Genomic DNA, 55908 nt, shown 5'->3' with positions numbered 1-55908 from the left:
GTGGCGTTCAGCCCGGACGGCCGGCGCCTGGCCACCGGGGGCGGCGACGGTACGGTGCGGCTCTGGGATCCGGAGGGCAAGGAACGGCCCACCGTGCTTCGCGGGCACGAGGACTCGGTGGAGAACGTGGCGTTCAGCCCGGACGGTCGGCGCCTGGTGAGCGCGAGCACCGACGGCACCGCGCGGCTGTGGGACATACCGGGCGACGGCTCCTCCATGGTGCTGCGCGGGCACGACGGCACCGTGGAGGGGGTGGCGTTCAGCCACGACGGGCGCAGGATCGCCAGCGTGGGCAACGACGGCACGGTCAACGTCTGGAGCGCGGGCGACACCATCGCCCCGCTGCTGCTGAGCGGTCACCGAGGGACCGTGTGGAGCGCCGACTTCAGCCCCGACGGCCGGATGCTGGCCAGCGCGAGCGATGACGGCACCGTACGGCTCTGGGACGTGACGGCGGTGGGCGACGCCGCCATCATGCGCGGTCACACCGGAGAGGTATGGGACGCGGCGTTCAGCCCGGACGGGCGGCGGGTGGCCGACGCCGGCAGTGACGGGACGGTCCGCATCGGGGATGTCACCGGCAGGGGCGGCACGGTGGTACTGAGTCCCGGTGGCGGGGAGATGCTCGGCGTGTCCTTCAGCCCGGACGGGCGGCGGGTGGCGAGCGCCACGCGGGACGGTGTGGTCCGGGTCTGGGACGCCTCCGGGCGCGGTGAGCCGGTCGCGCTCCGCGGCCACCTCGAGACGGTGTGGAACGCCGCGTTCAGCCCGGATGGGCGGCGGCTGGTCAGCGGGGGCAGTGACGGCACGGTCCGGGTCTGGGACGTCTCAGGACATGGTGAGCCGCTCGTGCTCCGCGGCCACCAGGGGATGGTCAGGCATGTCGCCTTCAGCCCGGACGGGCGGCGGGTCGCGAGCGCGGGTGAGGACGGCACGGTCCGGCTCTGGGACGTCTCGGGGCATGGTGAGCCGGTGGTGCTCCGCGGCCACCAGGGGATGGTGTGGAATGTGTCCTTCGGCCCCGACGGGCGGCGGCTGGCCAGTGGCGGCAGCGACGGTACCGTCCGGGTCTGGGACGTCTCGGGACGCGGTGAGCCGGTGGTGCTCCGCGGCCACCGGGGGTTGGTGTGGAGCGTGTCCTTCAGTCCGGACGGGCAGTGGGTGGCCAGCAGCGGCAACGACAACACGGTCAGGATCCAGGCGGCCGCGGGCGAGGGCGAGCCGGTGGTCTTCCACGGTTACGGCGCCTCCGTCGAGAGCGTGGAGTTCGCCCGCGACAGCCGTAACCTCGTCACCGCGCACGGCGACTCCACGGTGCGGGTCTGGCGGTGCGACGTGTGCGGCCCGATGGAGGAGGTGCTCCGGCTCGCCGGTGACCGCACCATCCGCGAGCTGACCCCGGACGAACGCAAGGCGTACCTGCAGACCTCGCGCTGACCGGGGCTCGCGGCCGGTGCGTCAGGTGGACTCCCGGATGACCAACTCGGTGGGCAGGATCGTCGACGAGGCGGGGCCGCCGTCGATCTGGCGCAGGAGCAGGCGCACCGCCGCCCGTGCCTGGTCCGTTCTGGGCGTGCGTACCGTGGTGAGCGCGGGCACGGTGTAGGAGGCGGCCTCGATGTCGTCGAACCCCACGATCGCGACGTCGTCGGGCACCCGTCGCCCCGACTCGCTCAGCACCCGCAGGGCGCCGATCGCCATCAGGTCGCCGGCCACGAAGACCGCGTCGAGCGCCGGGTCGTCCCGCAGCAGCTGGCGCATCGCGTCCGCGCCCGAGGCGAGGGTGAGGTCGCCGACGGCGATGATCGACCGGTGCCCGGTGTCGCGCAGTGCCTCGCGGTACCCCCTGAGCCGGTCCTGCGCGGCGATCGTGTCCGGGGGACCGGCGATCGCGGCGATCCGCCGCCGTCCCCGGGCGAGCAGGTGCCTGACCGCCGAGGCGGCGCCGCCGGTGTTGTCGATGTCGGCGTACGAGGTGGGCGCCGACACCGCGGGCCTGCCGAGCGACACGACGGGGACGCCGGTACGGGCCAGCGCGGTGGGCAGCGGGTCGGAGCTCAGCGTCGAGTCGAGCACCACCCCGTCCAGGTGTCCCGAGGCGGCGTACCGCTCGACCCGGAGCCGGCCTTCGGCCGAGTCGGCGAGCATGAGGGTGACCCGCTTGCCCGCGTCCTCCAGCTCCCGGGTGGCCGAGCGGACGGTCGCGGAGAACAGCGGGTCGTCGGCGTACGCCCCGGCCGGGGAGCCGGAGACGACCAGCGCGATCGAGTCGGTGCGCCTGGTCACCAGGGAGCGGGCCGCCGAGTTGGGGACGTAGCCCAGCTCGTTGACCGCGTCCAGGACGATGGCGCGGAACTCGTCGCTGACCGTGCCCTCACCGTTGATCACCCGGGAGACAGTCGACCTCGACACGCCGGCGCGGGCGGCGACCGCCTCCAGCGTGGGACGCCTGACACGCTCGCGGTGCAGCCCGTTGTGCCGGATCACCTCGCGATACCAGAGCGCGCTGTCCTTGGGCAGCCGCCGCTGCGTCTCGAAGTCGACGTGCACGATCCCGAAGCGCTTGTCGTACCCCTCGGCCCACTCGAAGTTGTCCAGCAGCGACCAGACCAGGAAGCCGCGCAGATCCGAACCGGCCTCGATGGCGGCGTGCGCGGCCCGCAGGTGGCCCTCGAAGAAGGCGGTCCTGTCCGTGTCGTGCACGCGGTCGCCCGTCACCACGTCGTCGAACGCGGCGCCGTTCTCGGTGACCAGCAGGCCGACCTCGGGGTAGTCGCGGGAGAGCCGGGTGAGCAGCTGGCAGAGCCCGGTTGGCACGATCGCCCAGCCCATCGCGGTCGTCGGGGCGTGGGCGCCGCTGAACAGGATGTCCTCGGTCCCGGGGTAGGCGGCGTTGGAGGGTTCGCCGGGCTCCGACCGCACCACGCAGGGCGTGTAGTAGTTGATCCCGAGCAGGTCGACGGGCTGGTTGATCGCTTCGAGGTCGCCGTCGTGGATGTGGCCGAGCCCGCCCATCCGGTCCATGATCGCGAGCACCGGCTCCGGGTAGCTCCCGCGCAGGGCGGGGTCGAGGAACTGCCGGTTGATGAGGCAGTCGACCCGGTTCACCGCCTCGGCGTCCTCGGCGGACGGCACGAGGTCGGGATCGCTCACCTGGCCGGGGGTGATCACCGGTGCGAGGTTCAGGGTGAGGGCGATCTCGCGGGCGCCCGCCTCGCGCAGCACCCGGGCCCCCAGCCCGTGGGCGAGCAGCAGGTGGTGGGAGGCGCGGAAGGCCTCCGCCGCCGACGCGCGGCCCGGCGCGTGCGCGCCGATGCCGTACCCCAGCACCGCGGCCACCCATGGCTCGTTGACCGTCATCCACGTCCCGACGCGGTCGCCGAGCCGGTCGTGCACGATCCGCGTGTAGTCGGCGAAGCGGTAGGCCGTGTCACGGTCGGTCCACCCGCCGAGGTCCTCCAGCGCCTGGGGGAGATCCCAGTGGTAGAGCGTCACGTACGGCGTGATGTCGGCCGCCAGCAACTCGTCCACCAGCCGGTCGTAGAAGTCGAGCCCGGCGGCGTTGACGGGTCCGGAGCCCGACGGCTGGATCCGGGGCCAGGCCACCGAGAACCGGTACGCCCCGAGCCCCAGCTCCGCCATCATCCGGACGTCGCCGGCATGGCGGTGGTAGTGGTCGCAGGCCACGTCGCCGGTGTGGCCGGCGGCGGTCCTGCCGGGCGTGTGGGAGAAGGTGTCCCAGATCGACGGACCGCGCCCGTCGTCTCGCGCGGCGCCCTCGATCTGGTACGCGGCGGTGGCCGCTCCCCAGACGAAGCCGTCGGGAAAGGCCAGGGTCTCGCCCCGAGCCGAGATGGTCGTTGCGGTCATCCTTCGACAACTCCCCGTTGGTTCTCGCGATTGTCAGGACGCACGGAACGTCCTGGCCGGTGGAAACACCTCACCGACATTCTGGGCACGGCCGAGGTCCGGCGTCGAGAGGACCGCCATTCCGAACTGGTGTGCCTCCCCCGACCCCGTGTTCGTGATCGGTGACACGGTAACCGATACCGCCGGCAACGAGGCCGCTCCGGGACCGCGGGAGCCCTCCCGGCGCACGCCCTCAGGCGCCGCGCGGGGTCAGCATGCGGTCGACCAACTGCTGGATATGGGCGAGGAAGGCCTGCCGCGCCTGTGGGTCGGTGGAGGCGGAGCCGTGCCCATCGGTGTTGATCTCACCGTGCATGAACCCGTACACGCTCCAGATCAGCGTCTGCACCGTCTGTTCCAGGTTCACCCGGTCGTCGATCAGACCGGCCTCCACGGCGGGGCGCAACGCGTCGCAGACGAGGTGGATGACGGGGTCCTTGTAGGTCGCCTCAAGTTCGGGGATGTCGGCGGCGTCGCCGAGCCAGCGGTGTGCCCACAGCGAGGGGACCTGCGGGTTGGCGAGGAAGAACTCCAGAAAGCGCGTCGCGAGCCGGTACACGACGGCGCGGGCCTCCTCGGGGTCGGCGGCCGGGAGGGCGCTGAGCACATCTGTCACGATGCCGCGCTCCATCCGGCTGCCGTGGTCGACGACGGTCAGGTAGAGCTCACGTTTGTCGCCGAACCGCTGCTGCAGCCACGTCATGTCCTCCCCCGAGGCCTCCGCGATATCGTGCAGCGACGTGCCGTCGTGGCCGAACGCGGCGAAGAGCCGCGCCGCGATGTCGATGACCGCCTGGCCCCGCGGGTCGTCGGAGGGAAGCATGATTCCCATTCAAGTCCCGCACGAGGGCGGGGAGGGCCACGTACTGGTCTTGACCCGGTCAAACCTGTGTGCGCAATACCCCGCCGGTGAGGGGCGCGGGTCACGAGGGGAGGATACGCATCTCGCCCGCCGCGGTCAGGGTGGTGATCCGCCGCGGGGCGGCGGAGTCGCGCCGTACCTGGACGGTCGCGTTCCCGTCGCCGGCCCGCACGTCGTAACCGTCCTCGTCCGGCACCCTGACCTCCACGTTCCCGGCCGTCCGCACCACGGCCCTGACATCGCCGGGTGGGCTCGCGAATCCCAGTTCGACGTCTCCGACGCCGGTCTCGACGTCGGCTCCGGCGGACCTCAGACCGGTGCCGTGCACGTTCCCCACCTCCGTCCGTGCCCGCAGCGCGCCCCGCGTGCCGTCCACGACCACGTCGCCCGCGGCGGTCGAGAGGCGCAGGTCGCCCCAGACGCCGTTGACCGACACGGTCCCGAAGCGGCTCTGCACCTCGACGTCGGTGGTCCCGGGCAGGCTCAGGGTGTAGTCGGCCCGGCAGTTCGGGCCGTCTGGACGGTCGCCGCCGGGGCAGCGGACGCCGATCGTGAGCGTCCGCCCGTCCCAGTCCTCGGTGACCACGGGCCGGTCCAGGGTCCACTGGAGCGTCCGCTCCAGGTCCAGCCGCCGCTCCGCGCCGCCGACGACCGAGACGTTGACGTAACCGGTGGTCTCCACGACGATCCCCGGCGAGGTGAGCGCGTGGGACCGCAGCGTGGTCTCGGAGACCCGGCGGGCCTGGGTGACCTCGCTCCACGCCGCGATGGAGGTGAAGGCCACGGTGAGCGCGGTGAGCGTACCGCCCACGACGATCCAGGCTTTTCTGGCGTTGCTCCGTATCGGCATGTTCTCAAACCTTCAGGAATCGCAGGACGGCGAGTACCCGGCGGTGGTCCTTGTCGGCGCCGGAGAGGTCGAGCTTGGTGAAGATGTTGTTGATGTGCTTTCCGACCGCGCTCTCCGAGACCACCAGGGCCTCGGCGATCCCGGTGTTGGACCGGCCCTCCGCGATCAGCGAGAGCACCTCGTACTCCCTGCGGGTCAGCCGGTCCAACGGGTCGCTGTGCCTGCGCAGCAGGAGCTGGGCGACCACCTCGGGGTCCAGCGCGGTGCCTCCGGCGGCGACCCGGCGCAGCGCGTCGAGGAACTCCTCGACGTCGGCCACCCGATCCTTGAGCAGGTAACCGATCCCGCTGGTCGCGGTGGACAGCAACTGGGTGGCGTAGCGCTCCTCGACGTACTGGGAGAGCACGAGGATCGCGAGCGTCGGCCGCTGGCGGCGGAGCACGAGCGCCGCGCGCAGGCCCTCGTCGGTGTGCGAGGGCGGCATCCGCACATCGGTGACGACGAGGTCGGGAACGTGTTCGTCCACGGCGCGCAGCAGCCCCTCGGCGTCGGAGACGGCGGCCACGACCTCGATGCCCACCGAGCCGAGCAGGCGGATGAGCCCCTCTCGCAGCAGTACGGAGTCCTCGGCGAGCACTACGCGCACGGTAGCTCCACTCTGATCGTCGTCGGCCCGCCCGGCGGGCTGTCGACGTACAGGATGCCGTCCACGGAGCCGACCCGGCGGGCCAGGCCGCGCAGCCCCGTTCCCAGGTCGGGGTCCGCGCCGCCCTGGCCGTCGTCGTGGACGGCCAGGTGCAGCCGGTCGCCGCGGCGCTCCACCGTGACCTCGGCGCCGGACGCCCGCGCGTGCTTGGTGATGTTGGTCAGCGCCTCGGAGACGACGAAGAACGCCACCGCCTCGACCGTGGGAGAGACCCGCTCGGAGATGTCGACGTTCAGCCGCACGGAAAACGGGGCCCGCGCGGCGAGGCCGGACAGCGCCGCGTCCAGGCCCTGGTCGTTGAGCACGGCCGGGTGCAACCCCCGGACGAAGTCGCGCAGTTCCTTCAGCGCCTGTTTGGCCTCCTCGTGCGCCTGCACGATCACCTCGCGGGCGGGCTCCGGCAGGTCGGTGAGGGTCGCGCGGGCCATGCCCAGGTTCATCGCCAGCGACACCAGCCGCTGCTGGGTGCCGTCGTGCAGGTCCCGCTCGATGCGGCGGCGCTCGGCGTCAGCGGCGTCGACCACCCCGGCCCGGCTCTCCCGCAGCGTCTCGACCCGCAGCACCAGCTGGTCGCTGAGGCTGGGGCCGAGCAGGGCCTCGGCGGCGATCACGTCCAGCACGGCGAATCCGCGGGCCACCCACGGCCCGGAGACGAGCAGTGTCCCCGAGACGAGGATGAACACCGTGCTCTGCCAGGTCTCCCCCATCGCCCAGCTCCGCATCGCGAGCGCGGCGGTGACCAGGCCGCCGGCCCATGCCCCGACGACCGAGGCGGCGCCGACGCCGCTGATCAGCGGGGCCAGCAGGTGGTAGGAGAGCCGGCGCCAGGTGCTCCGCGTCCTGGCCTCCTGGAGCAGCCGCCCGAAGGGGTTCCTGCTCAGCGGGCGGTGCGGGACCGGGGGGATGTCGACATCGAGGAAGGCGGCGAACCGGGACCGCTGCACCCGGGTGAGCAGCCGGACGACCCAGAAGAACAGCAACAGCGCGACCACCGGGACCACCACGGTCCACACGAACAGCACCGACGCCACGGTCAGGCCCACGATCACCGCCGCGCCCAGCAGAGCGATCGGCAGGCCCGTCACCAGGTGCGCGGTGCGGAGCCAGGTCTGTGCCGACCAGTGGGCGCTGATCCTCGACCAGGGGGTGGTCGCCTCGATGCCGCTCATGGGACCACCGTAGGGACTGCGGCGGCTCGGGCACATGGGCGAGGTATCCCGGAAAAAGGTGGGGTTTACCCCACCCCTGTACCGCCGGGGCGCCTTCCGGCGTGAGCCGGAGCCCGGGTCTGGAGCGGAAACGGCGTCGAGATCCCCGGCGCCCCCGGGGCCTCACGGGTGTGGGAGCCCGGGGGCGGGTTCCCACACCCGTGGAGTCGTGCCGGAGCGGCTGGTGGGCAGCCCGGGGTCCCGGTCAGGCCGAGGAGGACTCCGGCTGGGCGGACCGGTCGTGAGGCAGGGCGGCGACGGCGACGACGATCAGCGCGGGCAGTGCCAGAGCCCACAGGAAGGCTGACCGGTAGCCGTCGCCGAGCGCCTGCGCGCCGGTCTCCCCACCGGTGACAGTGGCGGCCACCGCGCTCATCACCGCCAGGCCCAGTGGCGCGCCGAGCTGGAAGGAGGTGTTCAGCAGCCCGGACGCCAGCCCCTGGTCGCCCTCAGGCACCCCGGTGGTCGACACGATCATCGAGGGGGCGAACATCAACCCGGCGCCCAGCCCGCTGAGCAGCAGGCCGGGCAGGACCCCGGCCCACAGGGCGTCCGCCGGGGACAGACCGAGCACGAGCAGCCCCAGCGCGGCGGCCGCGGCACCGCCCGCGAGCATCCGCCGCAGCCCGAACCGGGCGATCAGGGCTCCCGCCTTTCCAGAGACCGCGACGATGACCGCGGTGACGGGGGCGAAGGCCAGCCCGGTCTGCAAGGGGGACAGCCCGGCCACGTTCTGCAGGGAGAGCGTGGTGAAGTACTGCGTCACCAACACGATGGAGGCGGACAGGACGCAGATCAGGTTCCCGTACCTCACGTGGGGGTTGGCGAACATCGCCGGTTTCACCAGCGGCACGGCCACCCGGCGCTCGACGACCACGAATGCCCCGAGAGCGACGGCCGAGGCCACCGCCATCGACCAGGTGGTCGCCGCCCCGCCCTGGGACGCGCGGGTCACCGCCGCGACCAGCAGGACCATGCCGCCGGTCAGGAGGACGGCTCCGGCCAGGTCGAGGCGGCGCTCCCCACCGGGGCGATGATCGCGAACCAGTCGCAGCACCATCACGATCACAGCGACGCCGGCGGGGAGGTTGATCATGAAGATCGCCCGCCAGTGCACCAGGTCGGTCAGCAGGCCGCCGACCAGGGCGGCGCCGGTCGCCCCCGCGGAGGCCACCGCACCCCAGACGCCGAGCGCCCGGTTGCGCGCGTCGCCCTCGGCGAACGCCGTGGTGACCAGTGCCAGTGCCGTGGGTGACACCAGGGCGCCGCCCACTCCCTGCAGGGCTCGCGCGGCGAACATGGTCGCCGGGCCGTTCGCCAGCCCGGCCAGGGCCGACGCCGCGGTGAAGACCGCCAGTCCCGCGACGAGCACGCGCCGGTGTCCGAACAGGTCGCCGGCTCGCCCTGCGGCGATCATGAATCCGCCGTACGCCAGGCCGTAGGCGGTGACGACCCACTGCAGGTCCGCCGGAGAGATGCCCAGGTCGGCGCCCATCGACGGCAGGGCGACCGTCACCACCACCAGGTCCAGCACGAGCATGATCTGCGCGGTGCACAGCACGGTGAGCAGTAGTCCGGGCCGCTGGACGGGGCCGGGGTCAGTCACGGTCCCGGTCCCTGGAGAGGGGAGCCGCCTGCCCGTGCTCGACAGGGCTCTTCCCGATGATCGTGTATCGCGGGCGGTTGTCCGGCAGGCCCCGGGACGGCACCGAACCCGCTGTGCTCTCGTGCATGATCCTACTCTCTCATTTATAAACGGCTGTTCGTTTATAAACCTAGCCGGACCGGGTACGGTTAACGAACAGTCATTCACTAATGGGGTGGGGGCTCGGCGGGATCTCACGCGCCGTCCTGGGGCACTCGCCCGAGCTGTGGCCTCCGCACCCGAGACCGGACAGAGAAGGAGATCCCGTGCAGGACCACCAGGGAGATGCCGTGCGGGCGGGCGGAGCCGTCGCGCTCGTCGCGGGCGGGACCCGTGGCGCCGGACGCGGCATCGCCGCCGAACTCGGCGCGGCGGGCATGACCGTGTACGTCACCGGACGCAGCACCAGACAGGGGCGCTCCGACCTGGACCGGCCGGAGACGATCGAGGACACCGCCGAACTGGTCTCGGCGCGCGGCGGGACCGGCATCGCCGTCCGCTGCGACCATTCCGACCCCGAGCAGGTACGCGCGCTCGTCGACCGGATCGGAAGCGAGCAGGGCAGGCTCGACCTGCTCGTCAACGACGTGTGGGGCGGCGATCCGCTCGCCGAGTGGGACAGGCCGCTTTGGGAGCACGACCTGGACAACGGGCTGCGCATGCTGCACCGGGCCGTGGACACCCACATCATCACCAGCCGTTTCGCGCTGCCGCTGATGATCGCCCGGCGGAGTGGCCTGGTCGTCGAGATCACCGACGGCACCGAGCGTGATGTCGACGAGGTGCTGGGCGGTTATCGCGGTTCGTTCTTCTACGACCTGGCCAAGCACACGGTCATCCGGCTCGCCCGCAACCAGGCCGCCGAGCTGAAGCCGCACGGTGTGGCGGCGGTCGCGCTGACCCCCGGCTTCCTGCGCTCCGAGGCCATGCTGGACCACTTCGGCGTCACCGAGGAGAACTGGCGGGACGGCGCGCTGAAGGATCCGCACTTCGCCGCCTCGGAGACGCCCGCCTACATCGGCAGGGCGGTGGCCGCGCTCGCCGCCGACCCGGAGATCATGGCCAGGACCGGCGGCTCGTACAGCACGGGCGGGCTGGCGGCGGAGTACGGCTTCACGGACGTCGACGGTTCGCAGCCTGATTTCATCACCTACTACCGGGATTTTCTCGCCCGGACCTCCTGACATCGCGGGAGCCCGCCCGCGTTCCCCGTCCGGTGCGCCGGTCGCCCCGGAGGCAGGTGACACCGCGCCACTTGAACATAACCCCAATAGGGGTATCTATGGGTTATAAATAGAGGCGACCGAACATGGCTCGTCGAAGGGATTCCGTCCTTGAAGCGTGTGCTGCTGCTGGCGACCGGTGACGTCATCGCCCACTCCTACGCCCCTGGTCGTCCGGGCGTCGCCTCCGGGGCCGAGCTCCTGAAGGCCCTCCCGCCCGGCGCGATCGCGGCGGACGTGGTGGCCGAGGACGTGATGGCGGAGCCCAGCTGGGACATGTCCCCCTCGACCATGCTGGAGCTGGCCCGCCGGGCGCGCTCGGCCATCCTGGAGCGTGGGTTCGACGGTGTCGTGATCACTCACGGCACCGACGCGCTGGAGGAGACCGCGTACCTGGTGGATCTGCTCGCGGGCCGGGCGGCCGAGCGCGGCGCCATCGTGCTGACCGGCGCCGTCCGCTCCCTGGACGAACTCTCCCCCGACGGCCCGCGCAACCTCGCCTCCTCGCTCGCGGCCGCGGCCGACGACGCGCTGCGGGGCGCCGGGGCCGTCGTGTGCGTGAACGACGAGATCCACGCGGCCCGCTGGGTCACCAAGGTCGACGCCACCAGCGTCGCGGGGTTCTCGTCGGCGCCTTTCCCCGCGCTGGGCCGGGTGACCGGCGGCCGGGTCGAGACGCTGTCCGCCGCACCGCGCCGGCCGCCCGCCTTCGGTGGGGACCCGGCGTCGGACGTCGCGCTGATCAAGACCTATCCGGGGATCGACCCCGTGCTGCTCACCGCCGTGGTGGACGCCGGGGCGCAGGGCGTCGTGCTGGAGGGGACCGGCCTGGGCAACGTGCCGGTCGGGCTTTTCACGACGATCGCCGAGCTGACGGAGTGGGGGATCCCGGTGGTCGTCGCGTCGAGGTGCCGTACCGGCGCGGTCCCGCTTGACGAGATGCGCTTCGGTGCGGGGCTCGCCGCCCACGTCGGGGCGATCGGAGCCCGCGGCCTGGCGCCCTCGAAGGCCCGGTGCGCGCTGATGGTCGCCCTCGGGACCGGCGGGATCGACGCCGTACGCGACTGGTTCGGCAGGCTCTGACCCCGCGAGGAAATTATGGGCGGCTGAAAATCGTCAAAAAGGGAGTATCCCCGAACCGGGTGGGCAGGTCCGGGGAGTCCGTGATCCGGCGGAGGGCTGGGGAGGCCTCCGCCGGATCACCCCCCTCTCCCCCCACGCGGGTCGGTCGTTCCCCGGATGGATGTCCCGGCCACGCGAGATGATCAGACGGGGATCGAGACGCCGAGGCCGCCGCGGGTGTCGGCGCCGTAGCGCTCCTTCTCCCTGGCGATGTCGAGAGGCTTGATACTGCTGCGCCCGCTCAGCGTCTCCGAGGTGAGAAGGTCGGCGGGGACCAGCCAGGAGACCTCGAACTCCAGCCCATCGGGGTCCTTGGCGTACAGGGCCTTGGTGGTGGAGTGGTCGGAGGCGCCGACGAGGGCGTTGAGCTCGCTGAGCTTGACGGCGATCCGCTCCAGTTCCCGCAGTGTGTCGACCTCCCAGGCCAGGTGGTAGAGGCCGACGGTCGAGCGCCCGGCTCCCGAGGGGCCCGCCTGCGCGCCGAGCTCGAAGAGGCCGAGGTCGTGGTCGTTGCTGGACCCCGAGGCCTGCAGGAAGGCGGCGCCCGGCATGCCCATGACCACCTTGAAGCCGAGCGCCTCCTGGTAGAAGGCGACGCTGCGCTCGACGTCGCGCACGAAGAGAACGGCGTGGTTGAGCCGCTGGACCGGCATGGTTCCTCCCAAAAACTTGAACTCTCAAGTAGATTACTCCCGCTTTGTTGAGAGTTCAAGTAAGCTTGCGCCGTGACGCGATGGCTGGACGACGACGAGCAGCGCACCTGGCGTGCGTTCATGGCCGCCTCGCAGCTCGTTCAGGAGGAGCTGGACCGGCAGCTGCAGCGCGACTCCGGCATGCCGCACGCCTACTACGCCATGCTGGTGAAACTCTCCGAGGCACCCGGCCGGATGATGCGGATGAGCGAGCTGGCGACGGAGCTCAACTCCTCGCAGAGCCGCCTGTCGCACGCGATGAAGCGACTGGAGGAGCGCGGCTGGGCGCGGCGCGAGCCGTGCGCCGCCGACAAGCGGGTGAGCTGGGCGATCCTCACCGACGCGGGACTCGCGGTCCTCACCGCCGCCGCTCCCGGCCACGTCGAGGCCGTACGCCAGACCCTCTTCGACCGCCTGACCCCTGACCAACTCCACCACCTGCGGGAAATCTGTACCGCCCTCCTCCCCACCTCGAACCCCTCATGACCGAACCCCGCGGGGACGCGCCCACGCTCCTTTGGAGGCCGCCGGCGGGTACGCCAGGCGAACCCGGCCGGCCGGACTGAGCGCTACACCGTGGCGCTGTGCGAGCGAGAAGGCGTGCGGCCCCGGCACGGGGTGGATCCCGGCCACATGTCAGGTGGATAGCCCTTGCTATAGTCAATGAGCCTGACTACATTGCTGGCCATGGATCACGCCCTGTTGCGCGAGCGCCTCGCCGCCCTGGTCTCCGTTGAGTCGCCCTCGGGACACACCGAGGGTCTCGAGCAGTGTCACGCCCTGATGCGGGCCTGGGGGGAGCCGGTCCTCGGCAGGCGGGCGGAGGTCGTCGGCGACGGCGGCACGCCGCACCTGCTCTGGCGGTCGCCCGGCGAGGGCGGCGTGCTGCTGCTGGGTCACGTCGACACGGTGTGGCCGCTGGGGACGACCGCCCACCGCCCGTTCCGCGTCGAGGACGGCCGCGCGTTCGGTCCCGGCGTCTTCGACATGAAGGCGGGGCTGGTCGCGGCGTTCGCCGCGCTGGCCGAGTGCCGTGATCCGGCGGGTGTGAGCGTGCTGGTCACCGGGGACGAGGAGGTCGGCTCGCCGACCTCGCGGGCGCTGATCGAGGAGGTGGCGGCCGGCGCGGACGCCGTCCTGGTGCTGGAGCCCAGCCAGGAGGGCGCGGTCAAGACCGCGCGCAAGGGCGGCTCGTTCTACAGCGTCGACATCACCGGCCGGGCGGCGCACGCCGGGCTCGAGCCGGAGCGCGGGGTGAACGCGCTGCTCGAACTCGCGGAGCAGGTCGGGGCCTTGTCGCGGCTGGCCGACCCCGGACGGGGGACCACCGTCACGCCCACGGTCGCCCGCGCGGGCACCACCACGAACACCGTGCCCGCGCACGCCCATCTGCGGGTGGACGTGCGCGCCTGGGAACTGGCCGAGCTGGAGCGGGTCGACGAGCGGATGCACGCGCTGGCCCCCAGCATCGCCGGCGCGACGGTCAGGGTGGACGGCACGATCAACCGCCCGCCGCTGGAGCCGGCGAGTTCGCGTGGGCTCTACGCCACGGCCCGCAAGCTGGCCGCCGAACTCGGGCTGCCCGACCTCGACGAGGTGGCGGTCGGGGGTGCCTCGGACGCCAACTTCACCGGCGCGCTCGGCGTCCCCACGCTCGACGGGCTCGGCCCGCTGGGCGACGGCGCTCACGCCGAGCACGAGTGGGTCGAGCTGGCCTCACTCGCCGAGCGGGCCCGGCTCGTCGCCGGTCTGGTCGACGCCCTGGCGCGCCCGTGAACGCGCCGCGCGCACCTCGATCGCGTCGAGCATCATCTCCATGCCGAGGTCGAAGGCGATGGGGCTGCCGAGGTTGGGCAGATGGTCGGCGAAGTGGGCGATCGTCGGGTACTTCTCGGGGTCGAGCTGGCGGTACTCGACCTGCCACGCGAGCTCGTCCCTGCGCCGCACGTCGGGGTCGAGCGTGTGGAAGGCCGCCTCCAGGCTCGCCACGGCGCGCACGAAGTTACCGAGCGCGCGCTGCACGGCCGCCACCTCGTCGTCGTCGACTCCGGCCCGCCTGACGGCGTCGAGGGTGAACTCGACGTTGGAGAACTCCACGGGTCGGCGCGTGGTGCGCATGACCATCTGCTGCGCGAACGGCGCGTAGCGCAGGTAGTGCTCGCGCACTCGCTGGGAGATGGTGCGCAGGTCGGCGCGCCAGTCGTCGGTCGGCGTGACGCTGCCGCCGTACGAGCGGGCCCTGAGCCCGTCCACCAGCTCGAGCAGCAGCTCGTCCTTGTCCTTGAAGTGGCGATAGATCGAAGTCGGGTGCGCCTGGAGCTCGTCGCCGATCTCCTGGAACGTCAGCGCGTCGAGGCCGTCGCGCAGGGCGATCTTCTCTGCCGCCGCGAGGATCGTCTCCCTGTTGAGGCTGTCGCGAGCACGGCGCGGCCGGCTCTCGCCTTTTGCCCGCTTCTCCTTGGGCTGGCGTGCAGTTGCCACCAAAAGCCTCCCGTAGTCGACCACTGTGCCACCGCTGGTGCTGGCATTTTCGCACCCGCTGATCGGCTTGCCGGACCACAGCATAGTCAATGAGCCTGACTAGAAACATGTCTAAGACCCTTGCCTGTGCTCTGGCTTGCGCCTACCCTCCCCTCATCACCTTCAGAAAGGCCAGAGCATGAGCACACGGATCAGACTCGGGGTCATCGGGCTCACTGCCCTCGCACTCCTCGCGGCCGCGTGCACGAGCGGGGGTGCCGGCCGGACGTCGAGTGCGGCCCCGAGCACGGCCGCTCCGGTGCGCCAGGGCGGGAGCATCGTGATCGGCGCGGAGCAGGAGCCCGACTGCACCGACTGGATCGCCAGCTGCGCCGCCTCGATCTGGGGCACGTACATCATGGACGTCCCGACCATTCCCCGCGTGTTCGAGCCCAAGAAGGTCGGCGGCACATGGGCGCCGGTGGCCACCGACCTGATGGCGTCGGAGCCCGAGGTCGCCGCGGGCCCGCCGCAGAAGGTCACCTACCGGATCAACCCCGCCGCGGTCTGGTCGGACGGCAAGCCGATCACCTCGGCCGACTTCCGCTACACGGCCCTGGCCATCCGCGACGGCAAGGACGTGCTGAACAGGACCGGGTACAGCCACATCACCAAGATCGACATGCCCGACGAGAAGACCGCCGTCGTCACCTTCGACGCGCCGTACGCCAACTGGAAGGGCCTGTTCAGCGACGGCGGCGGCGTGCTGCCCAGCCACCTGCTCGACGGCAAGGACCGCAGCGCACTGATGAAGGACGGCTACCCCTGGAGCGGCGGCCCCTGGAAGATCGAATCCTGGACGAAGGGGGTCTCGGTCGTCCTGGTGCCGAACCCGAGCTATTGGGGGGACAAGCCCAAACTGGACAAGGTCACCTTCCAGTTCACGGCCGACACCGCGGCGGCGTTCCAGGCGTTCAAGACCGGCCAGCTCGACGCGCTTTACCCCACGCCGCAGCTCGACTCCATCGACCAGATCATGAGCGGGCTGCCCAACGCGAGCTCGCTCGTCGACCCCGAGTCCGGCAACCTCGAGGCCGTCTGGTTCAACAACGCCAAGCCGCCCTTCGACTCCGCGACGTTCCGCAAGGCCGTGTCACACGGGCTGGACCGCAAGGCCATCGTCACCCGCCTGTACGGCGCGCTCGGCGTCACGCGGCCGGCGCAGAGCGCGCACACCCCGCTCGTCGGCAGGTACGGCGGCACCGACTTCGAGCAGTACACCCCCGACCTGGCCAAGGTCGACTCCCTGATGCAGGCTGACGGCTGGGCCAAGGGAGCCGACGGCATCTGGGCGAAGGCGGGCACCAGGGCGAGCTTCACCGTCAGCACGATGACCGGCAACAAGCGGCGGGAGCTGACCGAGCAGATCCTCCAGGAGCAGCTGCGCGTCGCCGGCTTCGAGGTCATCGTCGACAACACCTCGGCCACCGACCTGTTCGCGGCCAAGCTGCCCAAGGGCGACTTCCAGATGGGCCTGTGGACCCTCGTCGACACCTTCCCGCAACCCGCACTCGACGGCTCCTTCTCCTCGGGCGCGATCCCCACCGAGGACAACGACTTCTCCGGCCTCAACCTGTCGCGCATCGACCTGCCCGGCCTCGACAAGGTGCTCGGCACGGCCGCCTCGACGCTCGACGAGAACGAGCGGATCGAGCTGTCGCGCCAGGCCGACAAGCTCCTCGCCGACTCGGCCGCCCTGTTGCCGCTCGACGTGATCCCCAACGTCCTGTTGTGGAACAACAAGATCGGCGGGCCGCTGGCCATCGACCCGGCCCGCGGCCCGTTCTGGAATCTGGCCCAGTGGGGACTGGTGGGCTGAGAACCGATGTTCGCCTACGTTGGACGGCGACTGCTCTACTCGGTCCCCGTCGTACTCATCGCCTCGTTCCTGCTGTTCTGGGCGGTCAGGACCACCTTCGACCCGCTCGCGAAGCTGCGCGGCGGGCAGGACCAGGGCGCGATCGCCCGCATGACCGAGGTCCTCGGGCTCGACCGGTCGATCCCCGAGCAGTACTGGCGGTGGCTGACCCAGTTCGTCACCGGCGACTGGGGAGTCAGCTCGCGGACGGCCGGCTCGGTCCACGGGCTGATCCTGCCCGCGCTCGGCACCACGCTGCAGCTGATCGTCTGGGGCGTGCTGGCCGCCGCGCTGATCGCGCTCGCCGTCGGCGTCTACTCGGCGGTGCGGCAGTACTCGGCGGGTGACCTGGCCTTCACCGGCCTCTCCTACCTCGGCGTGGCGATGCCGCCGTTCTGGCTCGGGCTGATCCTGATCCAGATCCTCGCCGCCTGGCCGCAGGAGATCCTCGGCCTGGCCGACCCGCCGCTCTACTTCGTCGGGTTGCACTCGGCGCAGGGCGGTGGCCCGCTCGACTACCTGCGCCATCTGGTGCTGCCCGTGCTGACGCTGACCGTCGGCCTGGTGGCGAGCTGGAGCAGGTTCACCCGCGCGACCATGCTGGACGCGCTCTCCAGCGAGTACGTGCGCACCGCGCGGGCCAAGGGGGTGCCCAGAGGCCGCATCGTGGTGCGGCACGCCCTGCGCACCTCGCTCGGCCCGTTCGTCAGCATCACCGCCGTGGACGCGGGCCTGCTGTTCGGCGGGCTGGTCGTCACCGAGCAGATCTTCGCCATCCAGGGCATGGGCCGGCTGTTCCTCGACTCCCTGCTCGCCGGCGACGTGTTCGTGCTGGTGCCGTGGACGCTGGTGATCGCGGTGGTCGTGATCGTGTTCAACCTGCTCGCCGACATCGCCTACGCCGTACTCGACCCGAGAGTGAGGCTCCGATGACCACGCTCACCGCCCCGACGGCGCCCGCGCAGGAACGGACCCAGTGGCAGCTGGCCCGCAGGCGGTTCCTGCGCCACCGGCTCGCGGTCGCCGGGCTCGGCGTGCTCGCCGTGCTGCTGATCGGCTGCTTCGGCGCCGACGTGATCGCCCCGTACGAGCGGGGCGTGCAGGACCTGATGCTCGGGCCGACCCCGCCGTCGGCCGCACACTGGTTCGGCACCGACGAGCTGGGCCGCGACTACCTCACCGAGCTGCTGTACGCAGGGCGGATCTCGCTGGCGATCGGTCTGTCCGTCGCCGTGCTCGCCACCGCGATGGGCACCGCTCTGGGAGCGGCCGCCGGCTTCTTCGGCGGCTGGGTGGACGAGATCATCATGCGGGTCACCGACCTGTTCATCGTCCTGCCCGCGATCGTGGTGCTGGCCGTCGTGCTGCAGGGGGCCGGCCGGTCTCCCACGGTGATCGTCCCGGTGCTGGCGGCCATCGGCTGGACCACGGTGGCCAGGGTGGTCCGCGGTCAGGTGCTCTCGCTCCGGGAGAAGGAGTACGTGTCGGCGGCCACGGTGCTCGGCGTGACCAGGCGGCGCATCATCGTGCGCCACATCCTGCCCAACCTCACCGGCGTGATCGCGGTGAGCACGTCGCTCGGCGCCGCCAGCGCGGTGATCGTCGAGTCCACGCTCTCCTTCCTCGGGTACGGCGTGCAGCCGCCCGAGTCGAGCTGGGGCAACCTGTTGAGCCAGGCGGCCGGGCTGATCGGCACGGGCAAGGTCTACCTGCTGTACTTCCCCGGCCTGTTCATCCTGCTCACGGCGCTGGCCATCAACTTCCTCGGCGACGGGCTGCGCGACGCCTTCGACCCGAAGGGAGGCCGCCGGTGAGCGCGCTGCTGGAGGTCGACGACCTCACGGTCGAGCTGCCCACCGACGACGGCCAGGTCACGGCGGTCACCGGGCTGTCGTTCTCCGTCGCGCCCGGCGAGACGCTCGGCATCGTGGGGGAGTCGGGCTCGGGCAAGAGCATCACCTCGATGGCCGTGCTGGGCATCCTGCCGGGCCGGGCCCGCGTGACGGGGTCGATCAGGTTCCGTGGCGAGGAACTGCTGGGCCGATCGGAGGCCGAGCTGCGCACGCTGCGGGGCAGCCGCATCGCGATGGTCTTCCAGGACGCGCTCACCGCGCTCACCCCCGTGCACACCGTCGGAGCGCAGATCGCCGAGGCCATCAGCGTGCACGACCCGTCGCGCTCGCGCCGCGAGCTGCGCGGGCGCGTCGCCGAGTTGCTCGACCTGGTCGGTATACCCTCGCCGGCCAAGCGCGCCGAGCAGTACCCGCACGAGCTCTCCGGCGGCATGCGCCAGCGCGTCATGATCGCGATGAGCCTCGCCAACGAGCCCGACCTGCTCATCGCCGACGAGCCGACGACCGCGCTCGACGTGACCGTGCAGGCGCAGATCCTCGATGTCATCAGGGGGATCCAGGAGCGCACGGCGACCGCGCTCATGCTGATCACCCACGACCTCGGCGTGGTGGCCGGCATCGCCGACCGCGTGCTCGTGATGTACGCGGGCGCCAAGGTCGAGGAGGCCGCCGTCGAGCCGATCTTCTACGAGCCCGCCCACCCGTACACCCGAGGGCTGCTGGCCTCGCTGCCGCGGCTCGACGCGCGCCACGGCGAGCGGCTCTACCAGATCCCCGGCCAGCCCTCGCGGGCTCCCGGGTGCGCGTTCCACCCGCGCTGCGAGCACGCGAGGGCGGGCCTGTGCGACACGACCGTCCCCGCGCCGGTCCCCATCGGTGCCGGGCACACGGCGTCGTGCCTGCGAGTAGAGGAGGTTCGCTCGATATGACGGCGCTGGAGGTCGTGGACCTCGTCAAGACCTATCCGGTACGCAGCGGGGTGTTCCGCCGCCGCGTCGGCAGCGTCCAGGCCGTGTCCGGGGTGAACCTGCGCGTGGAGCGCGGCACCACCCTCGGGCTCGTGGGCGAGAGCGGCTGCGGGAAGTCGACGCTGGCCGCGTGCCTGGTGCGCCTCGTGGAGCCCACGGCCGGCCGGGTGCTGCTCGACGGCGCCGACTTCACCGCGCTGCCCGCCGCCGAGCTGCGACACGCACGCAGCCGGATCCAGATGGTCTTCCAGGATCCGTACGCCTCGCTCAACCCCCACATGACCGTGCGCGCCATCCTCACCGAGGCCCTCGACACCCACGGGCGCGACCCGGCGCGCGTGCCCGAGCTGCTGGAGCTCGTCGGGCTCGACCCCGGGCACGCCGGCCGTTTCCCGCACGAGTTCTCGGGCGGCCAGCGCCAGCGTGTCGGCATCGCCCGCGCGCTCGCCGTCGAACCCGACGTGATCGTGCTGGACGAGCCGGTCAGCGCGCTGGACGTGAGCATTCAGGCGGGCGTGATCAACCTGCTGGAGGACCTGCAGGACCGGCTCGGCCTCACCTACGTGCTGATCGCCCACGACCTGTCCGTGGTGCGGCACGCCAGCGACCAGGTGGCCGTCATGTACCTCGGCCGGATCGTCGAGCAGGGGCCGCCGGACGAGCTCTACCAGCGCCCCCTCCACCCCTACACCCAGGCGCTGCTGTCGGCCGTGCCGATCCCCGACCCACGGGCCGAGCGCGCCCGCCGCCGGATCATCCTGACCGGCGACGTCCCGAGCCCGACGGATCCGCCGTCGGGCTGCCGGTTCCGGACCCTCTGCCCGAAGGCCAGCCAGATCTGCGCCGCCGAGGTCCCTCCGCTCGTCACGGACGAGCGCGGGCACGGCGTCGCCTGTCACAAACCGGAGTTGATCGATGTCCTCTGAAGCCCGCACCTGGCGCTCGCGTTTCTCCGTCCCCGTGCTGGAGTCCGCGCGTCCCTGCCCTGGTGACCTCGACCTGGAAATGATCTTCGCGGCCGGCGTGGGAGACGCCGAGGTGTCGATCTGGGATCCGGCCACCGGCGCGACCACACCGCTGCCCGAGTTGCCGCCGCACGTGGCCGACCCCGTACCGGCCGCCGACGGCCGCTCGGTGCTGGTGCTGCACGACGAGGACGGCAGCGAGGTCGGCCACCTGTGGTCGTATCCGGTCGGCGGCGGTCGGCCCGTCGATCTCACCCCTGACCTTCCTCCCTACACGCTGCGCGGCCTCGACGTGGCGCGCGACGGCTCGGCCGTGGTCATCGCGACGGTCACGGACGCCGGGTTCACGCTCTACCACCTGGCAGGCGGCGCAGTCAGCCGCCTGTTCCGCAGCAGGAACGAGGCGTGGAACAGCCTGGTCACCGCCGACGGCACGCTGGCGAGCATCGACACCACCGACCACAACCCCGGCGTCCGCCGCTTCGCCGTCACCGTGCTCGACACCTCGGACGGCGCGGTGCTCGCCTCGCTCTCGGACGGCCCGCTCGGGCCGGTGCGCGGGGTCAGGTTCTCGCCGGTCGCGGGGGACCCGCGGCTGCTGGTGAGCACCGAGCGCACCGGATACGCCCGGCCCAGCGTGTGGAACCCGCTCACCGGCGAGCGCATCGACGTCGACGCGCCGGAGCTCGCCGGCGAGCTCGTCCCGCTCGACTGGTCGGACGACGCCGCCAGGCTGCTGCTCGTCCACGTCGACCAGGGCATCCACCGGGTGTACGAGTACGACATCCCGGCCGGTGAGCTGCTTCGTGTCCCGCACCCCGACGGGGCCTACTTCTTCCCCGAGGTGGCGTGCGCGGTGCGCAACGCATGGGCCTCCCATTACGGCCCCGGCGGCCAGATCAGGCTGCTGCGGCAGCGTGCCGACCTGCCGCTCCAGGTGCTCGCGCTCGACCGGGGCGACGGCGAGCCGCGCCCCCTCCTCGCCTCCGAGCCCGTGGTGCCCGGGATCCCGCTGCGTTCGGTGCCTGTCACCTCGAAGGACGGCACCGTACTGCAGCTGTGGGTCGCGGCCCCGCGCGAGGCGAGCGGCCCCGTGCCGCTCGTGCTGAACGTGCACGGCGGGCCGAACCTCGCCGAGGTCGGCGGATACGATCCCGTCGCGCAGGCGTGGCTGGAGGAGGGCTTCGCCTACGCCTCGCTGAACTACCGCGGCTCCGTCACGTTCGGCCGGGAGTTCCGCGAGGGGTTCTGGGGCGCCGTCGGAGACCGCGAGCTGGAGGACATCGAGGCGGCATGGCGCTGGCTCGTCGATGAGGGCGTCGCCGACCCTTCGGCCGTCTTCATCACCGGCGCCTCGTTCGGCGGCTACCTGACGCTGCTCTCGCTGGGCCGGCTACCCGAGCTGTTCGCCGGCGGCTTCGCCTTCATCGCACTGGCCGACTGGAAGATCGCCTACGAGGACATGCATCCCGCGCTGCAGGCGGCCTGGAGAGGCTTCATCGGCGGCACCCCGGAGACCGCGGGCGAGCGGTTCAGGCTGAGCTCGCCGATGACCTACATCGAGCACGTGCGGGCGCCCGTGCTGATCAACCAGGGCCGCTACGACACCCGTACGCCCGCGCGGCAGGCCGAGGAGTACACGCGGCGGCTGCGTGAGGCCGGAGGCGACGTGGTGCTCCGGTTCTTCGAAGGCGGCCACGGACCCGTCGGCAACGACGGCGTGGTCGGCAAGATCGAGCTTGAGCTGGAACTGGCCCGTAAGGCGTTGCGCGGCGAGCGCTGGTCATCTGGGCAGGAAGCGCGCTAGCTCCCTGACGACCTCGGCCGGCGCCTCCTCGGGCAGGTAGTGATCGCTTGGCAGCGCCGTACCGGAGACGTCGTCGGCGTACTCGCGCCAGACCGCGAGCACGTCGTAGGTGCGTCCGACGAAACTGTGCGCGCCCCACAGTGCCAGCACGGGGCAGCGCACCTTACGGCCCGCCGCCGCGTCGGCCTCGTCGTGCTCGAGGTCGACGCCCGCGGCCGCCCGGTAGTCGGCGCACGACGCGGCGATCGCGGCGGGGTCGGAGAAGCAGCGCACGTACTCGCGCACCGCGGCCTCGTCGTATCTGGCGCCGCCCGCGTGCCTGGCGGCCATCCGGCTGCGAATCCAGAACTCGGGGTCGTTGCCGATCAGTCTCTCCGGGATGCCGTTGCCGGCGGCCAGGAAGAACCAGTGGTAGTACCCCAGGCCGAACGCCGCGTCGGCGTGGGCGAACGTGTGCCTGGTCGGCACGATGTCCAGGACGGCCAGCGCCTCGACGGCCTCGGGATGGTCGAGCGCCATCCGGTGGCCCACCCGCGCGCCCCTGTCGTGGCCGGCGACGGCGAAGCGGTCGAAGCCCAGCGCCCGCATCACCGCGAGCTGGTCCGCGGCCATCGCCCGCTTGGAGTACAGGTCGTCGGTGACCGGCGCGGGCTTGGCGCTGTCGCCGTACCCGCGCAGATCCGTCAGCACGACCGTGTGGCGGGAAGCCAGCGCGGGCGCGACGTCGTGCCAGATCAGGTGCGTCTGCGGGTAGCCGTGCAGCAGGAGCACAGGTGGCCCCTCACCGCCGACGACCGTGTGGACGGCGACGCCGCCGGCGTCCACCGTGCGCGGCTGGAACGGGCTGGGCAGCGGAACGCTCATGACTCCCTCAGAGTGCTTCGAGGATCGCGTGGGTCAGGTCCACGGTGGTGGCCGTGCCGCCGAGGTCGGGGGTGCGCACGGAGGTCGTGGCGAACACGTGACCGATCGCCTCCAGGATGGCGGCTGCGGCCTCCGGGTGGCCCAGGTGGTCGAGCATCATCGCGGCCGTCCAGATCGCGCCGACCGGGTTGGCGATGCCGCGGCCCGCGATGTCGGGCGCCGACCCGTGGACCGGCTCGAACATCGACGGGTGGGCCCGCGTCGGGTCGATGTTCGCGGCGGGCGCCAGGCCGATGCTGCCGGCGACCGCGGCGGCGAGATCGGAAAGGATGTCCCCGAACAGGTTCGAGGCGACGATCACGTCGAACCGCGCCGGGTCGAGCACCAGCTTGGCGCAGAGCGCGTCGATGTGCTCCGACTGCACGGTGACACCGGAGCGCTGAGCCACCCGCTCGGCGACGATCTCATCCCAGAACGGCATCGTGTGGATGATCCCGTTCGACTTCGTCGCCGAGGTCAGCCGCCCGGTGCGCCGCTCGGCCAGGTCCAGGGCGTAGTCGACGATGCGGGTGACTCCGCTTCTGGTGAAGACTGCCTCCTGTATCGCCATCTCCGCCGGCGTCCCCTGGTACAGGCGGCCGCCGATCTCGCTGTACTCGCCCTCGACGTTCTCGCGCACCACCACGAGATCGATCCCCCGCTGCCCGCCGAGCACCTTGATCGGCCGCAGGTTCACGTACTGCTGGAAGCCTCGGCGGATCGGGATCAGCAGCCCCCACAGCGACACGTGATCGGGCACGCCCGGCGCGCCCACCGCGCCCAGGAAGATCGCGTCGTGGTGGCGCACCCGGTCGAGGCCGTCCGCGGGCATCATCGCGCCCTCGGCCAGATAGCGGGCGCACGACCAGTCGAACTCGTCGTAGGTGAGGTCGATGGCGTGCTTGCGGCCCACGGCGTCGAGTACGGCGCGGGCGGCGCCGCACACCTCGGTGCCGATCCCGTCCCCGGGGATCACGGCGATGCGATGCGATTTCATGCCCTCGATTCCAGCAGCCGGGCCCGGGTGCGGTCCAAGATCGGCTTCCTACCCCACCGATCGGCGCCGCCTATCGATGCGTGGCCATGCGCAGGAACGTGCGTGCCGCCGGGCCGAGCCCGCCCGCGTGGCCGGCGTAGGCGACGTCCAGATGGACGGGCGGATCGAGGTCGGCCACGACCGCGCCCGATCGCTCGGCCAGCTCCCGCCACGAGTCGGCCAGCACGGCGACGCCGCTCCCGCCGAGCACCAGCGGCAGGATCGCCTCGCGGTGTTCTGTCTCGACCGCGATCGTCAGCCGCACCCCCGAGCGGATCAGGTCGTCGACCACCGCGCGCATCCCGGTGCCCGTCTGGCCGGCGATCACCCGCAGGCCGGACAGCTCGTCCGGACTCACCCGGGCGTCGGCGGAGAACGGCCCGCCGGCCGCCGAGACCACCACGAACCGCTGCCGCCCGACCGGATGCAGATCCACGCCGGGCCGCTGCGGGAGCCGTATCGCCGCCAGCAGGCCCAGCTCGGTCCGGCCGGTGCGGACGGCCTCCACCACCTGCTCCGCGGTCGCCGCGGCGCGGACCACCACCCGCACCCCCGGATACTCCGCCGTGAAACGGGAGATCACCCCCGCGAGCGGGTCGATCGCCTGCGACGGCATCGCCGTGATCTCCAACCGTCCCGTCCGCAGGCCCCGCACCGCCTCGACGGACCCGACGGCGAGGCCTCGCGCGTGGATGACCGCCCGCGCCGGTTCCACCAGCGCCCGCCCCGCCTCCGTCAGCACCACACCGCGGCCGACCCGATGGAACAGCGCCTCGCCCAGCTCGCGCTCGAGCTGCTTGATCGACTGCGACAACGACGGCTGCGCGACATAGAGCACTTCCGCCGCACGATGGAAACCGCCGTGGTCGACGACCGCGAGAAACCGCTCCAACTGCCGGAAGTCCACCGCAGGATCATCCCTCTCCCGGCGATCCGGGTCCAGGAACCACGGGGAGCAGGCCCCGTGCCGCCCCTTCGGCGATCTGCTTCCTGCCCGAGTGGACCTGCCTCAGTCGTCCGGCCAGGCCACGGCCTGGCCGCCGAGGCCGCGCCGGGGACCGGACCGAGGGAACCGGGTCTCAGCGTCGCAACAGGATCGCGATCGGATTCGCGATGATCCGGTGGATGATCTGTCCGGCGGCTCCCAGGGGGGCGGCGTCGCTGCCGAGCCGGGAGACGGTCAGTTCGGGGACGGTGTGCCGCATCCCGGTCAGCCGGGCGGTCATCGCCTGGTTGACCGGGTCGCGGATCCACGGGAAGAGCGGGGCGAAGACGCCGCCCAGCACGATCATGCCGGGGTCCATCAGATGGATCGCCGAGGTGAGGGCGATGCCGAGCGCCTGCCCGGCGCGCTCGCAGGCTTCCAGCGCGCCGGGCTCGCCCGCGCGCAGGCTCTCCAGCAGTTCGGGGATGCCGGGCAGGCCGCAGGCCCGGAGCAGGGCCTCCTGCCCGGCGTACTGCTCCAGGCAGCCCCGGCCGCCGCAGCGGCAGGCCGGACCGTCCGGATGGACGACCACGTGCCCCAGCTCCCCGGCGAGACCGCGGGCGCCGCGGAACAGGGTGCCGCCCACCACCAGGCCCGCGCCGATGCCGATCTCCCCCGACACGTGCAGGAAGTCGCCGGGGGCCGACCCGAACCAGAGCTCGCCCAGGGCCGCGAGGTTGGCCTCGTTGTCCACCTCGACGGGGAAGTCCAGCAGGTCGGAGACGCGGACGTGGTGCCAGCCGAGGTTGGGGGCGGTGTGCACGAGCCCCCCGTCCACGGGGCCGGGTACCGCGAGGGTCGATCCGGCGATGGCCAGGCCCTCCCGGCGGGCTTCATCCACAGCCCTGTGGGCAAGTTCTGCCAGGTGGGAAAGGGTTTCCACAGGGGAGGTCGCACGGTTGTCCACAGCCTGTGAATATCGGAGCCGCACCGCGAGGGTGAGGTCGACCACGCAGGCGGACAGGTAGTCGACGTTGATCTCCAGGCCGAGCGCGGCGACCCGCCGCCCGCTGAGCGTCACCGCCGTGCCCGGCCGGCCCCGCTCGCCGTCCCGCAGTGCGCCGGACTCGGCGACCATGCCCGCCTCGATCAGGTCGCCGACCATCTTCGACACCGTCGTCTTCGTCAGCCCGGTGATCTCGGCCAGCGCCGCCCGGGTGGCCGGGCCGTTCCTGCGGATCTCGCCGAGGACCACGCCGAGGTTGCGGGCGCGCATCGAGTCGTGGCGTACGGCCTGTGTCATGGAACATCCACCCCTTGACGATCCCACCACCCCGATCCATATTAAGTCCATAAAATGGATTAAATCGGAGGAACGTAGATGAGCGCCTACACCCCCAAGCCCGAAGATCGCTTCACCTTCGGGCTCTGGACCGTCGGCTGGCAGGCCCGCGACCCCTTCGGTGACGCGTCGCGGGCCCCGCTGGACCCGGTGGAGAGCGTTCACCGGCTCGCGGAGCTCGGCGCGTACGGCGTCACCTTCCACGACGACGACCTGCTCGCTGTCGAGCCCGACCGGGACAGGGCCATCGCGAACTTCAAGAAGGCGCTGGCCGAGACCGGGCTCAAGGTCCCGATGGCCACCACCAACCTGTTCACCCACCCGGTTTTCAAGGACGGCGCGTTCACCAGCAACGACCGCGAGGTCCGCCGCCACGCGCTGCGCAAGGTCATCCGCAACATCGACCTGGCCGCCGAGCTCGGTGCGACCACCTACGTCTGCTGGGGCGGGCGCGAGGGCTCCGAGTCCGGGGCCGCCAAGGACATCAGGGCCGCGCTCAGCCGCTACAAGGAGGGCATGGACCTGCTCACCTCGTACGTGATCGAGAAGGGCTACGACATCAGGTTCGCCATCGAGCCCAAGCCGAACGAGCCGCGCGGCGACATCCTGCTCCCGACCGTCGGCCACGCGCTCGCGTTCATCAACGAGCTCGAACACCCCGACCGCGTCGGCCTCAACCCCGAGGTGGGCCACGAGGAGATGGCCGGGCTCAACTTCGCGCACGGCATCGCGCAGGCGCTCTGGCACGGCAAGCTCTTCCACATCGACCTGAACGGCCAGCACGGCCCCCGCTACGACCAGGACCTGATCTTCGGCCACGGCGACGTGAAGAACGCCTTCTTCCTGGTCGACCTGCTGGAGAACGGCGGCTACGAGGGCCCCAGGCACTTCGACTACAAGCCGCTGCGCACCGAGGACTCCGAGGACGTCTGGGTCTCCGCCGCGGCCAACATGCGCACGTACCTGATCCTGAAGGAGAAGGTGAGGGCCTTCCGCGCGGACCCCGAGGTCGTCGAGGCGCTCGCCGCGAGCAAGGTCGCCGAGCTCTCCGAGCCCACGCTGGCACCGGGCGAGACGATCGCGGACCTGAGCCGCGACTCCTTCGACCTCGAAGCGGTGGCCGCGCGCGGCTTCCACTTCACCCGCCTCAACCAGCTCGCCATGGAGCACCTCCTCGGGGTCCGCGGATGACGCTCGTGGCCGGGGTCGACTCGTCGACCCAGAGCTGCAAGGTGGTGATCAGGGACGCCCGCACGGGCGCCCTGGTCCGCCAGGGCCGCGCGACCCACCCGGAGGGCACCGAGGTCGATCCCGGGGCCTGGTGGGAGGCGCTGCGGGAGGCGCTCACCCGGGCGGGCGGGCTGGACGGCGTCGAGGCGATGAGCGTCGGCGCGCAGCAGCACGGCATGGTCTGCCTGGACGCCTCAGGCGACGTGGTCAGGAAGGCGCTGCTCTGGAACGACACCCGCTCCGCCGGGGCGGCGGCCGACCTGGTGAGGGAACTGGGCGGTCCTGAGCGCTGGGCCGAGGCGGTCGGCAGCGTGCCGGTGGCGTCGTTCACGGTGACCAAGCTCCGCTGGCTGGCCGAGCACGAGCCCGACTCCGCCCGTCGTACGGCGAGGGTTTGCCTGCCGCACGACTGGCTCACCTGGCGGCTGGGCGGGGAGTTCGTCACGGACAGGGGCGACGCGTCGGGCACCGGGTACTGGTCGCCCACGACCGGGGCCTACCGGACCGACCTCCTGCGGACGGCCTTCGGTGCCCTTCCCGAACTCCCCGAGGTGCTGGGGCCCCGCGACGGCGCGGGAGAGGTCAAGGCGTTCGGAAACGGCACGGTGCGGCTCGCGCCGGGGACGGGCGACAACATGGCGGCGGCCCTCGGGGTCGGCGCCCTGCCGGGGGACGTGGTGGTGTCGATCGGGACGTCGGGGACGGCCTTCGCGGTCGCCGACAGCCCGAGCGCCGACCCGAGCGGCGCCGTGGCCGGGTTCGCGGACGCCACCGGGCGGTTCCTGCCGCTGGTGGCCACGCTCAACGCGGCCAGGGTGCTGGACGCCACCGCGCGGATGCTCGGGGTCGGTCTCGACGAGCTCGACCGGTTGGCCCTGGAGGCGCCCTCGGGGGCCGGCGGCCTCGTCCACGTCCCGTACCTGGAGGGCGAGCGCACCCCGAACCTGCCCTCGGCCACGGGGTCGCTGCACGGGCTGACGCTGGGCACCGCCACCCCGGCCCACCTGGCCAGGGCCGCGGTGGAAGGGCTGCTCTGCCACCTCGCCGACGCCTTCGACGCCCTCGGGCTCGACCCGGCCAGGGTGCTGCTCATCGGAGGCGGCGCCAGGTCCGAGGCCGTACGGCGGATCGCCCCCGCGGTCTTCGGGCGGCCCGTGGTCGTTCCCGAGCCGGGGGAGTACGTCGCGGACGGGGCGGCCAGGCAGGCCGCCTGGCTGCTCGGCGGCGACGAGCCTCCGGCCTGGGAGGCGGGCAGGTCCGAGCGCTACGAGGCCGACCCCGCGCCCGAGGTCAGGGCCCGCTACGCCGAGGTCCGCGGGCTCCGCTGAGACGCCGGACGGATCGGGCGGCCTGTACACGGCCCCGGCCGGGGCCGTGTACAGGGGCGTCGAGGGGACCAAGACGGGTGAAGCCGCTCTCCGGCCGGTCGTCTCAGGGACGGCTCAGGGTTGGATCAGGGATGCCGCCGGATGCCCGAAACGCCCTGCGGCGAGCAGGATTGATCCATGCTCGCCTCGAAAAGGCTCTACCCCCTGATCGCGTGCGCCGGGATCGCGGCGGCCGCGGTGGCCGCCCTGGCCGCCGTCGTGGGGCAGCCCGACCCGGTTCCGTACCCGGACTCGCTCGATCTGACGATCAGCGAGTACGCCGCGCTGGACCGCAGCGGAGTCACCGGGTTCGTCATGGCGTCGCTGGGCATCGCCTCTCTCGCGCTGGTCGCCGGGCTGCGCGCGACCGGGGCGCCGGTGGGTGTCCTGGCCGAGCGGTTGATGCGGGTGTGGGGTGCCGGGCTCATCCTCCTCGCGGTGCTGCCCCCGGCCCTCCCCGGCACGGGCACCGACCTGGTCGGCCAGGCGTACCGCTACCTGTCGATCGCCGTGTTCGTGGCGATGCCGGTGGCGGGCGGCCTGCTGGTGGCGCGGTTCAACGAGGACGAGCGGTGGCGGCCGGTGGCCAGGACCGTGGAGTGGCTGGCGCTGGCCGGAGGTTTCGGCCTGCTGGTGATCACCTACGTGGCGCTCCCCGGGCACGGGGTGCTCGCGGGCCTCGCCGAGTGGATTCTGCTCGGGACCGAGGTCGCGCTGGTCGGCGTGCTGGCCGCCCGGCTCGCACGGCTGACCTGGGCACGGAGCGCCACTCAGGCATCACGCGCCGCTCTGGGCTGACTTAGAGGTCGCGCAGATAGGCGAATGGTCAGGGGCGGCGTCGGGGGCGGGCTGCCCAGCGATGGGTGGTCCAGGCTTGGCGGATCAGGCTACGGACGGTGATGATCGTGTCGGCGAGATCGAAGAACGCCTCGATGACGCTGGTCCGGCGTTCGTAGCAGCGCGCAAGCCGGTGGAAGGCGTTCTGCCAGGCGTGCGTGCGCTCAATGTGCCACCGGTGGGTGGCCTGGACCGGCGCTTTGATCCCCTTGCGGGCGATCCGGCCGTGCAGACCGCGTTCGGCGAGCACAGCGCGGGAGCTGGCCGAGTCGTAGCCGGCGTCGAGATGAACGGTGATCTTGTCGGGCAGAGGCCCGAGTTCGTGCAGAAGATCGAGAGTCGGAGCCAGCAGCGGGGAGTCGTGGCGGTTGGCGCCGGCCAGGACGCGACCGAGTGGGATGCCGTAGCCGTCGGTCATGCTGGAGCGCTTCATGCCCTGCTTGCCCCGGTCGACTGGTGAGCGTCCTGCCGCATCGCCGCCGCCGGGGGCCTTGGTGATGGCACCGTCCACGGTGATCTGGTCGAGGGCGAGACCGACGACGCGGTCATAAACACCGAGCGCGATCTGCTTCAACTGCGTGAACACGCCCATGTTTATCCACTCGTCGCGGCGGTTGCGGATCGTGGTGGCCGAGCAGGTGGAGTCCGCGATCGCTTCGTAAGAGCAGCCGAACCGGAGGACCTGGAGCAGTTTGTCGAAGACGAGCCGGTCGCCGATCCGGCGCCGGTGGCAGACCAACGGGTGGCTCTGATCAAACTCGGGCCGCTGCGGCAACAGGCCGGCAAATTGGTCCCAGAGCGGTTCAGTCAGCCATGATGGCAGTACAGGCACAGGTCTCCTCAGTGATCACAGAGCGTCGCAACTCCATGATCACGGATCTGTGCCTGTGCCGTCTGCCAACTGGCCCCGCCTGCTGACGATCTGCGCGGCCTCCAGAGCCGCGATGCCACAACAAGCGGCTCATTGCTCGTCCTCGAGGCCCTGAACGTCGACAGGCTGCGTGCCGTTGAAGGTCACCAGGATTCCGTAGGGGTCCGCCAGCCGGAACCTGCTCTCTGTGAACCGGATTGCCCAGGTCTGGTCGGCCCACACCACTGCTTCGGGAACTGCCAACGGCAACTCTGGAAGATCCAGCCAGCTCAGTTCCTCGGATGTGAGTTCAAAGTGCCGCTCCCGAAGCCGGGTCCGGCAGTACCGCACGGCTCGGTCGACGAAGACGTCGAAACGGCTCACAACGTCGTGAGCGAGTTGGAGGGTGACCTCTTCAGGCGGCGCGGCCGGCTCAATCACCAGACTGATAACCGCCGCGTTGCCGCCTGCCGGCTCCGGGAAGCAGCCGGTCCAGCAGGCCAAAGACGGAGGGCTCTCCGTCCGTTTCAATGCAAGCCCGGCGATACGCAGCGTTGCAGGCAGGTCCACACCAATGCCCGAGATACTTGGCAGTTCGCCGTCGTCCGACATCGGCTCAGCATATGCCAAGCCCCATCACGCCGATTACCCGCCAGCCGAGACACACGGTGACCGCGCGACCACTTTCCACTCCCGAACCGAGCCCTATCTGCGCGACCTCTTATCACTTCCCATGACTATTTCATGACATGTCACAAATAGGCTACAAATAGCAGGAGCCGCCAGTGCTATTCTCGTCGGCGATCTAGAGATCGTCCGGGGGCTCCCCCTGGCGTTCCGTGAGCGAGCCGTTGAGGTGACATGGCATCGAGCAAGTCCATCCGGTTCAAGGTCTCGGTGCTGCTGGCCATTCCTCTCACCTCGCTGGTGGCGGTGTGGGGCTTCGCCTCGGTCGTCACGGTCGGCGACTCGATGAGCCTTCGCTCCATCGGCACGCTGTACGAATCCGTCGGCAAACCCTCAGGTGACCTGAACAGCGCGGTCCAACGCGAGCACATCCTGTCGGCCGAGTACCTGGCCACCCGCTCCGACTCCGACCACAAGACCCTCGCGGGACAGCGGGTGGTCACCGACCAGGCCCGGACCCGTCTCCGCCAGGAGATGGACAGGGACGAGGTGCGGGCGGTGATGCCCGACGAGATGAGGGCACGCCACGCCGAGCTGATAAGGCAGGTGGAGGGGCTCGATGCGATCCGCGCCAGGGTCGACGCGGGGCGGATCGACTCGGTGGGGCTCTCCGCGGAGTTCGCCCGGCTGCCGGACGTGCTGAACCGGCTCTTCAACACTCTGAGTCTCACCAACGACCTCCCGCTCTACCGCCAGTTGCGCAGCGTCACGATGGTCAACCAGAGCATGAACCTGCTCAGCCGCGAGCGGGCACTCGCCACGGGCCCGCTGGCGCTGCGGAGCCCGATGACGGAGAACCAGGCGCGGGTGTTCGCCCGGATCGCCGCCAACCGGGCCTTCCTCATGGAACAGGCGCTCCCCGAGCTGGAGCCCTCGCTGGGCGCCCCCTTCACGGAGCTGATCGCCTCCTCGACATACGCCAGGTTCGTCGCCTTGGAGTCTCGCCTGCTGGTCGGCGCCGGTGTCTCGGCCACCGACTGGCGCGCCGCGGGCGACGCGCTGGACGCCGTCTACCAGCGGTCGATGACGGAGATCGGTCCCATGCTCGTCAAGCGGGCCGAGCCGGTGACCGTGGGCGTCTACATCCGCGCCGGTGTCGTCGGCGTGCTCGGCCTCGTCGCGGTCGTCGCGTCGCTGCTCGTCTCGTACCGGATCGGCAGCGGGATCACCAGGGAACTCGCCGCCGTACGGCGGGCCGCCACCGACCTCGCGGAGGTGCGGCTGCCACGGGTGATGGAGAAGCTGCGCCGCGGCGAGAAGGTGGACGTGACGGCCGAGGCGCCCGCGCTGGAACCGCTGGGCAGCACCGCCGAGATCCACGATGTCGCCGCCGCCTTCGACAGCGTCCGGCGCAGCGCCGTGGACGCCGCCGTGGAGCAGGCCAGGCTGCGCGAGGGCGCCGCCCACTCCTTCCGCAACCTCGCCCGCCGGAGCCAGTCGCTGCTGCAGCGCCAGCTCAAGCTGCTCGACGGCATGCAGAAGCGGGCGGAGAACCCCGAGGCGCTGGAGAACCTCTTCAGGCTCGACCACCTCACCACCCGCATGCGCCGCCACGCCGAGGGCCTGGTGATCCTGTCCGGTGGGGCGGCGGGCCGCAAGTGGCGCTCGGCGGTGCCGATGGAGGACGTGCTGCGCGGGGCCGCCGCCCAGGTCGAGGACTACGCCCGGGTGCGGATCCTCCCGACGGGCGGCACCACCCTGGTCGGCAACGCCGTCGCGGACATGATGCACCTGTTCGCCGAGCTCCTGGAGAACGCCACGGTCTTCTCCCCGCCCGGCAGCCAGGTCTCGGTCCGCGGCGAGCTCGCGGGCCGTGGCTTCGCCGTCGAGATCGAGGACAGGGGGCTCGGGCTGACCGCGGAGAAGCGTGCCGCGATCAACGAGCGCCTGGCCAGCCCGCCGGAGTTCGACCCGGGCGACACCGACCGGCTGGGCTTCGCCGTGGTCGGGTTGCTGGCCGCCAGGTACGGGGTCGAGGTCGTGCTGCACTCCTCGCCGTACGGCGGGACCGGGGTGGTCGTCCTCATCCCCGAGGAACTGCTCGGGGAGCCGGAGTCCGTCGAGCAGTCGCCGGAGCCGCCGGTGCTCACCGTCATCAGCGTGCGGCCCGAGCCCGGGGGACAGCCGGAACGGGCCGCCGGTGAACCCGGTGAGCCGGCGGTGCCGATTCCCACGGACCTGTGGAGGCCGCTGCGGCGCGGTGGCGGCGGCGGGCTGCCACGCCGGGTACGGCAGGCGAACATGCCGCCGATGCAGGCCAGGGAGCCACGTCCGCCCGATGCCGAGATCGAGGAGCGGTCACCGGAGGAGGCGAGGGCGCTGATGAGCGCCCTGCAGTCCGGCTGGCAGCGCGGCCGGGCCGACGACGAGGACGGCGGTGCCGAGCGTTGAGCCGGGGCCGTGAGTGCGGGAGCGCGAACGGAGGCGGGTCCATGAGACCGGCTTCGTCGCGCCGGTGGGGGATGAAGATCAAAAGGATCATCAGAGGGGAAGGGGTTTAACCACGTGCCGGGTGAGCTTTATTGGCTTCTGGATGATTTCGTCACGAGTGTGGCGGACGTTTCGCACGCACTGATCCTGTCCAACGACGGGTTGATGATGGCCTCGTCCAGAGGGCTGACGAAGGAGGACGCCGACCATCTGTCGGCGGTGGCGTCCGGCTTCCAGAGCCTTGCGAAGGGCACCAGCCTGCAGTTCGGCGGCGGAGCCGTGCGCCAGACGATGGTGGAGATGGACTCCGCGTTCCTCTTCGTCACCTCCGCCGGTCAGGGGAGCTGCCTGTCGGTCATGACCACCGGCGCCGCCGACGTGGGCCTGATCGCCTACGAGATGGCCCGCCTGGTCACCCGGGTCGGACAGCACCTGGCCACCGGGCCCCGGATGGCCGGCCAATGAGCGATGACATCGAGTGGGTAGACGAGGAGGCCGGTCCCGTCGTCCGCCCCTACGCGGTGACCGGGGGGCGCACCAGGGCGTCCTGCTCCTCGTTCGACCTGCTCTCGATGGCGGTGGCGACAGGGACACCGGTCTCCCCGGGAGCGTGTCTGGGCTCCGAACACCGGCGGCTGCTCAACCTGGTCAGGCGGGCACGCCCGATCGTGGAGATCGCGTCGGATGCCGGGTTGCCGGTCGGCGTGGTCAAAGTCCTCCTGGGCGACCTGCTCGACCAGGGCCTGATTTTGGTGAGATCGCCGCTTCCCGCCGCCTCCGTGCCGCCGGAGAGCCTGCTGAGGGAGTTGATCATCGGCCTGCGGGCACTGTGACCTCCCGGCGGGGCGCCTGAGTTCGTGTCCGGTCTCCGGCAGCGAGGGCCGGGGGACACCCCGGCCCGCTGCTCAGCTCTGGCTGGCCGTCAGCACCTTCAACGAGTGCTCCACGAGGGTCACGAGCACCGTCTTCGCCGAGACACGGCGCCGTACGTCGCAGAGGAGCACCGGCACGTCCACATCGAGGTCCAGGGCGACGCGGACGTCGTCCGCCTCGTGCCGTTCGGCGCCGTCGAAACAGTTGACGGCCACGATGAACGGCGTGCCGCGCTGCTCGAAGTAGTCGATCGAGGGGAAGCAGTCGGTCAGCCGCCGGGTGTCGGCCAGCACCACGGCGCCCAGCGCGCCGTAGGACAACTCGTCCCACATGAACCAGAACCGCTCCTGGCCCGGGGTGCCGAACAGGTAGACGACCAGGCCCTCCCTGATCGTGATGCGGCCGAAGTCCATCGCGACGGTGGTGGTGGTCTTGCCCTCCACACCGTCGACGTCGTCGATGCCGATACCGCGGTCGGAGAGCACCTCCTCGGTGCGGAGCGGCCGGATCTCGCTGATGGCGCCCACGAGCGTGGTCTTTCCCACCCCGAAGCCACCCGCGATGAGAATCTTGAGGGCGACGGGTTCGTCAGAGGGCCCGAAGTCCATTGATCACTTCCTTGAGAATGCGCTCGCTCGCGGAGGCGCGCCCGATCGAGATGAGCTTGTGGTCCTTCAGGTCGCCGAGAAGGACCCTGACCACGCCGAGTGGCAGGTTGAGGTCCGAGGCGACGTCGGCGACCGAGGTCGGGGTGGTGACCATGGCGAGAATGCGTTCCTGTTCCGGCCCGGGGACGAATCCCCCGGACGGGACGGCGCGGGTCGAGGTGACCATCGCGACCAGGTCCAGAGTGTCACCGGAGGAGCGGGTGCGACCCCTGATGAGCGCGTAGGGCCGGACGACCGGTCCGGCCTCTTCGTCCATCCAGCGTGTCATCCGGACCTCCGGCACCGGGTTCGGGGATCCGACGGTCCATGGATGGCGCCGCCACCCGCTCCCCCGCTCACGAGAGACCCTGGCGCGGACTGGTGGAGATATGCTGGCCCACCCGCTTGACCAGCATCGCCATCTCGTACGCGATGTGACCCACATCGGCGTCGGAGCTGCTCAGCACGGCCAGGCAGGTGCCCTGTCCGGCGGCGGTGACGAACAGGAACGCCGACTCCATCTCCACGATGGTCTGGCGCACCTCACCACCGCCGAAATGGCGTCCCGCGCCGCGTGCCAGGCTCTGGAACCCGGCTGCGACCGCGGACAGATGTTCGGCGTCCTCGCGGTTGAGCCCCTTCGAGAAGCCGACGGCCAGTCCGTCGGTGGAGAGGAGCACCGCCTGGCGCACCGCGCCCACCCTGGTGGTCAGGTCGTCGAGGAGCCAGTTCAGCTCGCCGGTGTTGGTCAATTTTCCGGTCATTTGTCCCCCTTGTCGCCTGTCGTGTGGTGTGCGAAGTCATCGTCCTGCTCCTCGCGTCCGCGCCGCGCACCCGCCTGGAAGGCGGAGAACAACGCGCGGACCTCATCGGGCGAACGCTCCTCGCACGGTTCCGCCCTTGGCTCCGGCTGGGCGGGCTCCGTCGCCTCGGGCTCCTGGCGGAGTTGAGGCGCCAAGTTCGCCTGCCGGATCCGGCGGGGCAGGCCACCCGGCCCCGTGGGGGGCTGTGGGGCCGTCTTACGTGTCGGAGCGTCATTGCCGAGCTCGGGCGTCCGCCGGGTCTCACGGGTCCCCTGCGGTGCCCCCTCGGGCGACGCGGTGAAGAGGGCATGGGCCCAGCCGGTCTCCTGGTCCGCGGTCCCGCCCGGACGTCCCTCCTGCCCAGCGGGCTGGGGACGGGCCGGCAGGTCGGTCACCACGCTGAGAGAGGGCGCGGCGGTGGACTGGGCAGGGGAGGCCGGCCTCGTCCTGCGGGGCAGACCGTTGCCGTTGGCGGAGGGTGAGAACGTGTCATGCGAGGGGGAGTCGAACAGCTCTCCCGGACGCTCGGCGGCGCGTTCGGTGGTGGAGGACGTCTGCTCCACGGTGAGGGCGAGCGGCGAGCCCTGCTGGGCGATCACCGTACGGGGGATGAGCACGATGGCCGTGGTGCCGCCGAACGGCGAGCCGCGCAGGATGACCTGGATGTTGTGCCGGGAGGCGAGCTGGCCCACCACGAACAGGCCCAGCCGGTCGCTGTCGGCCAGGTCGAACTCCGGCGGGTTGGCCAGCCGCTCGTTGATGGCCGCGTACTCCATCGGGCTCAGGCCCAGGCCGCGGTCCTCGACCTCGACGGCGAACCCGTTGGCCACCACGTCGCCGCGCACGGTCACCATGGTCTGCGGCGGGGAGTAGATCGTGGCGTTCTCGATCAGTTCGGCCACCAGGTGGGTGATGTCGGCGACCGCGGCCCCGTCGAGCGAGATGTCGGCCACCGGCATCACGTTGACCCGGGTGTAGTCCTCGACCTCGGCGATCGCGGCTCGCAGGACGTCGACCACCGGCACCGGTTTGCGCCAGGACCGGCCGGGTGCCGCGCCGGACAGGATGATCAGGCCCTCGGCGTGCCGCCGCATACGGGTGGTCAGGTGATCCAGCCGGAACAGGTCCTCAAGGCTGTCGGGGTCACTCGCCCGGTGCTGCATGCTGTCGAGCAGGGTGAGCTGGCGGTGGAGCAGGCTCTGCTTGCGCCGGGCCAGGTTCACGAAGACCTGGCTGACGCCACGCCTCAGGTTGGCCTGGCCGACGGCGGCCTCGACCGCGGTCCGCTGCACCGAGCTGAACGCGTGGGCCACGTCGTGCACCTCGGTCGAGCCGCCCGCCTGGATCGGCGGCGCCTCGGCCCGCACGTCGACCTCCTCGCCGCGCCGCAGGCGGTCCACGACGTGGGGGAGCCGCACGTCCGCCAGCTCCAGGGCGGCCGAACGGAGCCCGGCGAGCTCGGCGGCCAGGCGGCGGCCGAAGCGGACCGAGAAGATGATCGACGCGACCACCGCGATCAGGCCGACGCCACCGGCGATCACGATCCGGAGCAGGATGCCGGTGGCCGCCGTCTGGGCCCGCTCCGCCAGCTTCTTGGAGGCGGCGAGGTTGACCTTGTCCAGCCAGGCCGACATCTCGTTCGCGGTCGCCTTCCACCTGGCCGCCTCGGGGGTCAGCCGGTTGCCGGTCGATCCGACGATGGCCTTCTCCAGGTCCGTGAACCTCTCGAAGGCCGCGGACTTGAAGGTGTCGCGGTAGGTCGCGCCCAGCTCGGGGTCGAGCGAGGCCACACCCTTGGTGTGCAGGAACTTCCGGGTGGTGACGTACTCGCCGAAGGCCTTGCGCTCCTCCTCCGACAGCCGGTAGTCGATCAGAGCCCCGCTGATCAGCGCGTTCTCCCTGGCGAACATCTCATAGGCGTTGCCCATGCCCTGCATGGCCGTGGCCTGATGGGAGATCGACAGATCGGGCACCGCGGTCATCTGGTCGTACACCAGGAAGACCGCGTCGAGAATCCGGTTGTAGCTCGACAGCACGCTCAGCCGTGCCTGCTGTCCGCTGTCGACACCCGACCGGATGTTCGGAAGCCGGTCGAGCTGGCTGAGCAGCGCGCTCAGCGAGCTACGCAGTTCCGGGCTGCCGGAATCCTCGGAGGCGGTGGCCTTCCTGAACGCCTCGACCGCCCGGTCGGTCCGGGAGCGCTGCTCCCCCATCCCGCTCGTGAGGACCCGGGAACTGATCGCCACCGACGACTGCGTCCGCTCCGCCTGAAGCTGTAGTCCCAGATCAGTGGAGGTGACACCCACCGACTGGTAGATGCTGTTCGCGTTCAGCAGCGTGATCCCGTCACCGACGGTCAGATTGAGCACGAAGCCCCACAACGCGCTCAGCGACAGCAGCGGCAGGAGCAACAGCAAGAAAATCTTGAACCGAATCGAGCGGTTTCTAGAGCCCATGTCCACTCGTCCCAACCTCTGAGCGTGTGGAGGCTCGTGCCGGCTTAGGGGTGGATAGGCCTCCGGAAGATCGCATAGGAGACTAGCACCGAATAGGCTTTCTGCGCAGTGGAGGATCGGATGATTAGTGTGATTACCGGGGCTAGTGCCGGAATTGGTGAGGCAGCGGCGGTAGAGCTCGCGAGGCGCGGGCAGCGTGTTGTTCTGGTCGGCCGTAATCCCGGTAAGACAGCTCGCGTGGCGGAAAGGGTAACGGCGGTCTCGGGAACGGTCCCGGATACGTTCACCTGCGATTACACCTCCTTGGACGATGTGCGCAGGCTGGGGGCCGAGCTGCTCTCCCGTTACGAGCGGATTGACATTCTCGTCAACAACGCGGGTGTCATGACCGCCGAGCGCACGCTCACCCGCGACGGCCACGAGACGATGATCCAGGTCAACCACCTTGCCCCCTTCCTGCTGACGAACCTGCTGCTGGAGCGGGTCGGGGAGCGTGTGATCACCACCTCCTCCCGGGCGGGCAAGACCGGGCGCCTCGATCCGTCCGATCTCGACCGCGAGCGGCGGCGCTGGAGCGGCTGGCTTCAGTACGGGGACTCCAAGCAGGCGGGTGCCCTCTTCACGGTGGAGCTGGCCCGGCGCCTCGCGGGCACCGGGGTGACCGCGACCTGCTTCCACCCCGGTGTGATCAAGACCGAGTTCGCCCCGGCCACGCTGATGATGTGGATGGTGAAGAACATCCCCGGGATGGGCCAGACCGTCGAGGAGGGCGCGAGCACCATGGTCCACCTCGCCACCCACCCGGACGGCGCCGCCCACCCGGGCCGCTACTTCGCCAAAAGCGCCCCGGCGGCCGTCCCCAGGAGAATGGCCGACCCCGCGCTGGCCCGCGCGCTCTGGGACGCCAGCGCCGCCGCCGTCGGGTAGCCGCATCCCCGCCGGGCGGGGTCGGCGGGGATTTCCCCGGCTGTCACCGGCTGTTCGCCGGACGTTGGGCGGGTCCGGTTACGGTCCGGGGCTGTGAGTGTCGCAACCCCGCTGCGGGCCGTTCTCCCGCCCGCCGCGGGCAGGGACCCGTTCTTCGACAACGCCAAGTTCCTGGCGATCACCCTGGTCGTCTCGGGCCACCTGATCGAGGACCTGCGAGAAGTGCCGGTCGCGCACGCGGCCTACTTCTACGTGTACACGTTCCACATGCCGCTGTTCATCGTGCTCAGCGGCTACCTGTCGCGGAACTTCACCTTCTCCTCCGGCAAGGCGCGCAAACTGATCAGCACGCTCGCCGTCCCGTATGTGATCTTCGAGCTGCTCTACTCGCTGCCTCGTCTCGTCCTGTACGGCAAGCTCGACATCAGCCTCCTCGACCCGTACTACCTGACCTGGTTCCTGATGTCGCTCTTCCTGTGGCGGTTGTCCACCCCGGTTTGGCAGCAGCTGCGGTGGCCGCTGACGGTCGCGGTCGGGCTGTCGCTGCTGTCCGGGATGAGCAGGCTTCCCGACGAGCTGTCGATGAACCGGACCCTCGGCCTGCTCCCGTTCTACGTGCTCGGGCTGATGCTCCGTCCTGAGCACTTCGAGTGGCTCAGGCGGCGGTGGGTACGGGCCGCGGGGGCGATCGTGCTGGTCGGTGGCGGCGTCCTGGCGCTCGCCACGCACACCCTGGTGAAGACCGAGTGGATCCGGTGGCGGCACGCCAACGACGCGATCGGCGTCGACGACCTCACCGGCAGCCTGATCCGCCTGGGCATGCTGGCCACCGGGGCGCTGCTCGTCGCGGCGTTTCTGGCGGTCACCCCGGCCAGGCGCACCTGGTACTCGGGGCTCGGCGCGGCGACGATGTACGCCTACCTTCTGCACGGCCTGGTGGTGAAGGTCGCCGAGCGGTTCTACGGAGAGTGGGCCCAGACCCTGCCGGGGGTGACGGTCGTGGCGCTTCTCGGGGTCGGGCTCGCCGCCCTGCTGTGCACGGAACCGGTGCGGCGCGTCACCCGCTGGGCGGTCGAGCCGAGGATGAGCTGGGCCTTCACCAGGCTGAGAAAGCCCGGCTGACCCGGTCAGCGCTGTAGCTCCGCGACCGCGCGGTAGGCGGCGGTGACGGCCGCGTCGGCGCGGGCGGCGGGCACGGAGTCGGAGTTGGCGATCGCGATCCGGCCGTGCGGCCGGCGGGCGACGGCCGCCGGTGGCTGCCCGTCGGGGTAGAAGTCGAGATCCCACGGGGTGGCGTACTCAGGTGTGTGGCCGTGCCCCCACCGGTTGACCGTGATCGCCTCGATGTCGCGGGCCGCGTCGAAGCCTCCCGGGCCGAGCAACCGGGTGAGCTGGTCGCGGATGCTGTACTCCAGATGCCCGTACGGCGTCTCGATCAGGGCGTACCGACCGGCGATCGAGCCGTGCGCGGGTGACACGCCGGGCGTGACGGGCGTGCTGACCATGTGCACCGCGATCGGCTCGGCGGGTGTCCTCGGGCACCGGTAGCCGCCGACGTCGGCCGGGTCGTCGAGCTCGGCCACGCACCAGCGGGCGCCGGTGAACCTGGCGCGCCTGATCCCGGCCTCCTGCCAGGCACGCCAGTCACGGAGCTGGACCGTCGCGTACAGCAGGGGCACCTTGACCGCCCGGTACAGCGCCGCCCGCTGCGCGGGCGGCAGGTCGCCGACCAGGTAGGGGATCATCGAGTTCCAGCAGGCCATGATCACGCTTCCGGCCCGCACGGTCCGCACCCGCTCGCCGTCGAAGTAGCCGACCGTGGCGCCGGTGGCCACTTCGGGCCGGCCGTCGTTGACCGCCGAGACCACCGGGCTGGACAGGCGTATCCGGACCCGGTTGCCCGGCCGGTCGAGCACGCCGTAGTCGAAACTCGCGGTGGTGATCCCCGCCATGTCGGCGGCCGTGGCGAAGCCGGGGATCATCCGGGCGGCCATCATCCGGACGATCGCCTGGTTGCCCTCGGGGAAGCGGTAGGCGCGCGGCTCGTCCGTGTCCCACTCCTTGATCACAGTCGGGGAGTTGTACCTGGACGGCTTGGAGGCGTCGAGCCCGAGCCCCCGGAACCCGGGGTACCGGTGCTCGTCGGCGCAGGCCCAGGCGTCGATCGCGCCGAAGGCGTCGGAGCCGTAGGCCCACTCGTCACTCGGCATGGTCTGGACGAACTTCAGCACATCCGGGTGGACCCCGCAGACCTCGGCGAGGAAGCCCGAGTAGGTGAGCCTGGCCAGCCGCTCCTGTTTCTCTTCGCCGGACAGGCCGGGAAACCAGTCCGGTGGGTCGCCGTACAGCATGAGCAGGTCCTTTCTGGCCTGCTCCGCGACCGGCAGTTCGGCGATCCACCGCGGTGCCCCCCGGCCGGGGGTGAACACGACCAGCCTCTCGGCGGGGAAGGTCTCCCGGTCGCAGAAGACGCTGTCGTGCATCCCCAGGTCCGCGTAGAGTCTCCGCTCCCTGGCGAGCCTCTCGGGGCGGATGTCCAGCTTGGCGAGCAGGTCCTTCCCCTCGGAGGTCCACGCCGCCGGGTTGATGATCGACCGTGACCCGCCGTACGAGACCAGCGGCCCCCTCCTGGTCCTCGGGTGGAACTCGTTGCGCAGGGCGTGCCCGCCGATGTCGTCATGGTTGTCCAGGATCAGGATCCGCGCGCCGGGGTCGCGCTCCAGCCACCGGTGGGCCGCGCTGAGACCGCTGATCCCCGCGCCCACCACGACCAGCTCATAGTGCTCGCCGGTGGGCTCCGGCGTGCCCGCGTACGGCCAGAAGCGCTGGTCGCGAAGGGCGTGCGGCACGCTCAGCGCCTCCGCGGTGTCGCCGCGCAGCCCGGTGAGGGACGGCGGGTAGGAGGTGTCGGGCGAGAGCTCCAGGTCTTCCGCGCCGGCGAGGCGGGGCACCTCTTCCGCGCCCTCGGCCGGGGAGGCGTTCCATCCGCCGATTCCGGGCAGCGAGCACGCCGCCGCGATCCCCGTGGCCGCGATCATCCCGTCGAAGAAGTCCCGGCGGGAGATGGGCCGGTCCATGCCGAGTTCCAGGGCCTTACGTGGATTGATCTCATCAGGATCGGTCATGGGGCGATCATCACGATGTGAATGGATCGCCGCGGTCGCCGCGCTGCGTTTTCGGGAACTTTTTACCCATGCCATTAGCGCGCTGTCATGATATCTACTGCATGAGAGTCATGTCATGGTCGCCGGGAATTGAAAGGAGGAGCGGGCGGCGACGGCACGCTGACTTATCCGGCCCGCGGAAAGGGGGCCGCGCCTGGGGCGTCCTGGTGCGCACCGGGACGCACCGCTCCGCATGGTTCTCCGCTGCTTCGTGCCTTTTTGCCGCTGACCTCGGATTTCGCGGGACGGGAGGCTGCGCGGATGAGCGGGGAGCTTGCCGTATGAATTTTCAGGATAAGCCGGAACGTTATGGAATGTTGGCTCGTTACCTCTATAAAGTGAAGCACGGGGATTAACGGTGGAAGTCCGGACGAGCTCATGCCGCGGCATGGTGCGTGGCGGAGCGAGGCGCGCATTCGTTTTTCCCCCTGACGGCTGATTCGGGGAGTATCGCGTGGTCGGTAAAGAGGGCAGGGTCACCGGAAAGATCGGCCCCGGCCTGGTCGGGGAGGTGATGGTGGTGGTTCGGGGTGGCGTCGAGGCGTTCTACGCGCATCCCACGGTTCCCGACGAGGAGATCACCGTCGGTTCGATCGTCGTGATCGTCGACTTCTTCCCGCCGCGCACCGTCTACGTCTCCCGAGCGCTCGGCTGACAGTCCTCTCATCCCCCACCGTGGAGGCCGCGATGCCTACGGAGTACTTCGTCATCGGGGGCGTCGTCCTCGTCGCCCTTCTCGTCATCGTCCTGCTGTTCAAGGCCATCTGGCGGGTGGCCGAACCCAACGAGGCGCTGATCATCTCCGGGCTCGGGGCCCGGGGCAGGAGCGAGGAGGCCGACAGCCTCGGATTCAAGATCATTACAGGTAAGGGCACCTCCGTGCTCCCCGGATTCCAGACCGCGCGCCGCCTGCGCCTGGACAGCCGGGCCGCCAACCTCCAGGTCTCCTGCGTCACCCAGCAGGGCATCCCGGTGGTGGTCCGCGGCGTCGTGATCTACAAGGTCGGCGACGACCTGCACTCGATCGCCAACTCCGCCCGCCGCTTCCTGGACCAGCAGGACTCGATGAACGGCGCCATCCACGAGCTGTTCACCGGCCACCTGCGGTCGATCATCGGCAACCTGACGGTCGAGGACCTCATCCTCAACCGCGAGCGGCTGACCGGTGAGACCCGCGCCTCGGCCGCCGACGAGATGATCAAGCTTGGACTGATCGTCGACTCCCTGCAGATCCAGGAGATCGAGGACGAGACGGGCTACATCACCAACCTCGGCAAGCCGCACGCCGCCAGGATCGCCGCCTCGGCGCGTATCGCCGAGGCCCAGCGTGACCAGGAGGCCACCGAGGCCGAGCAGGTCGCCGCCGCCAACAAGGCCGCGGCCTGGCGCGACTCCCAGATCAAGCAGGCCGCCTACCAGGCCGAGATCGACGAGGCCCTGGCCAGGTCCCGCCAGGCGGGGCCGCTCTCTGAGGCGTCCGCCCGCCAGGAGGTCGTCGTCCAGGAGACCCGCGCCGCCGAGCTTGAGGCGGCGCTGGCCGAGCAACGACTCCAGGCCCAGGTCCGCAAGCCCGCCGACGCCAGGGCGTACGAGACGGTGACGGCCTCCCAGGCCGAGCGCGACGCCCGCATCGCCCAGGCCGAGGCCGAGGCCCGCGAGACCGAACTCCGCGCCGCCGCGCAGGCGTCGCAGGTCAAGCAGGCCGCCGCGGCCGAGGCGGAGTCCGTGCGGCTGCGCGGTCTCGCCGCCGCCGACGCGACCAAGGCCACCGGCCTGGCCGCCGCGGAGGCTTCCAGGGCCCAGGGACTCGCGGAGGCCGAGGCGGCCAAGGCGAGGGGCCTGGCCGAGGCCGACGCGATCCGGGCCCGTTCCGAGGCCCTCGCCGACAACCAGGAGGCGGTCATCGCCCAGCAGCTCGCCGAGAACTGGCCGCAGATCGTCGAGGCGGGGGCGAAGTCCTTCGGCAACGTCGACCACATGGTCGTCCTCAACGGCGCCCAGGGTGTCGAGGAGATGCTCGCCAAGGCTCTCACCCTCGGCGGCACCGGCCTCGGGCTCGTCCGCTCCCTGCTGAGCGGCGCCACCCCCGCCACCCCCGGCACTCCCGCCGTCCCCGCCGGCGACACGGCTGTGGAAACGCCGGGAAAGCCCGTCGACCGGGTCTCCTGACACCGGGGCTCCCGGGTGATGAGAGCCGGGCCGGAACCCGTATACGACCACTTCAAGACAGGACCGTGACCGACGGCCAGTAATTCGGGTCACTCCGTTATGTGTTGTTCTTCTTTCCCAGGGCATACGCCTGGCAGCTGAGCAGACAGGAGCGTGGAACATGACAGTCACCGGCATCATCACCGCCATCGTCATCGGCGCCATCATCGGTGCCCTGGGTCGGCTCGTCGTGCCCGGCAAGCAGGCCATCCCGATCTGGCTGACCATCGTCATCGGTATCGTCGCCGCCCTCATCGGCACCGCGATCGCCGGAGCGCTCGGCGTCGCCACCACAGCGGGCATCGACTGGATCGAACTCATCATCCAGGTCGCCCTGGCCGCCGTCGGCGTCCTCCTGGCGGTGAGCCTGTACGGCAGGCGGGGCGTCCGGTAACCGGTCCACCCCGTGGCCGGGGTGGCCGACTCACACGAGGGAAACCCCGGGAGCCCGGAGACCGGTACCCCAGGCACCCACGACACCCCCGGCCCGGAACCCTCCGGGCCGGGGGTGTCGTCGTGTGCCCTGTCAGGTATGACGATGAGTCGCGAGGTCGCCGCGTAGGCGATGTTGACGTTCGTGATCCGCCCGTGAGCGTGGATCAGCGCGTAGCGCCTCGAAACATCGGCGTGTGTTGCCCAGGGCGTGACGGCACAACTCCTCCCCGCTCTACCAGGCAGACTCGTTGTGCCCCAACGGCCGGCCGTCCCAGATCGGCATGGGCTCGGGGCAGCAGCCCTGCTGTCGTCATCGCCGTCCTCGCCGAGTCGTCTCGATCGCTTCGTTCACGCCGCCGAGGATAAGAACCTCACGCACGCGCGTGACATGCCTGTCGTGATGCATCCGTGTCCGGCAGACATGGATGCTGATCATCCCGCCCGGGACGTCGGCTCACTCGTGCTCCGCCCTTACCGCGGCGTCCAGGAACCGGCGGACCAGGGCCCGTCGAGCGTCGGGCAGATAGACAAGGCTGACCGGGCTGGGCGGCGCCTCGGTGAGCGGAATGAAACGGAGGGCGGGGTGCTGCGTGCGGCGCTGCGCCACCTCGGGGACGATGCCGATGCCACGGTTGGCGGCCACCGTCTCAAGCCATTCGTCGTAGTTGGCCGTCTCGATGATCTGCTCCGGGCGCTGGTCCACGGACCAGGACCAGGGGCCGGTGGTGCCGCTGACCGTGTTGACGACCAGGGGCCAGTGCTGGACGTCCGCCCAGCCCAGGTGGCTGAGACGGACCAGATCGCAGTGCTCGGAGCAGACGGCGATGCGCGGTTCGTCGTACAGGTGCACGGTGCGCGCTGCCCTCGGCGGGTCGAAGTCGCCGCGGACCAGGGCGATGTCGACGGCGCGCTGCCGCAGAGCCTGAAGGGGATCGTCGGTGCGGGTCAGGGTGACCGAGGCTCCGGTGTTCTGCTCGAAGTGGCTCACCGCCTGCTGGGCCCAGGGGTCGGGCAGCAGCCAGCTGAAGCCGAGCCGGAGGGTGACCTTGTGGCGCACGACGGCCAGGGCCTGGTCGAGGGTGGAGAGGACACGCTCGGCGTGGAGGAGGAACTCGGCGCCGGTGGCCGTCAGCTCGACGTGCCGGGAGGAGCGGTCGAGGAGGCGGACGTTCAGGTTGCCCTCCAACTGCGCGATCGTACGGCTCAGAGCCGGCTGTGTGATCAGCAGTTCCTCGGCTGCCCGGGAGAAGGACCGGTGTCGTGCCACAGACGTGAAGGCCCGCAGGTGCCGGAGCTCGACGTCCATGCTCATCGTGCCTTCTCCCCGGATCCATGCCTGCCGTGCATAGCAGCAGCTTAACCGGCATTTCACAAGCGTTCGCGGGCTGTCTAGCGTGGGTGGTGGCCGCTGAACGCCGAGGGAAAGTGATCATGACGCCAGAAGTGGCACGACCAACAGCCCCCACCCGCCCGCGCAGGGAGTCCTCCTGGACGATCGCGGCCCAGGCCGCGGCAGCGCTTGCCGCGGGTATGGGGATCGGCCGGTTCGTGTACACCCCCATCCTGCCGCTCATGCACGCCCAGGCAGGTCTGTCCTCGGGGCTCGGGGCGAGCCTGGCCACCGCGAACTTCATCGGCTACCTCGCGGGCGCCCTCGTCGGCATCGCCGTCCCGGCCGTCGTACGCTCGGCCGCGACCTTGCGCGGCTCGCTGGCCGTCATGGTCGCGACACTGGCGCTCATACCGGCCACGCACGACGGCACCGCCTGGTTCGCGCTGCGACTGGTGGCCGGCACCGCCAGCGCGCTGGTGTTCGTGATCGCCGTCAGCGCCATGCTCTCCCGCCTGCAGGCGCACGCACACCACATGGTCGGATGGGCCTTCGGTGGTGTCGGCGCCGGAATCGCCCTGTCCGGCCTGCTGGTGGTGGTCGTGCAGACGACGTCCACCTGGCAGGCTGCCTGGTGGACCTGTGCCGCGCTCGCGGCCCTGCTCGCGGCCGTCGCCTGGCCCCTCACGCCCGAACCGGAAACAGCGGCCGCCAAAGCCGCCGGTCCGGCCGAACGACCCCGCACCCACCGCTGGTTCATCGCCCTGTTCGCCAGCTACACCTTCGAGGGCATCGGCTACATCATCGCCGGCACCTTCCTGGTCGCGGCGATCCAGCAAGGCGTCCAGGGCCGACTCGGCAGCGGCGCCTGGATCGTGGTCGGACTCGCCGTCCTGCCCTCCTGCGCCCTGTGGACTCGCCTGGCATGCCGCTGGTCGCGACCGGCGCTACTGCTCACCTCGCTGAGCATCCAGGCTGTCGGCATCGCGCTGCCGGCTTTGCTCGGTGGCGCTGCCCCGGCGCTGGTCTCCGCCGTGCTGTTCGGCGCCACATTCATGGGCGTCAGCACGATCGCCCTGTCGATCGGCACTCATCTGCAAGTGCCGCGCGCCGTGGCCCTGCTGACCGCCGGATACAGCGCCGGCCAGATCCTCGGCCCGCTGCTGGCCGCACCCCTGCTGCGTCACGGCTACCACCAGGCCCTCCTGCTGGGCAGCACCATGGTGGCAATCGCCGGAGTCGCGGCCGCCGCCGTCTGCATCCGCTTTCCGCACCACCTCGCTCCCGTCGTCTCGACGGCCTGACACCCGTACCAGAGGAGGAGTCGTCATGAGCAGACTGCTGTCCGATCTCGGAATCGACCTCCCGGTCCTCGCCGCGCCGATGGCCGGCGGACCGAGCACACCCGCACTCGTCACGGCGGCCGCGCGCGTCGGCGGCCTGGGCTTTCTCGCCGGCGGGTACAAGACCGCGCAGGCGCTGGCCGGGCAGATCCACACCGTACGGGCGGACGGAGTGCCGTTCGGCGTCAACCTGTTCGTCCCCAACCCGGTCCCCATCTCCGCCGAGGCGTACCGGGGTTACGCCCAGGCGGTGCAGCCCGAGGCCGAGCCGTACGGGCTGAAGCTCACCGACGGGGACCCGGTGGAGGACGACGATCAGTGGACGGACAAGGTCGACCTGCTGACCGCGAGTCCCGTCCCCTGGGTGTCCTTCACCTTCGGTATCCCCGACCGCGCGGTCGTCGGTGCCCTGCGCCGGGCCGGCACCACCGTCCTGCAGAACGTCACCTCGACCGACGAGGCACGCCGGGCGGCGGAGTTCGGAGTCGACGCACTGATCGTGCAGGCGGCCACGGCCGGCGGGCACTCGGCCACGCTCACCCCCGAGCGACCGCTCACGCCCGTGCCGCTGCCCGAGCTGGTAGGCCAAGTGCGTGACGCCGTCACCTTGCCGGTCATCGCCACCGGCGGAATCGCCACCCCGGCCGATGTGGCGGCCGCGCTGCATGCCGGTGCGGAAGCGGTTATGGTCGGCACCCTCCTACTGCGTACGGACGAGAGCGGAGCATCGGCGCCGCACAAGACGGCTCTCGTGGACCCCGCCTTCGAGACGACCATCGTCACGCGCGCCTTCACGGGGCGGCCAGCCCGCGCCCTGCGCAACCACTTCACCGACCGCTTCGACGCGATCGCCCCCGCCGGCTACCCCGCCCTGCACCACCTCACCGGCCCGCTGCGCAAGGCGGCCACCGCGGCCGGAGACACCCGGCTGATCCACCTGTGGGCCGGAACGGGACACCGCGAGGCGCGGAGTGAGCCTGCTGAGCAGGCACTCGCTCGGCTTGCCGGCCGGCTCTAGCCCTGGGCGACGCGGATGTCCGCCAGACCGACTGTGGGCCTACCCAAGGCGCGGTCATGCCCGAGACCGTACGGATTCAGTGCGACGACGGGTAGGCAGGGATACGGGGTCACGGGTCTCATCTCTTCCGGAGATGGGCTCCATCTCTATCGATCATTGGCGCTGAGATGCACACGAGCCTAGGCCGCTAATCGCCTGAAAGGGGCGCAAACAATGCCACTAGTGCGGATTGACATGGTCCGTGGACGTCGATCGGACGAGATCAAGGCGATCGCCGACGCGACACACGAGGCGATTGTGAAGGTGCTGCACATCCCCGAGCGCGACCGGTTTCAGATCATCACCGAGCACGATGCCGACCACCTGATCGCCCTGGACGCCGGGCTCGGTTTCGACCGCAGCTCCGGCGTGGTGATGATCCAGATCTTCACCCAGGCAGGCCGCGCCACCGAGGTCAAGCAGGAGCTGTTCCGCACCATCGCCGACAGCCTGGAGTACGTCGGTGTTGCCGGCGAGGATGTCTTCATCGGCATCGTCGAGAACGGCCCTCAGGATTGGTCGTTCGCCCACGGCCGCGCTCAGTACGTCGAAGGTGATCTCGCCGTCCCCGGTGGTTCGGGCACCTGAAGCGGGTGCCGCGATGAGTGTGAGCGTGCGCCTGACACCACGGATCCTGGGCGTCGGCGTGCTGATCAAGCACGGCGAATCGAGCAGGTTGGATTGCAGCTTGGCCTACTGGTGCTCCGTTCCGCAAAGCAGGTGGACAAAACGACGTCGGCGCTGACGAGGCTCGGGGGCGGGCGTCCCCAGGCCCAGGGGCGGGCGTGGGTGTTGAGCTGTGTGGTCGCCACGGCGGCGGCGTAGGTGATCTCGTCAGCCTCTACCCGGCCGACCGTCCGACGCTGCCCGCCGCCGAGCCGTAGCTTCAAGGGAACCTTGCACGAGCGCCCGTCCTGGCCTGGCCGCGTTCGCACGCTGACGCCGCACTCGCGCGCTGAGCAAGAGTCCGCCCACGGCGATTTGTCGGGCCTGGATGAGCTCGAACGACTCACCCGCTCTGCGGGCTGGGCAACTCCGAGGGGCCGACAGAGTGTCCGGTGGTGTCGACCAGGACGCACGGCTTCACCGGTCCGTCCGAGATCCGCGCCCATATGCTCACGGTGGGCTCGCCGATGTTGAATTCCAGAACCGCGGTCTGCCCCTCTTCGAGGGCGCCCGGGTCGAAGACGAAGCCCAGCCCGGAGGGGTTTTCCTTGTTGATGAGGACCAGCGGCCTGCCGTCGGCGGGCTCATAGGTCTCCTCGCGTGGCAGGAGGTTGTCGCTGCGCGGATCCTCGCACTGCTTTCCCTGAGGGACGTAGTCCACGACGGCTCTGAAACCGAGTGCGTTGAGGTCGGCCTCCAGCTTCTTGGGATCCCTGATCTCGTTGATCTCGATCGAGATCGTGCCGTCGGGGTTCTGCGCCACGGCGTAGGCCGGGGTCCCCACGGAGACGAACACCGGTACGGCCACCGCAAGTGCCGCGGCGGCGGCCAGGGCGGGGACGAGGAAGGCCGGACGCCGCAGCAGGCGACGGCCTACCCGCTCCCGCGGCCTGGTGTCCTGCTGGATCTCCTGCATCACGAACTCCTTGAGCAGTCGGCGACGGCCCGCCGGAAGGTCCCGCTCCACCGGGACCGGCAGCAGCCGGGCCAGCTCCTCGATCTGACCGGGGTCAGGCTGGGGCCTGGCGGCATTCATAGGGCTCTCTCCTGAACGGACCGGACCGCGTTGTCGCGGTCACCATCTACCTGTCCGGGCCGCGACCGCGGTTCCCGAGTCTCCCCGGCCATCCGCATGGGGCGCCGTGCGTCTCCGACGGCCTGCCCCGAGCCCGTGTGTTCCGAGCCCGTGTGTTCCGAGCCCGTGTGTTCCGAGCCCGTGTGTCCCGGGTCCGCGTGTTCTGGCCGCCACCGCGCTTCCCGTGCTCTCCCGGCCGTCCGCCCGAAACGTGATGGTTCCCGGCTGCTCTTCACAGCGTCCACGGCGAGCTTCCGCAACCTCTTCCTCGCCCGGGAGAGCCGGGAGCGGACCGTGCCCACCGGTACGCCGAGTGCCTCCGCCGCCTCGGTGTACCCGAGCCCGGCCCACACGCACAGCGCGATCACCTCCCGCTCGGACCTGCGCAGTGTGCCCAGCGCGACCCGGACCGAAGCCAGCAACTCGTCGTCGTCGACGCGCCCCGCCACCTCCTCGGCGATGTCCGGCACCACCCCGCCCGGAGGCAGCCTGGCCAGTGCTCCCTCGTGCCGCCGCAAGGCGCGGTTGACGTTACGGGCGACGTTGGTCGCGACGCCCAGCAGCCAGGGCCGCAGCGAACCGCCCTCCGCGTCGACCCTGCCCCGCAGCCGCCATGCCTCCAGGAAGGTCACCGACACCACGTCCTCGGCGACCGACCAGTCGCCGGTCAGCCGGAAGGCGTGGTTGTAGACCGAGCGCGCGTGGTCGTCGAACAGCTGGCTGAAGGCGTCCGGATCTCCGGCGCGCACCCGGGCGCGCATAGTCGTCTCCACACACATGTACTGTCCGCCCGAACCCACCGGTTCCAGAGGTTCAAGACATCACACCCACTCGCTCCTGACGCCACCTCAATGCCCCGGTATTCCGCCTGCGGAGCGTTGCTAACCGTTTACAAGTCCTCTCCAAGTGGGCGTCAATAGATTTTGATCATGAACCTTCGCATAGCATCCGCCAAGTCCCGGGCCGCCCTCGTCGTAGGTCTACTCGCCGTCGTCGTGCGCGTGGGCACGACCGTCACCCTGACGGTCAACGGGGAGTCCACCTGCAACCACACCGACTTTGCGGGGATCGGTCTGGGCGGTGTCGCGGTGTTCATCGCCCTGCTGGCCGGGTGGGAGGCCGCCACCGGTCTCACCCAACACCAGGCGCGCAAGGACGTCACCTGGGGAGTGACCGCTCTCGCGCTTCTTCTCGGCGCTGTCGGCCTGCTCAAGGGCTTCGCCGTCGTCATGAGCCCCTGCGGCTGAAACCCCTGGTGTCCCGGTCTCCGGTGCGCGCCGTCAGAAGACCGTTGCTGTGCATCGCATGCCGCCAGGACCCAACGGGTCACATCACGAACAGGTCGCTCGTATGCCGCGGGTTGGCCGGCGGGGTCACCAGAGGGGTGAAAGCCGTTGTGGTGTCATGCCTCACTCGTCCCCGCCTTCGCAAGCGGCCCCACGATCATCCCCCGAATACATCTTCAGTAGAGCCGTGGCCTGGTGGGGCCGGTGGAATTTTCTGACCCCACCAACCCCAACGCTCCTCATAGAAGACACTCAGTAGGAGCCTGGTGCTCTCGCTGAGGGCGGGAAGGTCGCCCAGCCAATCGGGCAGATCGGTCAGCGGGTTATCGCTCACACTGAGCTCGGTGAGGGCGGTGAGGTTGCCCAGCGACTCGGGCAGAACGGTCAACTGGTTATCGACCAGGTAGAGGTCGGTGAGGGCGGTGAGGTTGCCCACTGACTCAGGCAGAACAGTCAGCCGGTTACTGCCCACACTGAGCTCGGTGAGGGCGGTGAGGTTGCCCAGCGACTCAGGTAGAGCGGTCAACTGGTTACCGCCTAGGGAGAGGTCGGTGAGGGCGGTGAGGTTGCCCAGCGACTCGGGCAGAACGGTCAACTGGTTATCGACCAGGTAGAGGTCGGTGAGGGCGGTGAGGCTGCCTACCGACTCGGGCAGAACAGTCAGCCGGTTACTGCCCACACTGAGCTCGGTGAGGGCGGTGAGGTTGCCCAGCGACTCAGGCAGAACGGTCAACTGGTTGTCATGCAGGTAGAGCCATTCGAGGGCGGTGAGGTTGCCCAGTGACTCAGGCAGAGCGGTCAACTGGTTGTCATGCAGGTAGAGCCAGTAGAGCTCGGTGAGGTTTCCCACTGAGTCAGGTAGAACGGTCAGCCGGTTGTTATGCAGATAGAGCTCGGTGAGGGCGGTGAGGTTCCCCACTGACTCGGGTAGAGCGGTCAGCCGGTTGTCATACAGGGAGAGGTTGGTGAGGGCGGTGAGGTTGCCCAGTGACTCGGGTAGAGCGGTCAGCCGGTTGTCATACAGGGAGAGGTTGGTGAGGGCGGTGAGGTTGCCCAGTGACTCGGGCAGAGCGGTCAACTGGTTACCGCCCAGGGAGAGGTTGGTGAGGGCGGTGAGGTTCCCCACTGACTCGGGCAGAGCGGTCAGCCGGTTGTCATACAGGTAGAGGTTGGTCAGATGGGTGAGATCGCCGAGAAGTTCCGGCACCGTGTCCAGGTCGAGCCTGGACAGGTCCAGCGTGGTCGATCCCTCTCGCCGGCACCTGTCGATCCGCTCGTCAGCGGTCATCGGGTCGTTCCCGGTCTCCGTCAAGATCTCTCTCCTCGTCGTTGCTCGGATGCCCGGTGGTTTCGGGCGCGAGGGTCGAGGATGAGGCTATGGATCGGCGCTAGGAACCTGCTTGGAGGGCGCTGAGGACCGGCTTGTGGATGGGACATCGATGTCGGCGAACGCCAAGCAAACGGTCTCGACCGCGCGCATGAGATCAGAGGTGAAAACGGCGGCGAGGCCGTCCACGGGGCGCCTGCGCCCCTCACCTCTCAGGAAACCTTCTCCGACCTGTCACATGATCAGGGACGTGTGTCGAATTCACCGTCCTTGACACCTTCGCCGAAGGTTCGCCACCCATCAGGTGAGAAGATCAGCTCATCACGCGATCAGGGACGCGTGTCGAAGTCTCCAGTCTTGACACGGCCAAGGAAGGCAGCCCAGTCACCTGACAAGAAGGAAAGTACGGCGCCGCCAGGATTCTTGGAGTCACGGACAAGGTGCTGGTTGTCTACGTGGGCCACCTCGACGCAGTTGTTGCTGCTTCCACTCAGGCTGCTCTTGTACCAGACGGCGCTCGCCAGATCAGTCATGGGGCACCTGCGTTCCTCGCCTCTCAGGAGCCTTCTCTGACTCACGCGATCAGGGACGTGTGTCGAAGTCTCCAGTCTTGATGCGGCCGAGGAAGGCGGTCCAGTCACCCGACGAGAAGACAAGTGTGGCTCCGCCAGGATCCTTGGAGTCCCGGACAGCGACCGAGCCCGGAATGAAAGCGACTTCAACGCAGTTGTCTGTCGTTCCCTGACTGCGTGAACTCTTTTGCCAGGTGACCTGGGAGAAGTCCATGAGGGTGCCTCACTTCAACGTGTCGAGCATGCCGGACAGGTAGATGAGGGATGCATCAGGGGCAAGCGCCGTTGCGCACAAATGCTGGAAAACCAGTGTATAGCGGGCAAGCTCTTCCGGCTTTTCCAGGTAGAGGCCATCAGTGCCGGTCTCCACATAGACGATCTTCGGGTCCTCGGGGAATTCCATGATGACGAATTGACCAGCCATGCCCGCGTGCAGGCCGGCGGTGAGTGGGAGGACCTGGATGGTGACGTGTTCCAAGGGTTCGGTGTCGATGAGTCGCTGAAGCTGCTCGCGGAAGACAGGCGGTGAGCTCAAGGGACGGACCAGGGCGGCTTCGTCGATGACGACCCAGAAACGTGGGGAGTCCTTTTGGGTGAGGAGTTTCTGCCGTTCCATTCTCAACCTGACGCGCCGTTCGACTTCGGCGGGGTCACGTACCAGTGCCGCACGAGTGATCTCCGCCGCATACGCGGGAGTCTGCAGCAGGCCGGGGATCACGAGAGGTTCGAAGGTGGAGATGGTTGAGGCTTCAGCTTCGAGATCGATGTAGCTACCGGCCAACACGTCCTTGTAGGCGGTCCACCAACCGCGCTGGCGAGACTCCTTGGCAAGCGTGATCATTGCTTCGCGCTGCCCGGGATCGACAACACCGTAGACGTCGAGCAGATCGCGGACGTCACGGGGATTCGGCCGCTGCCACTGGGCGGTTTCGATCCGGCTGAGTTTGCCCCGTGACCATTCCAACCGCTCGGCGACCGAGTCCGCGGTCATGTTCGCTGCTTCTCGCAGGCGTCGCAACTCACCCGAGAGGCGACGACGCCGAACAGTGGGGCTCTGCCTGCTGGTGGTCATGGCTGTGTCTCCTTGTGGCCGGTTGCGATCGTAGGGCATCCGAGCGAACCAGACATTGAAACCTCAATCAGAGAATGCCAAAGGCTGGCATTGCGAGTTTGACTGTAACGGTACAGGGTGACTACGGAACGTAATCCGTCGAGCAGTGGCTTACGGCAGGAGGTCAGTGTCATGAGCGCACGTGATCCACAAGAGCAGTTCATTCACCTGGTGCGGCTGGGGTGGGACCTGCGGGGTCTGGGGGTGAGCACCTCGCTGGTGCTTCCCCAGGTGGGGCAGCCGATCCTGGAGATCATGTCCGGGGGCGAGACCCGGGTCCGGATCGCCGTCATCCGTCGCGCCTGCGGCTGGGTGTTCGTCTGGCGGCCCTGGTGGGCCAGGGTGTGGCGGCCGGGCGAAGGGGTCTGGGCCGGGGCCGACAACGCCGCCGACGTCATCATCTCGGCGGCGATCGCATGAACGCGTACCCGCAGGCGACCTGCCGCTACGAACGCAGGCGAGCGAGCACGGGACGCTGGGCCGTACTGCACCCGCTGGGGCACGCCGAGTTCGCGGGCTTGGCCTGTTCGGTCGCGACGGTCCGCGCCTGGGCAAGAGACCTGCTCACCGGCAGAGTCGACGACTCCGCCCTCGACACCGTGGTGCTCCTGCTCAGCGAGATCGTGACGAACTCCGTCGTCCACTCCGACTCCGGACGGACCGCAGCAGGATCGATCACGGTCTGCCTGGGCCTGGGCGGCGGCATGATCCACGCCGAGGTCATCGACGACGGCTCGGCGACCAGCCTCCCCTTCGTCCGCGCGGCCGACTTCGACAGCGACGGCGGACGCGGCCTGCTCCTGGTCGAGGCCATGGCCACCGCCTGGGGCACC

55 protein-coding genes (1 of these 55 only partly in view) are annotated in these 55908 nt (G+C 70.3%); 28 read left to right on the top strand and 27 right to left on the bottom strand.

What is annotated here, in order from left to right; translation table 11 throughout:
* On the top strand, nucleotides 1-1437 hold the 3' end of the coding sequence (locus tag ABT130_RS18835) for an nSTAND1 domain-containing NTPase (RefSeq protein WP_350956905.1). 2313 nt of this gene lie to the left of the window's left edge; only the last 1437 of its 3750 coding nucleotides appear in the window; its start codon lies beyond the left edge, outside the window; it ends in the stop codon at nucleotides 1435-1437.
* A gap of 21 nt (nucleotides 1438-1458) precedes the next feature.
* Here the strand turns inward: ABT130_RS18835 and ABT130_RS18830 are convergent, their stop codons facing one another.
* The 7 genes from ABT130_RS18830 to ABT130_RS18800 form a co-directional block, all read right to left on the bottom strand.
* A complete protein-coding gene (locus ABT130_RS18830) occupies nucleotides 1459-3870 on the bottom strand; it encodes a GH1 family beta-glucosidase (RefSeq protein WP_350923124.1) in 2412 nt (803 codons plus the stop codon).
* Nucleotides 3871-4102: 232 nt separating this feature from the next.
* Nucleotides 4103-4732, bottom strand: coding sequence for a TetR/AcrR family transcriptional regulator (locus tag ABT130_RS18825; protein ID WP_350956903.1), 630 nt, complete (start codon nucleotides 4730-4732; stop codon nucleotides 4103-4105).
* Between the two features lie 100 nt (nucleotides 4733-4832).
* The gene (locus ABT130_RS18820) at nucleotides 4833-5621 is read right to left on the bottom strand and encodes a DUF4097 family beta strand repeat-containing protein (protein WP_350956901.1); all 789 of its coding nucleotides are present in this window, start codon (nucleotides 5619-5621) and stop codon (nucleotides 4833-4835) included.
* Nucleotides 5622-5625: 4 nt separating this feature from the next.
* Entirely contained in the window at nucleotides 5626-6267 is a 642-nt protein-coding gene (locus tag ABT130_RS18815) for a response regulator transcription factor (RefSeq protein WP_350956899.1), read from the bottom strand.
* A complete protein-coding gene (locus ABT130_RS18810) occupies nucleotides 6258-7496 on the bottom strand; it encodes a sensor histidine kinase (protein ID WP_350923115.1) in 1239 nt (412 codons plus the stop codon). The genes ABT130_RS18815 and ABT130_RS18810 overlap by 10 nt, the downstream gene beginning before the upstream one ends.
* A 244-nt stretch (nucleotides 7497-7740) precedes the next feature.
* A complete protein-coding gene (locus ABT130_RS18805; protein ID WP_350956897.1) occupies nucleotides 7741-9141 on the bottom strand; it encodes an MFS transporter in 1401 nt (466 codons plus the stop codon).
* A complete protein-coding gene (locus ABT130_RS18800) occupies nucleotides 9134-9268 on the bottom strand; it encodes a hypothetical protein (protein ID WP_350956895.1) in 135 nt (44 codons plus the stop codon). Before ABT130_RS18800 ends, ABT130_RS18805 begins: the two co-directional genes overlap by 8 nt.
* Nucleotides 9269-9446: 178 nt before the next feature.
* Here ABT130_RS18800 and ABT130_RS18795 point away from each other — a divergent pair, with 178 nt between their 5' ends.
* Both ABT130_RS18795 and ABT130_RS18790 read left to right on the top strand, forming a co-directional pair.
* Complete coding sequence (locus ABT130_RS18795; RefSeq protein WP_350923108.1) at nucleotides 9447-10364, top strand: SDR family oxidoreductase; 918 nt, start codon at nucleotides 9447-9449, stop codon at nucleotides 10362-10364.
* Nucleotides 10365-10523: 159 nt separating this feature from the next.
* Nucleotides 10524-11486, top strand: coding sequence for an asparaginase (locus tag ABT130_RS18790; RefSeq protein WP_350956931.1), 963 nt, complete (start codon nucleotides 10524-10526; stop codon nucleotides 11484-11486).
* Between the two features lie 182 nt (nucleotides 11487-11668).
* On the opposite strand, the gene ABT130_RS18785 is transcribed toward ABT130_RS18790, so the two are convergent.
* Entirely contained in the window at nucleotides 11669-12178 is a 510-nt protein-coding gene (locus ABT130_RS18785; protein WP_350923105.1) for a VOC family protein, read from the bottom strand.
* Nucleotides 12179-12250: 72 nt separating this feature from the next.
* Here ABT130_RS18785 and ABT130_RS18780 point away from each other — a divergent pair, with 72 nt between their 5' ends.
* Both ABT130_RS18780 and ABT130_RS18775 read left to right on the top strand, forming a co-directional pair.
* Nucleotides 12251-12703 (top strand): MarR family winged helix-turn-helix transcriptional regulator, encoded by a 453-nt coding sequence (locus tag ABT130_RS18780; protein WP_350923103.1) that lies wholly within the window; start codon nucleotides 12251-12253, stop codon nucleotides 12701-12703.
* 201 nt (nucleotides 12704-12904) lie between these two features.
* Entirely contained in the window at nucleotides 12905-13993 is a 1089-nt protein-coding gene (locus tag ABT130_RS18775) for a M20 family metallopeptidase (protein ID WP_350956893.1), read from the top strand.
* On the opposite strand, the gene ABT130_RS18770 is transcribed toward ABT130_RS18775, so the two are convergent.
* Entirely contained in the window at nucleotides 13934-14698 is a 765-nt protein-coding gene (locus tag ABT130_RS18770) for a TetR/AcrR family transcriptional regulator (protein ID WP_350923098.1), read from the bottom strand. The genes ABT130_RS18775 and ABT130_RS18770 overlap by 60 nt on opposite strands.
* A gap of 178 nt (nucleotides 14699-14876) precedes the next feature.
* Between ABT130_RS18770 and ABT130_RS18765 the strand changes: the two genes are divergently transcribed.
* Genes ABT130_RS18765 through ABT130_RS18740 form a run of 6 tightly spaced genes read left to right on the top strand, consistent with a single transcriptional unit; the run spans nucleotide 14877 to nucleotide 22188 of the window.
* The gene (locus ABT130_RS18765; protein ID WP_350956891.1) at nucleotides 14877-16556 is read left to right on the top strand and encodes an ABC transporter substrate-binding protein; all 1680 of its coding nucleotides are present in this window, start codon (nucleotides 14877-14879) and stop codon (nucleotides 16554-16556) included.
* Between the two features lie 6 nt (nucleotides 16557-16562).
* Complete coding sequence (locus tag ABT130_RS18760; protein WP_350923094.1) at nucleotides 16563-17528, top strand: ABC transporter permease; 966 nt, start codon at nucleotides 16563-16565, stop codon at nucleotides 17526-17528.
* A complete protein-coding gene (locus ABT130_RS18755) occupies nucleotides 17525-18409 on the top strand; it encodes an ABC transporter permease (RefSeq protein ID WP_350956889.1) in 885 nt (294 codons plus the stop codon). The genes ABT130_RS18760 and ABT130_RS18755 overlap by 4 nt, the downstream gene beginning before the upstream one ends.
* A complete protein-coding gene (locus tag ABT130_RS18750; protein ID WP_350923090.1) occupies nucleotides 18406-19377 on the top strand; it encodes an ABC transporter ATP-binding protein in 972 nt (323 codons plus the stop codon). The genes ABT130_RS18755 and ABT130_RS18750 overlap by 4 nt, the downstream gene beginning before the upstream one ends.
* A complete protein-coding gene (locus ABT130_RS18745; protein ID WP_350923088.1) occupies nucleotides 19374-20342 on the top strand; it encodes an ABC transporter ATP-binding protein in 969 nt (322 codons plus the stop codon). The genes ABT130_RS18750 and ABT130_RS18745 overlap by 4 nt, the downstream gene beginning before the upstream one ends.
* Nucleotides 20332-22188 carry a prolyl oligopeptidase family serine peptidase gene (locus ABT130_RS18740; protein ID WP_350956887.1) on the top strand — a complete coding sequence of 619 codons (1857 nt, stop codon included), beginning with the start codon at nucleotides 20332-20334 and terminating at the stop codon, nucleotides 22186-22188. The genes ABT130_RS18745 and ABT130_RS18740 overlap by 11 nt, the downstream gene beginning before the upstream one ends.
* Here ABT130_RS18740 and ABT130_RS18735 read toward each other — a convergent pair.
* The 4 genes from ABT130_RS18735 to ABT130_RS18720 all read right to left on the bottom strand — a co-directional run bounded on the left by ABT130_RS18735 (nucleotide 22165) and on the right by ABT130_RS18720 (nucleotide 26355).
* Entirely contained in the window at nucleotides 22165-23052 is an 888-nt protein-coding gene (locus ABT130_RS18735; RefSeq protein WP_350923084.1) for an alpha/beta fold hydrolase, read from the bottom strand. The two genes, ABT130_RS18740 and ABT130_RS18735, sit on opposite strands and share 24 nt — an antisense overlap.
* A 7-nt stretch (nucleotides 23053-23059) precedes the next feature.
* Nucleotides 23060-24088 (bottom strand): tartrate dehydrogenase, encoded by a 1029-nt coding sequence (locus ABT130_RS18730; protein WP_350956885.1) that lies wholly within the window; start codon nucleotides 24086-24088, stop codon nucleotides 23060-23062.
* A gap of 70 nt (nucleotides 24089-24158) precedes the next feature.
* A complete protein-coding gene (locus ABT130_RS18725) occupies nucleotides 24159-25034 on the bottom strand; it encodes a LysR family transcriptional regulator (RefSeq protein WP_350956883.1) in 876 nt (291 codons plus the stop codon).
* Between the two features lie 172 nt (nucleotides 25035-25206).
* On the bottom strand, nucleotides 25207-26355 hold the full coding sequence (locus ABT130_RS18720) for an ROK family protein (RefSeq protein WP_350923078.1): 1149 nt from the start codon (nucleotides 26353-26355) through the stop codon (nucleotides 25207-25209).
* 78 nt (nucleotides 26356-26433) lie between these two features.
* On the opposite strand from ABT130_RS18720, the gene xylA reads away from it, so the two are divergent.
* From xylA to ABT130_RS18705, 3 genes are all read left to right on the top strand, one after another.
* Nucleotides 26434-27585 carry a xylose isomerase gene (gene xylA, locus ABT130_RS18715; protein ID WP_350923075.1) on the top strand — a complete coding sequence of 384 codons (1152 nt, stop codon included), beginning with the start codon at nucleotides 26434-26436 and terminating at the stop codon, nucleotides 27583-27585.
* Complete coding sequence (xylB, locus tag ABT130_RS18710) at nucleotides 27582-28952, top strand: xylulokinase (protein ID WP_350923073.1); 1371 nt, start codon at nucleotides 27582-27584, stop codon at nucleotides 28950-28952. The genes xylA and xylB overlap by 4 nt, the downstream gene beginning before the upstream one ends.
* A gap of 177 nt (nucleotides 28953-29129) precedes the next feature.
* Nucleotides 29130-29789 carry a DUF998 domain-containing protein gene (locus ABT130_RS18705; protein WP_350956881.1) on the top strand — a complete coding sequence of 220 codons (660 nt, stop codon included), beginning with the start codon at nucleotides 29130-29132 and terminating at the stop codon, nucleotides 29787-29789.
* A gap of 28 nt (nucleotides 29790-29817) precedes the next feature.
* On the opposite strand, the gene ABT130_RS18700 is transcribed toward ABT130_RS18705, so the two are convergent.
* Together ABT130_RS18700 and ABT130_RS18695 are read right to left on the bottom strand one after the other, a co-directional pair.
* Complete coding sequence (locus ABT130_RS18700; RefSeq protein ID WP_350956879.1) at nucleotides 29818-30660, bottom strand: IS5 family transposase; 843 nt, start codon at nucleotides 30658-30660, stop codon at nucleotides 29818-29820.
* Between the two features lie 129 nt (nucleotides 30661-30789).
* On the bottom strand, nucleotides 30790-31290 hold the full coding sequence (locus ABT130_RS18695; protein WP_350956877.1) for a hypothetical protein: 501 nt from the start codon (nucleotides 31288-31290) through the stop codon (nucleotides 30790-30792).
* A 249-nt stretch (nucleotides 31291-31539) separates the two neighbouring features.
* Between ABT130_RS18695 and ABT130_RS18690 the strand changes: the two genes are divergently transcribed.
* The 3 genes from ABT130_RS18690 to ABT130_RS18680 all read left to right on the top strand — a co-directional run bounded on the left by ABT130_RS18690 (nucleotide 31540) and on the right by ABT130_RS18680 (nucleotide 34628).
* Nucleotides 31540-33756: a sensor histidine kinase gene (locus ABT130_RS18690; RefSeq protein ID WP_350956875.1), complete on the top strand. Its 2217-nt coding sequence runs from the start codon at nucleotides 31540-31542 to the stop codon at nucleotides 33754-33756.
* Between the two features lie 114 nt (nucleotides 33757-33870).
* Nucleotides 33871-34260 (top strand): roadblock/LC7 domain-containing protein, encoded by a 390-nt coding sequence (locus tag ABT130_RS18685; protein ID WP_343961557.1) that lies wholly within the window; start codon nucleotides 33871-33873, stop codon nucleotides 34258-34260.
* Nucleotides 34257-34628, top strand: coding sequence for a DUF742 domain-containing protein (locus tag ABT130_RS18680; protein ID WP_350923066.1), 372 nt, complete (start codon nucleotides 34257-34259; stop codon nucleotides 34626-34628). The genes ABT130_RS18685 and ABT130_RS18680 overlap by 4 nt, the downstream gene beginning before the upstream one ends.
* A 72-nt stretch (nucleotides 34629-34700) precedes the next feature.
* Here ABT130_RS18680 and ABT130_RS18675 read toward each other — a convergent pair whose 3' ends face one another.
* From ABT130_RS18675 to ABT130_RS18660, 4 genes are all read right to left on the bottom strand, one after another.
* Nucleotides 34701-35276, bottom strand: a complete 576-nt coding sequence (locus tag ABT130_RS18675; protein WP_350923064.1) for a GTP-binding protein — start codon at nucleotides 35274-35276, stop codon at nucleotides 34701-34703.
* Nucleotides 35257-35604, bottom strand: coding sequence for a DUF742 domain-containing protein (locus tag ABT130_RS18670; protein ID WP_350923062.1), 348 nt, complete (start codon nucleotides 35602-35604; stop codon nucleotides 35257-35259). The genes ABT130_RS18675 and ABT130_RS18670 overlap by 20 nt, the downstream gene beginning before the upstream one ends.
* Nucleotides 35605-35671: 67 nt before the next feature.
* Nucleotides 35672-36079, bottom strand: a complete 408-nt coding sequence (locus tag ABT130_RS18665; RefSeq protein ID WP_350956873.1) for a roadblock/LC7 domain-containing protein — start codon at nucleotides 36077-36079, stop codon at nucleotides 35672-35674.
* On the bottom strand, nucleotides 36076-38535 hold the full coding sequence (locus tag ABT130_RS18660; protein WP_350956871.1) for a sensor histidine kinase: 2460 nt from the start codon (nucleotides 38533-38535) through the stop codon (nucleotides 36076-36078). Before ABT130_RS18660 ends, ABT130_RS18665 begins: the two co-directional genes overlap by 4 nt.
* 159 nt (nucleotides 38536-38694) lie before the next feature.
* Here ABT130_RS18660 and ABT130_RS18655 point away from each other — a divergent pair, with 159 nt between their 5' ends.
* Together ABT130_RS18655 and ABT130_RS18650 are read left to right on the top strand one after the other, a co-directional pair.
* Nucleotides 38695-39501 (top strand): SDR family NAD(P)-dependent oxidoreductase, encoded by an 807-nt coding sequence (locus ABT130_RS18655; protein ID WP_350923055.1) that lies wholly within the window; start codon nucleotides 38695-38697, stop codon nucleotides 39499-39501.
* A 93-nt stretch (nucleotides 39502-39594) separates the two neighbouring features.
* Nucleotides 39595-40623, top strand: a complete 1029-nt coding sequence (locus ABT130_RS18650; RefSeq protein WP_350956869.1) for an acyltransferase family protein — start codon at nucleotides 39595-39597, stop codon at nucleotides 40621-40623.
* 5 nt (nucleotides 40624-40628) lie between these two features.
* Here ABT130_RS18650 and ABT130_RS18645 read toward each other — a convergent pair whose 3' ends face one another.
* On the bottom strand, nucleotides 40629-42626 hold the full coding sequence (locus ABT130_RS18645) for a flavin monoamine oxidase family protein (protein WP_350956867.1): 1998 nt from the start codon (nucleotides 42624-42626) through the stop codon (nucleotides 40629-40631).
* 493 nt (nucleotides 42627-43119) lie between these two features.
* Between ABT130_RS18645 and ABT130_RS18640 the strand changes: the two genes are divergently transcribed.
* From ABT130_RS18640 to ABT130_RS18630, 3 genes are all read left to right on the top strand, one after another.
* On the top strand, nucleotides 43120-43320 hold the full coding sequence (locus tag ABT130_RS18640; RefSeq protein ID WP_030916074.1) for an NfeD C-terminal domain-containing protein: 201 nt from the start codon (nucleotides 43120-43122) through the stop codon (nucleotides 43318-43320).
* Nucleotides 43321-43352: 32 nt separating this feature from the next.
* Complete coding sequence (locus ABT130_RS18635; RefSeq protein WP_350923048.1) at nucleotides 43353-44834, top strand: SPFH domain-containing protein; 1482 nt, start codon at nucleotides 43353-43355, stop codon at nucleotides 44832-44834.
* Between the two features lie 160 nt (nucleotides 44835-44994).
* Nucleotides 44995-45267 (top strand): GlsB/YeaQ/YmgE family stress response membrane protein, encoded by a 273-nt coding sequence (locus ABT130_RS18630; RefSeq protein WP_350923046.1) that lies wholly within the window; start codon nucleotides 44995-44997, stop codon nucleotides 45265-45267.
* 495 nt (nucleotides 45268-45762) lie between these two features.
* Here ABT130_RS18630 and ABT130_RS18625 read toward each other — a convergent pair whose 3' ends face one another.
* A complete protein-coding gene (locus tag ABT130_RS18625; RefSeq protein ID WP_350956865.1) occupies nucleotides 45763-46620 on the bottom strand; it encodes a LysR family transcriptional regulator in 858 nt (285 codons plus the stop codon).
* A 119-nt stretch (nucleotides 46621-46739) separates the two neighbouring features.
* Here ABT130_RS18625 and ABT130_RS18620 point away from each other — a divergent pair, with 119 nt between their 5' ends.
* The 3 genes from ABT130_RS18620 (at nucleotide 46740) to ABT130_RS18610 (ending at nucleotide 49626) form a co-directional block, all read left to right on the top strand.
* The gene (locus ABT130_RS18620; RefSeq protein WP_350956864.1) at nucleotides 46740-47942 is read left to right on the top strand and encodes a YbfB/YjiJ family MFS transporter; all 1203 of its coding nucleotides are present in this window, start codon (nucleotides 46740-46742) and stop codon (nucleotides 47940-47942) included.
* 25 nt (nucleotides 47943-47967) lie between these two features.
* Complete coding sequence (locus ABT130_RS18615) at nucleotides 47968-48999, top strand: NAD(P)H-dependent flavin oxidoreductase (RefSeq protein ID WP_350956862.1); 1032 nt, start codon at nucleotides 47968-47970, stop codon at nucleotides 48997-48999.
* 222 nt (nucleotides 49000-49221) lie between these two features.
* Nucleotides 49222-49626, top strand: coding sequence for a tautomerase family protein (locus ABT130_RS18610; protein WP_350956860.1), 405 nt, complete (start codon nucleotides 49222-49224; stop codon nucleotides 49624-49626).
* Nucleotides 49627-50047: 421 nt separating this feature from the next.
* On the opposite strand, the gene ABT130_RS18605 is transcribed toward ABT130_RS18610, so the two are convergent.
* Nucleotides 50048-50740 carry a hypothetical protein gene (locus tag ABT130_RS18605; protein WP_350956858.1) on the bottom strand — a complete coding sequence of 231 codons (693 nt, stop codon included), beginning with the start codon at nucleotides 50738-50740 and terminating at the stop codon, nucleotides 50048-50050.
* Nucleotides 50737-51540 carry an RNA polymerase sigma factor gene (locus ABT130_RS18600; RefSeq protein WP_350956856.1) on the bottom strand — a complete coding sequence of 268 codons (804 nt, stop codon included), beginning with the start codon at nucleotides 51538-51540 and terminating at the stop codon, nucleotides 50737-50739. The genes ABT130_RS18605 and ABT130_RS18600 overlap by 4 nt, the downstream gene beginning before the upstream one ends.
* A 168-nt stretch (nucleotides 51541-51708) precedes the next feature.
* On the opposite strand from ABT130_RS18600, the gene ABT130_RS18595 reads away from it, so the two are divergent.
* Nucleotides 51709-52026 (top strand): hypothetical protein, encoded by a 318-nt coding sequence (locus tag ABT130_RS18595; protein ID WP_350956855.1) that lies wholly within the window; start codon nucleotides 51709-51711, stop codon nucleotides 52024-52026.
* Nucleotides 52027-52222: 196 nt separating this feature from the next.
* Here ABT130_RS18595 and ABT130_RS18590 read toward each other — a convergent pair whose 3' ends face one another.
* From ABT130_RS18590 to ABT130_RS18575, 4 genes are all read right to left on the bottom strand, one after another.
* Nucleotides 52223-53377, bottom strand: coding sequence for a leucine-rich repeat domain-containing protein (locus tag ABT130_RS18590; RefSeq protein WP_350956853.1), 1155 nt, complete (start codon nucleotides 53375-53377; stop codon nucleotides 52223-52225).
* 344 nt (nucleotides 53378-53721) lie between these two features.
* A complete protein-coding gene (locus ABT130_RS18585; RefSeq protein WP_350956851.1) occupies nucleotides 53722-53925 on the bottom strand; it encodes a DUF397 domain-containing protein in 204 nt (67 codons plus the stop codon).
* A 49-nt stretch (nucleotides 53926-53974) separates the two neighbouring features.
* Nucleotides 53975-54178, bottom strand: coding sequence for a DUF397 domain-containing protein (locus tag ABT130_RS18580; protein ID WP_350956849.1), 204 nt, complete (start codon nucleotides 54176-54178; stop codon nucleotides 53975-53977).
* A gap of 9 nt (nucleotides 54179-54187) precedes the next feature.
* Nucleotides 54188-55036, bottom strand: a complete 849-nt coding sequence (locus ABT130_RS18575; protein ID WP_350956847.1) for a helix-turn-helix domain-containing protein — start codon at nucleotides 55034-55036, stop codon at nucleotides 54188-54190.
* A gap of 171 nt (nucleotides 55037-55207) precedes the next feature.
* On the opposite strand from ABT130_RS18575, the gene ABT130_RS18570 reads away from it, so the two are divergent.
* Nucleotides 55208-55495, top strand: a complete 288-nt coding sequence (locus ABT130_RS18570; protein WP_350956845.1) for a hypothetical protein — start codon at nucleotides 55208-55210, stop codon at nucleotides 55493-55495.
* Nucleotides 55492-55908: ATP-binding protein (locus tag ABT130_RS18565; protein WP_350956843.1), on the top strand; the 417-nt coding region annotated here is incomplete at its 3' end. The genes ABT130_RS18570 and ABT130_RS18565, both read left to right, overlap by 4 nt.

The sequence above is a fragment of the Streptosporangium sp. NPDC001681 genome (assembly GCF_040298085.1).
In the GTDB taxonomy this organism is placed as follows: Bacteria; Actinomycetota; Actinomycetes; order Streptosporangiales; family Streptosporangiaceae; genus Streptosporangium.
The sequence above is the reverse complement of the archived record's forward strand: the minus strand, read 5'-3'. Positions and strand labels throughout refer to the sequence as shown.

Coding starts and splice junctions, on each gene's coding strand:
- ABT130_RS18830 (WP_350923124.1), bottom strand. CDS start 3,870: ATGACCGCAACGACCATCTCGGCTCGGGGCGAGACCCTGGCCTTTCCC.
- ABT130_RS18825 (WP_350956903.1), bottom strand. CDS start 4,732: ATGCTTCCCTCCGACGACCCGCGGGGCCAGGCGGTCATCGACATCGCG.
- ABT130_RS18820 (WP_350956901.1), bottom strand. CDS start 5,621: ATGCCGATACGGAGCAACGCCAGAAAAGCCTGGATCGTCGTGGGCGGT.
- ABT130_RS18810 (WP_350923115.1), bottom strand. CDS start 7,496: ATGAGCGGCATCGAGGCGACCACCCCCTGGTCGAGGATCAGCGCCCAC.
- ABT130_RS18800 (WP_350956895.1), bottom strand. CDS start 9,268: ATGCACGAGAGCACAGCGGGTTCGGTGCCGTCCCGGGGCCTGCCGGAC.
- ABT130_RS18785 (WP_350923105.1), bottom strand. CDS start 12,178: ATGCCGGTCCAGCGGCTCAACCACGCCGTTCTCTTCGTGCGCGACGTC.
- ABT130_RS18775 (WP_350956893.1), top strand. CDS start 12,905: ATGGATCACGCCCTGTTGCGCGAGCGCCTCGCCGCCCTGGTCTCCGTT.
- ABT130_RS18765 (WP_350956891.1), top strand. CDS start 14,877: ATGAGCACACGGATCAGACTCGGGGTCATCGGGCTCACTGCCCTCGCA.
- ABT130_RS18760 (WP_350923094.1), top strand. CDS start 16,563: ATGTTCGCCTACGTTGGACGGCGACTGCTCTACTCGGTCCCCGTCGTA.
- ABT130_RS18755 (WP_350956889.1), top strand. CDS start 17,525: ATGACCACGCTCACCGCCCCGACGGCGCCCGCGCAGGAACGGACCCAG.
- ABT130_RS18745 (WP_350923088.1), top strand. CDS start 19,374: ATGACGGCGCTGGAGGTCGTGGACCTCGTCAAGACCTATCCGGTACGC.
- ABT130_RS18740 (WP_350956887.1), top strand. CDS start 20,332: ATGTCCTCTGAAGCCCGCACCTGGCGCTCGCGTTTCTCCGTCCCCGTG.
- ABT130_RS18735 (WP_350923084.1), bottom strand. CDS start 23,052: ATGAGCGTTCCGCTGCCCAGCCCGTTCCAGCCGCGCACGGTGGACGCC.
- ABT130_RS18730 (WP_350956885.1), bottom strand. CDS start 24,088: ATGAAATCGCATCGCATCGCCGTGATCCCCGGGGACGGGATCGGCACC.
- ABT130_RS18720 (WP_350923078.1), bottom strand. CDS start 26,355: ATGACACAGGCCGTACGCCACGACTCGATGCGCGCCCGCAACCTCGGC.
- xylA (WP_350923075.1), top strand. CDS start 26,434: ATGAGCGCCTACACCCCCAAGCCCGAAGATCGCTTCACCTTCGGGCTC.
- xylB (WP_350923073.1), top strand. CDS start 27,582: ATGACGCTCGTGGCCGGGGTCGACTCGTCGACCCAGAGCTGCAAGGTG.
- ABT130_RS18705 (WP_350956881.1), top strand. CDS start 29,130: ATGCTCGCCTCGAAAAGGCTCTACCCCCTGATCGCGTGCGCCGGGATC.
- ABT130_RS18695 (WP_350956877.1), bottom strand. CDS start 31,290: ATGTCGGACGACGGCGAACTGCCAAGTATCTCGGGCATTGGTGTGGAC.
- ABT130_RS18690 (WP_350956875.1), top strand. CDS start 31,540: ATGGCATCGAGCAAGTCCATCCGGTTCAAGGTCTCGGTGCTGCTGGCC.
- ABT130_RS18680 (WP_350923066.1), top strand. CDS start 34,257: ATGAGCGATGACATCGAGTGGGTAGACGAGGAGGCCGGTCCCGTCGTC.
- ABT130_RS18675 (WP_350923064.1), bottom strand. CDS start 35,276: ATGGACTTCGGGCCCTCTGACGAACCCGTCGCCCTCAAGATTCTCATC.
- ABT130_RS18670 (WP_350923062.1), bottom strand. CDS start 35,604: ATGACACGCTGGATGGACGAAGAGGCCGGACCGGTCGTCCGGCCCTAC.
- ABT130_RS18665 (WP_350956873.1), bottom strand. CDS start 36,079: ATGACCGGAAAATTGACCAACACCGGCGAGCTGAACTGGCTCCTCGAC.
- ABT130_RS18655 (WP_350923055.1), top strand. CDS start 38,695: ATGATTAGTGTGATTACCGGGGCTAGTGCCGGAATTGGTGAGGCAGCG.
- ABT130_RS18645 (WP_350956867.1), bottom strand. CDS start 42,626: ATGACCGATCCTGATGAGATCAATCCACGTAAGGCCCTGGAACTCGGC.
- ABT130_RS18635 (WP_350923048.1), top strand. CDS start 43,353: ATGCCTACGGAGTACTTCGTCATCGGGGGCGTCGTCCTCGTCGCCCTT.
- ABT130_RS18630 (WP_350923046.1), top strand. CDS start 44,995: ATGACAGTCACCGGCATCATCACCGCCATCGTCATCGGCGCCATCATC.
- ABT130_RS18625 (WP_350956865.1), bottom strand. CDS start 46,620: ATGAGCATGGACGTCGAGCTCCGGCACCTGCGGGCCTTCACGTCTGTG.
- ABT130_RS18620 (WP_350956864.1), top strand. CDS start 46,740: ATGACGCCAGAAGTGGCACGACCAACAGCCCCCACCCGCCCGCGCAGG.
- ABT130_RS18615 (WP_350956862.1), top strand. CDS start 47,968: ATGAGCAGACTGCTGTCCGATCTCGGAATCGACCTCCCGGTCCTCGCC.
- ABT130_RS18605 (WP_350956858.1), bottom strand. CDS start 50,740: ATGAATGCCGCCAGGCCCCAGCCTGACCCCGGTCAGATCGAGGAGCTG.
- ABT130_RS18600 (WP_350956856.1), bottom strand. CDS start 51,540: ATGCGCGCCCGGGTGCGCGCCGGAGATCCGGACGCCTTCAGCCAGCTG.
- ABT130_RS18595 (WP_350956855.1), top strand. CDS start 51,709: ATGAACCTTCGCATAGCATCCGCCAAGTCCCGGGCCGCCCTCGTCGTA.
- ABT130_RS18585 (WP_350956851.1), bottom strand. CDS start 53,925: ATGACTGATCTGGCGAGCGCCGTCTGGTACAAGAGCAGCCTGAGTGGA.
- ABT130_RS18580 (WP_350956849.1), bottom strand. CDS start 54,178: ATGGACTTCTCCCAGGTCACCTGGCAAAAGAGTTCACGCAGTCAGGGA.
- ABT130_RS18575 (WP_350956847.1), bottom strand. CDS start 55,036: ATGACCACCAGCAGGCAGAGCCCCACTGTTCGGCGTCGTCGCCTCTCG.
- ABT130_RS18570 (WP_350956845.1), top strand. CDS start 55,208: ATGAGCGCACGTGATCCACAAGAGCAGTTCATTCACCTGGTGCGGCTG.